This is a genomic window from Rhodococcus sp. 06-470-2 (assembly GCF_002258235.1).
Lineage (GTDB): Bacteria > Actinomycetota > Actinomycetes > Mycobacteriales > Mycobacteriaceae > Rhodococcoides.
Genome location: NZ_NOYB01000010.1, coordinates 115,344 through 173,014, shown reverse-complemented (window position 1 = coordinate 173,014; position 57,671 = coordinate 115,344). Strand labels below are relative to the sequence as shown.

Sequence of the window (57,671 nt, the reverse complement as noted above, 5' to 3'; positions counted from 1 at the left end):
CGTTGCACCTGACGATCGCGCACTTCACCGAGAATGCTTGCATACCAAGACAGTTCGGCTTCGAGCTGGGCGGCGGGCTCGTCCTCGAACAGGCTACCGAACACACGAAGGGTACTGCGGTATCGCCGAATCGCCACCCGCGTGGAATGAATCGGATCCAGCCCTCGACGCAGATACACATCGCCCGCGACGATCGCCTGCGCCTGCGCGTCGAGATAGTCCGCCAACAGCACCACCCCGGGTTCGGCGGGTACCTGACGCACCACCGACAGCGCCCGATCCAGCTTCGACGGATGCGCCGACGGCCGGGCACCGGCAGCCCGCAGCACCTTGCCCGCCTTCTTCAGAAACGACTCCGACCCTGCGGGTCCGAGTTCCACCTCGACCTCCCGCCACCGCGGACCGGTCGCGCCGCCGATCAGGACGACGGAGACCTCGTCGTCGGCCACTTCCGCGACCACAGCCCCGTCGGCGTCGGACACGGTGTGAATCGTGCGATGCGTCGTCAGAGTCGCGACCGCAGACAACTCCGCGCCCATCACCGCACCGCGCAGCACGTCGTTCAGCTCGTCCGGCACCGCACCGTGCGCTCCGTTGCCGAGAGGGAGCCGAATCTCGGTCCGCGCCTTCTCCGCCGGGACCTTCGCATGCCAGCCGTTGTCGGAATCACCGGTACGACGCCGAACCGTGATTCCGCGTCGCAACAGGTCGTGGCCGGTCGTGTCGAAGTACTCACTGCTCAGGTCGGTCTCGCGCGATGCCAGCGCGCCGCCGGAGGGAACCAGTGAAGCGAGAGTGGGCAATCGGAAATCTGCGTCGACGTCGAACTTGTCTTCGCGCTCGGTCTGAATCGACTCCATACCTGTCATCCTGCCTCGAGTACCGGGGCCGATGGAGTCCGAAACTGCAGACCGGTCAGCGTCGCGGAAAGTCGAAGTCCGGCAGCGGAAAATCGAACGTCCGAGTGGACCGTGTGGTGGTCGGCGGACGCGTCGTCGTCGTGGCCCGGGTCGTCGTGGCGGGGCTCGTCGTGGTCGGACGAGTCGTGGTGGCAGGCGGGACAGCCGTCGGTACAACGGTCGACCGATCGGGGGTGAGCGTGTCGGGTGCCGTCGTCTGCTGGATGTCGGACGGGGCACTGGTCGTGGCCACGGTGCGCCGCGCTGCGGTTGTGCTCGCCGCGTCGGAAGTGGTCGGTGCTGGGGCCGAGGGCGACGGTGCCGACGGGTCGACCGGAGGCGAGGTCTGCGCCGTCGTGGTCGCGGGCGGCAACGACGACCCGGTGGGGTCGGCGGGTGATCCGTCTGCGGCAGGCACCACGGACTGCGACCGAGCGGTCGGTGAGGCGTCCTGTGAACTGTTCACCGACGGAGACGGCTCGTCGCCGCTGGTGCGTGCGGCCGCAGTGACCACCGTGCCGGCTGCACACACCGCCACGATCGCCGCGAGTGCGCCGCCGAGGTGCCGAGACTTGTTGACCCTGGTCATCCGCTTGGAGGAGGTGTCGCTGTGCCGTGGGCGCTTGGAGACCACCGGGGTGACCGCACCCACCTCCACGTCTGCGGAGTCCCGATCCACGGCAGCGAACCGATCGGTGAGCACCTCGGGCGGTGCCGGGGTGGGCCGCCGACCCACCGTCCGAGCGATCCCGGCAGCGCCGTGCGCCGCCAGCAGTTCCGGCTGCTCGGGCACGTAGACCGGCATCGACACCGCGTCGAACAGGACCTGCCGAATTATCTGCATGTTGGCACCACCACCGACAGCGACGATGGCGTCGACGTGGATGCCCTGCGCACCGACCTCGTCGAGCACGTCCACGGCCATCGAGACGGCTCGGCGCACGGCGTCGCCGATGAGCTCGTCGAGATTGCCACGCCACAGCGATGCACGTCCGCCGACGAACGGTCCGATGATCGACACGCTACGAAGCAGTGCCAGTTCGTGTTTCCCGGCGCGGACGTCGTGAACGAGCCGCCGCCGAGCCTCGACCGTCAGCGCCTCGGCCGCACCGAACGTCGCGATGAGGTGATCGCACAGCACTCGATCGCAGTCGTCACCACCGAGGGCGTCCGTACGACGCGACGCGAGGACATCACCACTGTCGACGTCCACCACGGATACCGAGGTACCGGATGCACCGACGTCGAACAGAGCGACGCAGCGCTCACCGGCGAGCACCCGCGTCTGACGCAGCGCACCCAACTGGGCACCGAGTTCGGAGACGAGCACAACGCCATCGGAGAAGTCCTGGTCGTAGGCCGTCTTGGGGTCGCTTTCGCGCAGTGCGAGCACCGGATGGAAATCCGCGGACGCATACTCGCTCGCCAGATTGTGAACCGACGTGATGACGGCATCCCACGGATCGGGAGCGAGGCCGTTGGGTGCCGGCCGGGATGCGACGGGCTCGTGTACTTCCAGGACAGCACCGGAGCGAGCGTTGTCGCTGATCACGCTGCGCAGACCACTCGACCCCAACGAAGCGCCGAGTACGGACACATCGGGAACCGCGGACACTAGAAACCTCACTCTGGTAGGCCCCAACCCACGTCGAGTTACCAGAGTACCGCTACAACCGGACATTCACCACGTTTCGCGGTGAGAAACAGACCTCGGGATCGTTTACTCGACGCTAGAGCGAACGAAGTTCAGGTAGGCCTTCGACGGTGTCGGCCCACGCTGGCCCTGATACTTCGACCCCACCGCGGCGCTGCCGTACGGATTCTCGGACGGCGAAGACAGCCGGAAGAGACACAGCTGCCCGATCTTCATGCCCGGCCACAACGTGATCGGCAGGTTTGCGACGTTGGACAACTCCAGCGTGATGTGGCCACTGAAGCCCGGATCGATGAAGCCTGCGGTCGAGTGCGTGAGCAGACCCAGCCGTCCGAGCGAACTCTTCCCCTCGAGCCGACCGGCCAAGTAGTCCGGCAGCGTCGTCAATTCCAGCGTGGAGCCGAGAACGAACTCCCCCGGATGAAGAACGAACGGCTCACCTGCGGCAGGTTCGACCAGCGTCGTCAATTCGTCCTGCTGTAGCGACGGGTCGATGTGGGTATAGCGGGTGTTGTTGAACACCCGGAAAAGCTTGTCGAGCCGTACATCGACGCTCGACGGCTGAACCATCGACGGGTCGAACGGTTCGATCGCGAGGTTTCCCAAGGTCACTTCGGCACGGATGTCACGGTCGGAGAGCAGCACCTCTGCAGGCTACTGGTCCTGGGCGGTCCCCCGCGACACACCCGAACCCCGATCACGATACGTAGCTCCACAAAGGAAAAGCCGGACAATCGAGCGGCACGACCATTCGCATTCGGGCAACTCCTATCAGGAAGAGTGAAATGACAATTCCGTTCGACGTCCCCTCGTACTGGGACGACAGATCACAATGCCTCGTTCTGGCCACCACTCCCGCCGAGAATCCGACCTTGTGGGAACAATTCCTGGACGGCGCAGAGGAAAGCTATATGCGACACGGTGTGACCACCGCACTCGAAATGTCGACCATTCGCGACGGCAGCACCACGGCACTGTTCTTCGCCGCACTCGACCGAACCGGGCAAATAGTCGGTGGAGTACGAGTGCAAGGACCGTATTCCTCGGTCGATCAATCTCACGCACTGATCGAATTCGCCGAGTACCCCGACGGGCTCCGGCGCGTGCACACCATGCTCGACGAACGCATCGGCCACGGAGTCGTCGAACTCAAATCTGCGTGGGTCGCTCAGGGCGCACCCCACGGCCGGGCCGTCACCGCGATGATCGCGGAATCACCCGCCTACAGCACGGCGCTTCTCGGCGCGCGCTACGCGTTGGCCACCGCGGCATCCCACGTGCGCGCCGCATGGCTCGACACCGGAGCGGTCATCGCCACCCAGATCGCACCGATCCCCTACCCCGACGAGCGCTATCGAACCGAGGTGTTCTGGTGGGACAGAACCACACTCGCATTCAACGCCGATCTGGCCACCTGGCGCCGGATGCGGCAGAACACCGTCACCCTGCTCGCGCACCGCCGCGCAGCCGCCGAACTCCCGGAGTCAGTCGCATCATGAACGATCGACACCTACCCGGCCACCACTGGAAGCCTGTGATATTCGACGAGACCGACGCCACACAGCGCGCCGCTCTCGACGAACTCAGACGCGATCCGACCCTTACATTTCTGGACGAGAGGAAGACGCAGAGAAAAGGCCTCCTCTCACTTCTTCCCAGCCCTGAGCAGAGCCTTCTCGACGAAAACGACAGGTGGGTCTTCTTTCCATGGCGGAAAACTGTCGTCGCGGTACTCGGACCGAACTCGTTCCGACACCTGAGGCTCGACAGAAACCGGAACAAGATAACTCTCGCGGAACAGAATTCTTTAGGAGATCTCACGATAGGAATCATCGGGCTCAGCGTCGGACACGCCATTGCCCACACCCTCGCACTCGAAGGAATCTGCGGGACGCTTCGCCTCGCCGATTTCGACGAGATCGAACTTTCCAACCTCAATAGAATTCCCGCGTCCATCCTCGATCTCGGCGTCAACAAAGCGGTCGTCGCTGCCCGACGCATTGCCGAAATCGACCCGTACCTACGCGTCGAAATCGCCGAGGACGGCATCACCGAGAACACCATCGACGAGTTCTTCGACGGACTGGACCTCCTCGTCGAGGAATGCGACTCCCTCGATGTCAAAGTCCGGGCCCGCGAGGCGGCCCGGTCGCGACGCATCCCGGTACTGATGGAGACCTCCGACCGAGGGCTTCTCGACGTCGAACGCTTCGACCTCGAGCCCGAACGCCCGGTGTTCCACGGCGTGCTCGGCGAGATCGACTCTGCGAGTCTGCGAGGGCTCGGCACGCGCGACAAGATCCCGATCGTTCTCGATCAGCTCGACGCCTCGCTGCTCTCGGCGCGCATGGCCGCTTCGATGGTGGAAGTGAGCGAAACCATCGAGACCTGGCCGCAACTGGGCGGCGACGTTCAACTCGGCGGTGCCACCATCGCCGCAGCCGTTCGACGCCTCGGCACCGGAGCGCACCTGCCGTCCGGACGAATCCGCATCGACCTCGACACCCATCTCGATGCGCTCGTGCCCCCGAACCCGACGCGTCGGGTGCAGGAGCCCTCGGTCGATACCGCCGTCGACGCCCGACGGGCCTGCGTCGATCCCGACGCGCTCGTTCTCGAGGCTGCCCGTCGAGCGCCGTCCGGTGGAAACAGTCAGCCGTGGACCTTCACCCGCGACGGACGCACCGTGCGGATCGAGGTCGATCGTTCACGAACCTCGACGCTCGACATCGCCTTCCGCGGCAGTTGCGTCGCCGTCGGTGCTGCCGCTTTCAACGCCCGAGTGGTGGCCACCGCGCAGGGCAGGCTCGACCGCACCGACGTCGGCGAGAACGGAGTCGAGATCACGCTGGGCGCGGGCGACCCACAACCCATCATCGATCGACGCCTGCTCGACGGCGTTCTCGAGCGGTGCACCAACCGCGAGTTGGGCACCGGCGCGCCGTTGGACGCGGACATCGCCGCCGACATCGCCGCTGCAGCGGCCGCAGAAGGTGGACGGGCAGTGCTGCTGACGACACCCGAATCCATTGCCGCGGCCGCGGATGTCCTCGCCGCCGCGGATCGCATTCGGTACCTCACACCGCACCTGCATCGAGACATGTTCTCCGAGTTGCGTTGGCCGGGAGATCTCGATCCCGATCGGGGCATCGAGGTATCGACTCTGGGGATCGACGACGCAGACCTGTCCAAGCTGGAGATCGTCAAGCGGCCGGACGTCATGGAGCTCGTCCAAGTCTGGGACGCCGGCGCGGCACTGGGGACCGATATGCGGGATCGAGTGCTGTCGAGTTCGGCACTTGCCGTGGTCGTCGTACCCGGATCGACCGCGGAACATTACATCAGAGGAGGATGTGCAACAGAGAACGTATGGGTAACTGCGCATTTGCGTGGATTGGCGGTGCAACCGGTTTCCCCTGCGTTCCTCTACGCCCGAAGCGCGGAGGAGTATCGGCAACTGTCGACGCACCACGCAGAAGCACTGCAGCAGTTGAGTTTACGGTTCCGCGCACTGCTTGAAATGGAAAGCACCGAATCCGTTGCACTGGTGTTGCGGCTCAGTTGCGCCCCGAAAACAGCCATACATAGTCGCAGACTTCCTGTTTCAGCGTCTGTATCGGGGTAGAGTTCCGGCGAAGACCAGGGGGAACAGTCCTGCACTGAGTCTACGAGAGGCGGGAGTAGGGCCCTGGAGCACAAACGGACGCTCGAGGTCCTCGTCACCGGCGTCGCGACCGAACTCATGGGAGTCGATGCGGCGACGGTGCGCGAGGCCTACGAATCCGTGCTGCGGCAACTCGTGGACTACCTCGGCATCGACTTCAGCTTCCTCCGACACAACGACTTCGAGGCCAGGGCCACCAGACTCACCGCGGAATGGCCACCGCGACTGAGCGTGCCCGATCCGGATCCACTGGCTGTGGTCTACTTCGACGAAGCAGACTCGGTATTCCGTCTGGCCGAGACACTGACCGAACCGGCAGTGTTTCGGCCGGATCCGGAACAGGAGGACTACCGTCGACGCGTCGAGCAGGGGTCGGGATTCTCCGCGACCTCGATGGCCGTCGTGCCACTGCTGCACTCCGAACGCACCACCGGCATCCTCGGCTTCATCAAGATCGGTGACCGAAGCTGGTCCGAGGCAGAACTCAACGCGCTCAAAGCAATTGCGGCACTGCTCTCTCAACTGCAGGCACGGGTGATCGCCGAGGAGCAACTCCGATTCTCGGCACAGCACGACCCCCTGACCAAACTGCCGAACCGCACGGCTCTCGCACAACACCTCCGCGAACGACTCGACCCGTCCATGCCCGGCCCCGTCGCCGTGATGCACATCGATCTCGATCGACTCAAAGCACTGAACGACTTTCTGGGCCACCTGGCCGGAGACCACTACCTCGAGACCATCGCCGATCGACTGCAGAGCTTCGTCGGCAGGTCGGCCGGTCTCGTCGCACGCCTGGGCGGCGACGAGTTCCTGGTGGTACTGGCCGGGCCGTGCTCGGCCCGCGTCGCAACACACCACGCCGAGATGATCGCCGAAGCCGTGAACGCCCCCGTCACCCTCGGAGTCGAACGCATCAGCAGAAGCGCGAGCATCGGAATCGCCTTCGGCCAGCCCGGCAAGCACACCGCCGAGTCGCTTCTGCGGCAGGCAGATCAGGCCGCCCTGGTGGCCAAACGCGCAGGCGGCCACGACATCGCCCTGTTCACCGAAGAGATGCACGCCGACGCCGAACTCCGCAACGACGTCGAGATCCACCTGCGCGAAGCCATCGCGGGCGACTCGCTCACCCTGCACTTCCAACCCGAGGTGGACCTGGTGACCGGACGCATCACCGCGGTCGAAGCCTTGGTCCGATGGCAACACCCCACCCGCGGACTGCTCCCCCCGTCCGCATTCATTCCGGTCGCCGAGGAGACCAACCTCGCCGGTGAACTCGGTCGCTGGGTCCTCGACCACGCCTGCCGCACCCTCGCCGACTGGCAACGCGAGATCCCCCACCTCGACATCGCGATGCGCGTCAACATCTCCCCCGTCCAACTCGTCACCAACGGATTCGTCAGTGCCGTCGCCAGAGCACTCACGGAATTCTCGATAGCCGGGCCCGACCTGTGCCTCGAGATCACCGAAGTGGCAGTGGTCCAGGACCTTTCCCGCACCCGCGTGACACTGAGCGAACTCCACGAACTCGGCGTGCAAGTGGCGATAGACGACTTCGGCACCGGATACAGCTCCCTGTCACACCTCAAGGAACTCCCCGTCGACGCACTCAAGATCGACCGTGCCTTCGTCACCGACCTCGGCAACGAGAACACCGGCGACCTCGCGATCGTTCAGTCCATCATCGGACTCGCCCGCGCCTTCGGGCTGACCATCATCGCCGAAGGCGTCGAAACACAGAGCGCCAGAAGAACCCTGATCGAACTGGGATGCACCCGCGCGCAGGGATACCTGTTCTCCAAACCGGTGCCGGCCGACGACGCACTCGAACTCCTCCACGGCGTGCGCATCGACATCTGACCATCCTGATAACCTGACATCCGCACCACACGCCGGTGTAGTTCATTGGTAGAACGCGACCTTCCCAAGGTTGAGAGGCGGGTTCGATTCCCGTCACCGGCTCCACCGACCGCCCACCTCGGGCCGTCCTCCTGCAGGCTCCACTCCTGCCCATCCCGGTCGTTCCTGCAGGCTCCACTCCTGCCCATCCGATTTGCTCCCGTCTCGTCCGTATCGCTGAACTCACAGACGCTGCACAGTCACTGCGGTCACTCCTGAAACAAACCGACCACCGCACAATTTCGGTCGATACCCTTGCTACCGACCGGTAGCATGTGCGAATTCATTCATTGTATTCGCAAGAATTCCTGCATTTCCGAAGAAACTTCTTCCGCCTTCTTCGCCGTGCTAGAAATCAAATGTCGACATCTTTTCACCGACAAATGACCTGACAGGAATCCCCCTCATGCGATCACTTTCGACAATTGTCGCGGTCACCCTGACGACGATGGCCGTGGCCGTCTCGTCGGCGACCGCTGCCCCGTCACTGGCCACACCTCCGAGAACCCAAGGCGGAGCCGGAACCCTTCTGTGGGAGGATCAATTCAACGGATACGGTGGACCCGACCCCGCCAAATGGGGATTTCAGACCGGCCGTTGGGGCGCGAGTTCCGGTGAGCAGCAGTACTATACAGATTCCTGGAACAACGCCAACCAGTTCAACGGCTCACTGAACATCACCGCGCGTCGGGAGAACGCACCCGACCGCAAGCGGGCACCGTACAACTTCACCAGCGCCCGCGTGGTCAGCATGGGCAAGCAATCGGTGACGCCGCCGGTGCGCATCGAAGCATCGATCAAAATGCCGAGCGCCCAAGGTCTGCTGCCCGCATTCTGGACCCTCGGTCTCCAACCCGGTGGCGAATATTCATGGCCCAGCCAAGGGGAAGTGGACATCGTCGAAATTCCCGGGCTGTACGGGCCGTCATTCAATTTACACGGCCCCTCCAAGTGGAACTCCAATCAAGATACGAAGACCGGCGGAAGTATGAATCCGGTCAACAACGGATTCCACACATACCGAATCGACTGGTTGCCCAACAGCATCACCTGGTTCGTCGACGGAGTCGCTCGGTTCTCCCTCACTCAGGCCCAGTACGAGGCGAAGGGCGGCAACTGGAAAGCGTTCTCGGGCTCGTGGCCGCACTACATCCTCTTCAACGTCGCCGTCGGCAACAACTGGGTCGGCAAGACACCGAACAGCACGCCGTACCCGCAGACGATGAGCGTCGACTGGCTACGCGTGAGTCGCCTCTGACCTGCAGAGCAGCACTTCCTGTCCGCACGGGGCCCAGCCACCACGGCTGGGCCCCGTGCGGTGTGCGCGATCGGCACGGTTTCGACGGCAGAACAATTCTTGTGACTTTTCTCAGCGACGCCGTCTCGTCATAGGGACATTCCACAGTCAGGGGAATATCGTCTGTTCATGCGCGGGCCACGGCGGAGTCTGATCACCCTCGTCATCGCCGCTGCCACCGCACTCCTTGCGCCTTCCGCCCACGCCGGGCCCGTGTTGCCCATCGCCGCCGCCCCCGAGCAACCCGACCACGCCGATGCCATCCGCTACTCGGCATCGAACCGCGACGCCGCCCCGCCCGGAGCCAACGACATGAGCTGCACACCCACCGCAGCCCACCCGAATCCTGTCGTCCTCGTGCACGGCACCGATGCCACCGCGTACGCCGACTGGGCAGGCTTCGCGCCGATCCTGAAAGCAGCAGGCTTCTGTGTCTTCGCCATCAACTACGGCACGTCGCCGGACGGCAGATCCAACGGGTACGGCGTCATCGAAGACAGTGCAGCGCAACTGAAGGCGATGACGTCGTCGATTCTCCAGGCAACCGGTGCCGCCGCAGTCGACGTGGTCGGCTACTCCCAGGGTGCCGCGGTGGCTCGATACTTCGTCAACAGACTGGGCGGCGCCGACGTCGTCGATCGATGGGTGGGAATCGCATCACCGACGTACGGCGGCACCATGTACGGAGTAGCGCCCGTCGTGCAGGCGGTGCCGGGTGCAACCGGTGTCCTGGCAAGCGAATTCGGTCCCGGTCTCGCCCAACTGATGGCCGGATCCGACTTTCTCGACCGACTCAACGCCGGCGGCGACACCGTGCCCGGGGTGGAGTACACCTCCATCGCAACACGGGTCGACGAGGTGATTCAGCCGTACACCAATGCGCTGCTTCGAGATCCGGGAGCGCACAACATCGTGGTGCAGGACGTGTGCCCCGATACCGAGGTAGCGCACTTCACGTTCACCTACGATCCCACCGCGCTGCGGCTGGCGCTCAACGCCCTCGACCCGGCGAACGCGCGTCCCCCGACCTGCGTACCGGTGCCGCTGGGAGCCGGAATCCTCGACGTCGTCCTCGCCAGCCACTGATCCTCAGGTCAGGAGCTGATACGCCCTGAGCCCGACGTACAGTTCGGCGGCCTGGATCGGATCACGGAAGTCGCGACCGGTGAGCTCGGCGATTCGACGTAGCCGATACAACACCGTGTTCCGGTGGTAGTGCAGCGATTCGGCGGCATCGCGGGTGGAACCGCCGCAGGAGAACCAGGCGTCGAGAGTATCGAGCAGGCTCTGCCGTTCGGCTCGCGGCAACGCCAGCAGATCGCCGAGTATCTGACGGGAGGCGATCCGGCCCGATTTCGGATCGCGGACCAGCAGCAGCGGCACCGGCACCGAGTCGTAGCGCACCGGTGCGGGCGGTGATGCCTCGCCCGAGGTGCACGACCGCGCCAGCCGGGCCTGGCCGACGGCGTCACCGATACCCGACGGCGACCGGAACACCGAGCTCACCCCGACCCGCCCCGGACACAGCTCGCTCAGCGTGACCACAGCGGAGTCGATCTCCGATTCCGTTGCGGCACAGATGAGCCCGACGGTACCGTCCACCTCGGCGTCCCACACCGATTCGGCACCCGCGGTACGAAGGCGGGCGATCAATCCGTCGATCCCCATCGCTGCGGTCAACGGCTCCTGCGAAACCACCGCGAAGTAGCCGTGGTCGGGAATGCGGAACGTTCGCAACGCGTCCGCCGCCGCAGTCGGATTCGCGCCGTGATCGGCGAAGAGCACACGGATGAGACGTCCACGAGCTTCGGCGCTTTCGCGCGCACGCATGTCGGCGCTCTCTCGATAGGCTTCCGCTGCCTCGTCGGAGTACACGTCGACCAACGCCCAGACCTGAGCGGCCATGTCCAGCAGCGCATGACTCGCGCGGCCGTCCGAGCGTTCCATCAACTCGTCCCAGACCAACCTGCCGCCCAGCCGAAAGGCGTGCAGCAGGGCAGCCAGCGGTACCCCCTGCTCGGCCTTGAGCCGGCCCGCGTCCCGCGCCGACTCGAGCCGCATGGGAGCACGACCGGACAGCTTGCCCAACATCGAGGCCAGATTGCTCCGCGACGCCTCGTAGAGCTGCTCGGTGGTGAGCAGCGTCGATTCGAGGTAGGCGTGCTCGGCCCCCAGGATGCGTCGCACCAGCTCGGTCGCGAGATCGTCGACGCCGTCGAGCATCGTCGCGGCCAGATCGGTCGGTGACGGATGCACATCGAACTCGGTCGCGGTCATGACCGAACTCTAGCCGTACCCGTGTAAGCCACGCCACAGCGAAATTGTGCGGTGGCACAAACTGTCGCATCCGATTGAGGCCCCCGGCCCATAGCGTCCCGCGCCCGAGTGCGACCACAATCACAGTGAAGCCGTGTACCCGAACGACGAGTGGAGCCGAGAAGTTGACCAGCGACGTCACCCCACACCTGCAATCCGTACCGACGACGGGACCCACCGAGGCAGTCGACTCCGCACTCGCCGATCTGTCCGCGGGAGAGAAGAACTGGGAACGCCTCACCCTGGCCGAACGCCGAGCGCTCCTCGAACGTGTGCATGCGCTGACCACAGCTCACGCGCAGGAGTGGGTGACGGCGGCAACGTCGATCAAGGGACTCGACGCCTCGTCCAGCCTCGTCGGAGAGGAATGGCTGTCGGGTCCGTACTCGTTCCTCAACGGACTCGGCACCGTGGCGCACACACTCGCGGCGCTCGAAGCAGGCACCAGCCCACTGGCCGGTGCGAAGTTCGGGACGGCACCCGGTGGGCGCACGACGGTGTCGGTGCTGCCCCTCAACATCTTCGAGCGACTCCTGCTCAACGGGTTCAGCGCCGAGGTGTGGCTGAAGCCCGGAATCGACCGTGCGACCGCACAGCGGACCGCGGGTCTCGCCCAGCTCGACCCCACCCGCACCGCAGGCATCGGAGTGGTTCTCGGCGCAGGCAACATCACCTCGATCGCGCCGCTGGACGCGTTGTACGAACTGATCGCGTTCAACCGGGTCGTCGCACTCAAGCTCAACCCCATCATGGATCCGCTGCTGCCCGTGTTCGAGAAGATCCTCGCCCCGCTCGTCGACATCGGCGCACTGCGTCTGCTCACCGGAGGAGCCGACGTGGGCACCTACCTGGTCCAGCACTCGTCCGTCGACCACGTCCACATGACCGGCAGCGCCATCACGCACGACGCGATCGTCTTCGGTCCCGGCCCGGACGGAGCTGCGCGCAAGGCAGCCAACGACCCGATCCTCACCAAGGAGATCTCCAGCGAACTCGGCGGAGTCTCGCCCACCATCGTTCTGCCCGGTGAGTGGAGCCGTGCCGACATCGAGTTCCAGGCCGAACACATCGCCACCCAACGCCTGCACAACAGTGGATACAACTGTGTCGCTTCGCAGGTCGTCGTACTGTCCTCGGAATGGAAGCAGCGCGACCAATTCGTCGCCGCCCTGCGCGCCGCCCTCGACCGCGCTCCGGCACGAACGCCCTACTACCCCGGCAGCGACAAGCGAGTGTCCGACGCCACCGCCACCTACCCGTCCGCCGAACGCCTCGGTGAACGCGGCGGCCGCGTGCTCATCACCGATCTGAACCCAGGCGAATACGCACCACTGCTGCAGACCGAGTACTTCGCACCGGTCATGGGGATCATCGAATTGCCTTACAGCGGAGCAGCATTCGCCGCCAAGGCGGTACAGGCCGCGAACGAGGAATTCACCGGAACACTCGGCATCAACATCATCGGCACCCCCGGCACCATCAAGGGACTCGGGGAGAAGTTCGACACCATGCTCGCCGACCTCCGGTACGGCACCATCGCCGTCAACGCCTGGACGGCCATCGGATTCCTCACCGCAGCGGCCACCTGGGGCGCATTCCCCGGCCACACCGTCGACGACGTGCAGAGCGGAATCGGCGTCGTGCACAACGCATTACTGATCGACGGGGCCGAGCGAACAGTGGTGCGCGGGCCTTTCCGGCCACTGCCGCGCTCGCTGGTCAACGGCGAACTCTCCATCTCGCCGAAGCCACCGTGGTTCGTCACCAACAAGACCGCAGCATCGACCGGCAAGCTGCTCACCGCATTCGCGGGCGCACCGTCCTGGTCCAAGCTGCCGGCAATTTTCGCCTCCGCCCTGCGCGGGTAGAACCCAGCGTCGACGACGATCGAAGGACAATCATGAGCTCTCAGCGCACGACGGCCGACTACATCGTGGTGGGCGCAGGTTCGGCAGGCGCGGTGGTGGCCAATCGCCTCAGCGCAGACCCACGCAACGAGGTGATCCTGCTCGAGGCCGGCCCCGAGGACAAGAACAAGTTCGCCCACATTCCCGCTGCATTCTCCAAACTCTTTCGCAGCGAGGTCGATTGGGACTACCTCACCGAACCGCAACCGGAACTGCGTGATCGCAGCATCTACTGGCCGCGCGGCAAGATGCTCGGTGGCTCGTCGTCCATGAATGCCATGATGTGGGTGCGCGGATTCGCCGCAGACTACGACGACTGGGCGGCCGTCTCCGACGACTCCTGGTCGTTCCGCAACCTCGTCGGCTACTTCCGCAAGATCGAGAACATCGAGGGCACAACCGAACTCGACTCCGGTACGGACGGCCCGCTCGTCGTTTCGCACCAGCGCAGTCCCCGTGCCCTGACGTCGTCCTTCCTCGACGCCGTCGAGGAGGCCGGTTATCCGGTGGAGACGGCCAACCTGCCCGAACCCAGGGGCTTCAGCCGCACGATGGTCAACCAGAAGCGCGGCGCACGGTGGAGCACCGCCGATGCGTACCTACGACCGGCGAAGAAGCGCAAGAACCTCACCATCCTCACCGATGCGCAGGCCACTCGCGTCCTCTTCGAGGGCAGTGCCGCGGTGGGCGTCGAATACACCTCGGGCGGCGCAGTACACACCGTTCGTGCACGCAGAGAAGTCGTACTGTCCGGCGGAGCGATCAACACCCCGCAACTGCTGATGCTCTCGGGCATCGGCGACCAGGAACAGCTGAAGTCGCACGGCATCGCCGTCCGGCATCACTCACCCGGAGTCGGACAGAACCTGATCGACCATCTGGCCGCACTCATCGGCTGGAAGACCGAAACCGACTCGCTCTTCCACGCCGAGAAGATCCCGGAGCTGGTCAACTACCTCGCACGCCGACGCGGCATGCTGACCTCCAACGTCGCCGAGGCCTACGGTTTCGTCAAGAGCCGCGAGGACCTCGCCCTGCCCGATCTCGAAGTCATCTTCGGCCCGGCACCCTTCTTCGACGAGGGACTCATCGCGCAGGACTCCCATGCCGCCGTCATCGGAACGGTGCTCCTCAAACCGGAGAGCCGCGGCGAGATCACCCTCCGGTCGTCCGACCCGACGGCCAAGCCCATCGTCGAACCGCACTACCTGGGCGATCCGGAGGGCCTCGACCGCCGGGCGATGATCGAAGGCCTTCGGGCATGCATCGCGATCTCCGAAACACCCGCTCTGAAGGGACTGCTCGGCGACGTCGTACGCCCCAGGGTGGCGTCGAACATCTCCCCGGCGGACCTGCTCACCGAGGCTCTCGAGCAGAATGCGCACACGCTGTATCACCCCGTGGGCACTGCCCGTATGGGCAACGACGCCGACAGTGTCGTCGATGCCGAGTTGCGGGTACGGGGCGTCGACCGCCTTCGCGTCGCCGACGCGTCGATCATGCCGAGCATCATCCGCGGACACACGCACGCACCGTCGGTGGTGATCGGCGAACGAGCAGCGGACTTGATCCTTCGTTGATCCGCGAGTGAACCTTCGGAAAATTTCCGGTTTGGCAGTCCGGTTTGTCGGGTAACAGGTGGACACGCTCCCTTGCAGGGGATCGAGATGGAACCCATCCGCTCGGCAAGCAGCGCCGAATGACCCACAACGCTCGAGAGACGAGCACGGAAGGTTGACCGACATGTTCACTGTTCGTAAAGCTTTGGCCGCCACCGCAATCGGTGCACTCACCATCGTCCCGCTTGCCGCATGCTCCAGCGAGGAAGCGTCCGACACCGTCGACGCAGCCACCTCTTCGGCAGCAGAAGCAGTGGAGAGCACCCCCGAGCCCGCAGCCGAGGTCGACAACCTCACCGGTGTCGACACCGCAGTTGCGCTCGATCCCGGCTTCACCGGTGCACTGACCACCCTGGGCCTCACGCCCGGTGTCGTCGGAACCGCCACTCTCGCAGACGGATCCATCCGCTTCCCGATCACCGGCGGAGACGTCAAGTACTGGGAGCCCGGCACCGTCGATCCCTACGTCCAGGGCGAGATCAACCACGACGGCAGCGGCCTTTCGCTGACCGCAGGCGAGACCGTCGTCGAGCTCACCAACTTCGACATCGACCCGGGCACGTCGCTCCTCACCGGTGACGTCTTGGTCAACGGCGAAGAAGCAGCCGCAGACGCAGTGCTGTTCGATCTCGACGGCCGCACCCTGCAGCCGCTCGCTACCGGACCCGACAACACTGCAATCCTGCAGGGCACCCAGGTGAAGATCTCGGAGACCGCTGCCGGACTGCTCAACAGCACCTTCAACACCGATGCTGTGACCCCGGGACTGCTCGTGGGCGTTGCGACCATCACCATCAACACCGCTGCATAACAGTTTCCTGACCCCGTGCGCGAGGCGTCACCGTCGACGACGGTGGCTCTCGCGCACGGGTGTTTGCATCGCAGGACCAGGAGCCGACCGATGAGAGCGTTCACGAAGATCTACGGCGGGCACCCGCTGCATGCGGTCGGTCTGCTGCTCTCGTTCGCCCTCGTCGGCTACGTCGTCACACTCGCAGGGCCGCAGACTCTGTGGAACAGCGACGTGTGGTGGAAATCCGTTCTCGTGTGGTTCTTCGGATCGGTACTGCTGCACGACGCAGTACTGTTCCCGCTCTACTCGCTGGCCGATCGGCTCCTCACCAGCATTCCGAGCCGCCACCTGGCCGTGTCACCGGTGAACTACGTTCGCGTTCCCGCTCTCGGGACAGCACTGACGTTTCTGATGTTCTTCCCCGGGATACTCTCCCAGGGTGCGGAATCCTATCGGGCCGCAACCGGTTTGACCCAGGAACCCTTTCTCGGACGTTGGCTCGCGCTGACCGCGGTGTTGTTCACCGTGAGCGCCGCCGCCTACTTCATCCGATGGACTCTCGTACGGAGCCGAGCATGAGCGTCACCGCCGATACACTCTTCAACCGCGCAGCAGCCGGACTACCCTGCTGGATAGGCGATTCCGACGGCAGCAGGGAGCAACTTCCCACCGCGCGGTGGATGGGCGGCAGCGCCTCGTCAGCCGAGGATCGCCGCGCGGATCACGCCATGCTCAGCCGATGTACCGGCCCCACCATCGATCTCGGCTGCGGGCCGGGTCGACTCACCGAAGCACTTGCGCGACGTGGCGTCTCGGCACTCGGTGTCGACACATCCCGAACAGCAGTCGATCTGACCATCGGGCGTGGCGGCAACGCCGTTCTCCGCGACCTGTTCGAGCCACTGCCCGACACCGGCAACTGGTCGTGTGTCCTCCTCGCGGACGGCAACATCGGCATCGGGGGCGACCCGGTGCGTCTGCTCCGCCGGGCGGCCGACCTGCTCGCACCCCACGGAGCCGTCATCGCGGAAGTGGATGCGCCCAGCGACACAGGAATTCGTCACCGCACCGTTCGGTGGGAAACCGACACCATGGTCGGCGATTGGTTCGCCTGGTCGAGCGTCAGCGCCGACGCCACAGCGGATCTCGCCAATGCCGCCGGCCTTCGAGTGGTCGACGTGGCACCGATCGACGGGCGCTGGTTCGCTCAGATGACGCTGGCTCCGCTCACCAGTTCGTGAACAGCAGATGATTGATCGCCAATGCACCGATCACCTGCAGCGCCAACCAGAAGCGATGCGTCCTGATCGGCAACACAGCGGGCGCGATCAGCATCCACATCGCGAAGGGCAACCAGATTCTCTCGGTCTCGGCCTTGCTCAACTGACTCAGATCCGCCATCACCACCGCAGCGACACCGCCGATCACCAACAGATTGATCGGTTCGAGCCGGGTGAGAATCCGTGGGAACGCCGCGGGCACAGCAACACCCAGCGCACAGAACAACGCCGCGAAATTCGCCCAACCCCAGTACTCGAACGGACGGTCCTTCGCGATGCCCTGGTAGTAGCGCTCCTGCACCAGCAAGTAGCCGTCGTACCACCAGAATCCGTACGCCGTGAAGATCCCCGCGACGATCAGTGCACCGATCAGCGCGCCCACCAACGGCAGAATCCTCCGCCCGGCAATCAACACCGCGACCGCAGGCAAGCCCATCAGCACCAGCCCGTAGTTGAGGTAGATACCGAAACCGAGCAGCACTCCAGCACCGATCGACGCCGGCCACAGGTACCGCTTCGTGGAGATCGCCAGCAACGCAACGCCCCACGCGGCAACACCGGCATAGAACGCATCCGCCGAGACGGCGATCCAGATCGCCGCCGGGGCGATCGCCACGAACGGTGCTGCACGCCGCGCGATGTTCTCGTCACCGAGCACCTTCAGTGTCAGCACCAGCGCGACGGCGGCACTCGTACCGACCAGCACGCACAGCGTCGCCGCCCAGGCTCCACCGCCGAGGCCGAGGCGATCGAGCCACACGAAGGTGAGCAATGCGCCCGGTGGATGACCCGACACATGCGTCGTCCACGAATCGGCCTGGTAGTCCAGGATCCGCTCGGAGAACCCGTGGAGCGTGGCCGGAATGTCGGTGACACCGGGCACCTCGTGCAGGTACTCGTCCGTCGACGCCAGCCGGTCGACGAAGCCGCGCTTCCAACCGTCCACCATCGCCAGCGACATCGTCCAGGCCGCCGACGCACCCCACACGAGGAACAGCAGTCGCGTCCACGACAGTCGACGTGCCACCGTCGGCCCCCACAACACGGTGGCCACGGCGATGAGAACGGCGACGGGAGTACCCCATCCCACGTGAATCTCGCGGAAGCCGAACAGCGGTGCCGCATCGGCGAAATCACGCACCTGCTGCGGAGTTCTGTTGATGATGGGAGTGACGAGTTCGTTGCCCAGGTACGGAACGATGAACGCGACCACGACGAGCACGACGGCCAACGTGCCGGCGACGGCTTCTCTCCAGTAACGGATAGTCTTTTCTCCCTGCGGACTCGAGGCGACCACGACTTCGGACCAGCATATCGACCGACGGTGATGGAGGATGAGCAGATGAACAACGACGCGAAGGGACGGGCCGAGATCGCCGTCATCGGCGGCAGCGGCTTCTATTCGTTCTTCGCCGACGATGCCGAGGAGGTCGTGCTCGACACCCCCTACGGCGCCCCGAGCGCCCCGATCACGTTGGGTGAGATCGAAGGTCGGCGAGTCGCGTTTCTGCCCAGACACGGCCGAAATCACGAGTACTCACCGCACACGTTGCCGTATCGCGCCAACATGTGGGCGCTGCGGATGCTCGGGGTGAGCCGAGTGTTCGCCCCCTGCGCGGTCGGATCCCTGGTGTCCGAATACGGTCCGGGGACAGTCGTGATCCCCGATCAACTCGTCGACCGAACCTCCGGGCGTGCGCAGACCTACTTCGACGAAGGCGGAATACACGTCGAATTCGCAGACCCCTACTGCCCCACGTTGAGGAAGTCCGCTGTCCAGGACTCGGCGATCGACGGCGGCGTCATGGTCGTCGTCGAAGGTCCTCGGTTCTCCACGCGCGCCGAGAGCCAATGGTTCGCCCGCCAGGGTTGGACGCTGGTGAACATGACCGGCCACCCCGAGGCGGTCCTGGCTCGCGAACTCGAACTCTGCTACGCGCCGATCGCATTGGTGACCGACCTCGACGCAGGCATCGAGTCCGGCCAGGGCGTCAAGGCAGTGGACGTGTTCGCCGAATTCCAGAAGAACATCGAGCCGCTCAAAGCACTGGTGCGCTCGTCCGTCCGCGACGCTCCCACCGGTGACTGCCCCACGTGTCGAGTGCACACCGGCCTCACGCTGCCGATCGAACTGCCATGACTCGGGTACTGCTCACCGGCGCAGCCGGATTCATCGGTGGCCACATTCTCGATGCCGCCCGCGATTCCGATCTCGAGATCGTCGCCGTCGACGCCATGCTGGAGTCGGCTCACGGCCCAGGAGCGCGAGCCGACGGGATCATCGATCTCGATGTGCGCGACAAGGACTCGCTCGTCGACGTATTGCGCGGGGTGGACGTCGTGTGTCACCAGGCCGCAGTCGTCGGAGCGGGCGTCGATGCCGCAGATGCCCCGGCCTACGCCAGTCACAACGACTACGGGACGGCGGTTCTGCTCGCTGCGATGTACGAGGCGGGGTGTTCGCGCCTGGTTCTCGCGTCGTCGATGGTCGTCTACGGCGAAGGGCGGTATCTCAACTCGTCCGGTGAGACGGTGATTCCTCGGCCCCGCACCCGAGCCGACCTCGACGCGGGACTGTTCGACAATCGCGACCCGATATCGGGCGAGCCTCTCGATTGGCTTCTGGTCGAGGAGGATTCGACGCTCGAGCCCAGAAGTACCTACGCCGCGAGCAAGCTGGCACAGGAGAACTACGCCTCCGCATGGGCGGTCGCCACGGGCGGCTCGGTGATCGCACTGCGGTACCACAACGTGTACGGACCGCACATGCCGCGAAACACCCCGTACTCCGGCGTGGCGGCGATGTTTCGGTCTTCGCTCGAGCTCGGTCGGGCCCCGACGGTCTACGAGGACGGCAAGCAGGCCCGCGATTTCGTGCACGTGCACGACGTGGCGGCCGCGAACATCGCATCGATCGAGGCGGAGCTGGACGGCTTCACCGCCCTCAATGTCTGCTCGGGACAACCGATCACCATCGGTGAGGTCGCCACCATCCTCGCCGACGCACGTGGCGGGCCGACGCCCGAGATCACCGGACGCTACCGCGCGGGCGACGTACGGCACATCGTCGCCAGTTCCGCGCTGGCCGAACAGACCCTGGGATTCCGCGCGACGATCATGCCGAGGGACGGTCTCACCGCCTTCGCCGACGCACCGCTGCGCGACGCCGAAGGCACGGGACCGCCCCGTGTCTGAACCGAAGTCCGTCACAGTCGTCATCCCCTGCATGAACGAGGCCGAATCGCTTCCGGCAGTGCTCGATTCGGTCCCGGCGGGCTACCTGACGATCGTGGTGGACAACAACTCGACCGACGCCACCGCCGCCGTCGCCGCTGCCCACGGAGCAACGGTGGTCTCCGAATCGGTGCCCGGTTACGGTGCAGCAGTTCATGCAGGCGTCGTCGCGGCCGACACCGACATCGTCTGCGTCCTCGACGGTGACGGTTCGATGGATCCACTCGACCTGCCGACCCTCGTGGCGGCCCTGGATCACGCGGACCTCGCCGTCGGTCGGCGCCGACCGGACAGGGGAAGCTCGCCTCTGCACGCCAGGATCGGCAATGCCGTTCTGGCACTTCGACTTCGCACCAAGTACAAGCTGCCGGTGCACGACCTGGGAGCGATCCGCGCAGTACGTCGTCAGGCACTGCTCGACCTCGACGTCACCGACCGACGCTCGGGCTACCCGCTGCAGTTGCTCGTACTGGCGGCCGAAGCCGGCTGGACCGTCGTCGAACACGACGTGGTCTACCGGCCACGGACAGCAGGAACGTCCAAGGTCTCCGGCTCGGTGAAGGGGACGGTCGTCGCCGTGCGAGATTTCTGGAAGGTGCTCTCGTGACCGTCACCGCTCTCGTCGTCGCCAAAGCCCCCGTTCCCGGGCTGGCCAAGACACGCCTCGCCGCCACGATCGGCGACGAAGCTGCCGCCGAGCTGGCCGCAGCCTCGCTGCTGGACACCCTCGACGCCGTCGCGGCCGCCGACGTCGACCGCCGTGTCGTGGCCCTCACCGGCTCCCTCGCCGACGCGGCCCGCGCGAACGAACTCACCCGTGCTCTGGCGTCGTTCACGGTGATTGCGCAGCGCGGCGAAGGGTTGGGCGAACGACTGGCGAATGCACACGCCGACGCAGCCACCTCCGGTGCCGTACTGCAGATCGGTATGGACACCCCCCAGGTCACGGCGCGACTGCTCTCCGACGCGGCGGCGCGACTGGGCAGCAGTGACGTCCTGGGCTCGGCCGAGGACGGTGGCTGGTGGGCGCTGGGCCTGCGTGACCCCGACCTGGCACGGTCCCTGCTCGACGTGCCCATGTCTGCGCCCTCGACGGGCACCGACACTCTCGATGCTCTGACCGCCGCAGGAGCGTCGATCACGATGCTCCCCGAATTGCGCGATGTCGACTTCGAGTCCGATCTCGACCCGGTGGCACAATTGTGCGCACCGAACAGCAGATTCCGTATTGCTGTCATGGCAATGGGTAATTGATCGGGTCTCGATCCGTTCCGAGAGGTCTGTTTCCACCCGAACTCGGCCGGTTTCACGAAATCTCCACATCCGTTGTGGAACAGCGCGTTCGATCTGCCCGAATTGCCGGACCGTAAACAACCAATATCGAATCGCAACAAATCCGAACCACCGTTTCACGGCGATTTCACAGACACAGGTGCTAGAAAGTGTGACATGACCGGGTTGTTGATAGGCGTAGCCGTATGGATGGTGATCGCGACAGTCGTCGCGACCGTCCTCGGCCGCGTCGCGCGCCGGGGTGACTCCGAAGAATTGGGGTCCACCATCGAATGGGACGTCGACGCTCTCGATCACGAAGTTCACCACGAGAACTGACGGTCAGTCGACCCGTTCGACGATCTCCGTCAGAATACGGGCCGCCGCGGCCAGTGTCTCCCGCTGCTGCGGCGTCAACTCGTCCAGTTGCTCTGCGAGCGCGATCTCCCGAGCTGCGACCTCCTGACGGGCAGTCGCAGTCCCGGCATCGGTCAGCCGCAGAACCACCTGCCTGCCGTCCGTCGGATGGGGCTCCCGGCAGATCAGCCCCGACTCGACCAAGGCGTGCGAGGACCTGGACACCGACGGTGGCTTGATCCGCTCCCTCGCCGCCAACTCGCCCGTCGTCATCGGTCCCTCACGGAGCAACGTCGTCAGAATCGACAGGTGAGCGACGGGCAATCTGTCGCTGGAATGGCGCAGCCGGAGTCTCCGATTCAGCCGCATCGCGCTGACGGACAAGTCCCTCGCCAGCCGGGAATCGGGCAGATCACTCACGTTGTCCAGATTACGACACCGAGGTGCAATCGCCCGATTTCCCGAAACAGCGGATACCTCGTCTTATTACCTCTCGAACAAACCGCTGATATGGTTCTTCCCGGTTGTCGGGGAGAGAATCGAAATGGGGAGAACGTCGTGAGTCGCGTGGGTTCGAGAATGTTGACCATTGCCGTCATTTCCGTGGCCACATCGCTGCTGGTCACCGGCCCCAACGCACTTGCCAATCCCAACGCGGTCAATCCCATCGCCGGCCTCAACGGCACGTTCGGGCTGCCGCAACTGAACGGCCGCGCACAAGCCGTCGCTCAGGTGACCGGGATGTCGAGCCCCAACAACACCCAGAACGTCAACATGATCGGCACCGACCTCGGCATCATGTGGGACAACGGCCGCGGCGAGGTACTGACGGCTTTCGGCGATACCGCCGGACTCGGCGTACCCAACCTGCTGCAGGGCAGCCTGTGGTCGTGGCGCAGCAACGCCATCGTGCGGAGCAACGACCGAAACCTCGCCGACGGCATGAACTTCGACAGCGTCGTACTCGACCCGATCGGCCAGACCAAAGAGGTCGTCCCCAGCCCCAAGATTCCGTTCGTCGAGATCAGCCGAATCCCCACGGCAGGCGTGGCCGTCGGCGACAGCCAGTACCTGAACCTGATGTCGGTGAAGAACTGGGGACCCGCAGGAACCTGGGAAACCAACTTCTCCGGCCTGGCAGTGTCGAACGACAACGGGGAGAACTGGGCAGCACTACCCGAGACCCAGCGGCCGAGCGTCGGCGGCGATCGCAACTTCCAGCAGAGCGCGTACCTGAAGGACGGCGGCTACGTCTACCAGTACGGCACCCCGCCAGGCCGCTTCAATCTCGGTCACGTGGCTCGCGTCAAGGAGCAGGACATCGCCAGGCTCGGCGAGTACGAGTACTGGACCGGCCAGGACTGGAAGAAGGGCGACCCGGCGGCAGCCGCACCCATCGTCGGGGGCGTCGGTGAACTCTCCGTCGCGTACAACGCGACCCTCGGTCAGTACCTGATGCTGACCACCGACAACGCCAACTCGATCGTGCTGCGACGCTCGCCGTCGCCCGTCGGGCCGTGGAGCGCACCGGAGGTTCTGGTCGACACCCGCGAGGTCAGCTCCATCTACGCGCCGTACATCCACCCCTACTCGACCGGCCGCGACCTGTACTTCCTGGCGACGGTCTACCAGAACTACAACGTGCTGCTGCTGCGCGCGACGCTGTAGAAACCCCCACTAGGCTTCCCCGGGTGGACGCCGCAGACTGGGATCGCAAGTACGAAGGCCGAGAACTCGTGTACGGCGAGGCACCGAACGCAACGCTGGTGGAAGTCGCGACGACGCTGAAGCGTGGTCGGGCACTCGATCTCGCGTCCGGTCAGGGCCGAAACGCCATCTGGTTGGCCACCCGCGGCTGGACCGTCGACGCCGTCGACTTCTCCTCGACGGCACTGGACAGGGCCAGCCGTGTCGCCGCCTCGGCACCTCGGTCGGTGCGCGAGCGCCTGACCTGGGTGCACGCCGATGTGACGCAATTGTCAACCGAACCGAACTATGACCTGGTTCTCATGTTGTACCTCCACTTGCCCCCGGAGGCACGTCGCATGGTCGTGTCCGCCGCAATTTCGGCGCTGAAACCTGACGGAATCCTCATGATTCTCGGGCACCACACCGACAACATCGAGACCGGCACCGGTGGACCACAGGAATCCGAAATCCTCTATACACCTGAGGATTTGACGGCGGATATCGACTCGCGATTGACCATCGTCACTGCCGAGAACCGCTACCGCGACGTGAGCGAGGGCACAGCCGTGGACGCACTGCTACTGGCGAGTAGGTCTCCCCTTGGCAGCACAGCGGATCGGGGGTAACATCCCCTATGTTACCGACGAGTAGCTAACTTGGGCGGTACTTACGAGACCGCACCACCGACTGGAGAGCGAACGAGCAATGGGCCATTACAAGAGCAACCTTCGGGACCTCGAGTTCAACCTCTTCGAGCTCTTCGGACTCGACGAGACCCTCGAAGGCGACAACTTCGGCGACATGGACGGCGAAGTTGCCCGCGACATGCTGCGCGAGGTCGTTCGCCTGGCCGAGGGACCGCTGGCCGAGTCCTTCGCGGACGCCGACCGCAACCCGCCCGTGTTCGACCCCGAAACCCACAGCCTGAAGCTGCCCGACTCCTTCAAGAAGTCGTTCAAGGCGCTCTACGACGGTGAGTGGTGGCGTGTCGGCCTCGACGAAGAAGTCGGCGGCATGGCAGCCCCTCGCAACCTCCTGTGGGGCATCAACGAGATGCTCCTCGGCTCGCAGCCCGCAGCATTCATGTACTCCGCAGGCCCCGGCTTCGCGAACATCCTGTTCCACAACGGAACCGATGAGCAGAAGGAATGGGCCAAGGTCATCGTCGAGCGCGGCTGGGGTGCCACCATGGTGCTCACCGAGCCCGACGCCGGATCCGACGTCGGCGCAGGCCGCACCAAGGCCATCAAGCAGGACGACGGCTCGTGGCACATCGAAGGCGTCAAGCGCTTCATCACCTCGGCTGTCTCCGACGACCTGTTCGAGAACATCTTCCACCTCGTGCTCGCACGTCCCGAGGGTGCCGGACCGGGCACCAAGGGCCTGAGCCTGTTCTTCGTACCGTCCATCCTCTTCGACTTCGAGAAGGGCGAACTGGGCGAGCGCAACGGCGCATTCGTCACCGGCGTCGAGCACAAGATGGGCCTCAAGGCCTCCGCCACCTGCGAGCTCACCTTCGGTGGCCATGGCGTCCCCGCCAAGGGCTGGCTCGTCGGCGAGGTCCACAAAGGCATCGCGCAGATGTTCGACGTCATCGAGCACGCTCGAATGATGGTCGGCACCAAGGCAATCGGCACTCTCTCCACCGGCTACCTCAACGCACTCGAGTACGCCAAGGAGCGCGTCCAGGGCGCTGACCTGACGCAGATGACCGACAAGACCGCCCCTCGCGTCACCATCACCCACCACCCCGACGTGCGTCGCAGCCTCATGATGCAGAAGGCGTACTCGGAGGGCCTGCGCGCGGTGTACCTCTACACCGCCGCACACCAGGATCCGATCACCGCCAAGCAGGTCTCGGACGCAGACACCGACATCGCTTACCGCGTCAACGACCTCCTGCTGCCCATCGTCAAGGGCGTCGGCTCCGAAATCGCCTACCAGGTACTCGCGGAGTCCCTGCAGACCCTGGGCGGCTCCGGCTTCCTCCAGGACTACCCACTCGAGCAGTACATCCGTGACGCCAAGATCGACTCGCTGTACGAGGGAACCACCGCCATCCAGGCGCAGGACTTCTTCTTCCGCAAGATCGCCCGCGACCGCGGCGTGGCGCTGGCTCACGTTGCCGGACAGATCAAGTCGTTCATCGACAGCGAAGCAGGCAACGGCCGACTCAAGGCCGAGCGCGCACTGCTCGCCACCGCACTCGAAGACGTGCAGGCCATCGTCACCTCGATGACCCAGCACCTCATGGGCGCACAGGACCAGCCCACCGAGCTGTACAAGGTCGGCCTGGCATCGGTGCGCTTCCTCATGGGCTTCGGTGACCTGCTCATCGGCTGGCTGCTGCTGCGTCAGTCCGAAATCGCCATCGCCGCACTCGACAACGGTGCAGAGGGCAAGGACAAGGCGTTCTACGAAGGCAAGGTCGCCGTGGCCTCGTTCTTCGCCAAGAACATCCTCCCGCAGCTCACCTCCACCCGAGCAATCCTCACCAACATCGACAACGACAACGACATCATGGAACTCGACGAAGCAGCATTCTGATTCCCTGACATCGTCAACGGCCGCACCTGTTCTCGGGTGCGGCCGTTGCCATGAGGTGGGGATGGTGGGGTGGGGCCCGGTTGCCGAAAACGCGTGCGCGTTCGTCCGGCTTGCGGAGTTACGGGTCCCGGCTGACGCAAACGCGCGCGCATTCGTCAGATGCACGCGAATTCTGCAGGATCCTCAGGCAATTTCGCGCGCGTTCAGCAAAAGCGCGCGCGTTCGTCCGGGCTGCGGAGTTACGGGTCCCGGTTGCCGCAAACGCGCGCGCATTTGTCAGGGTTGCGCAGTTGCGGGTCCCAGCTGCCGCAAACGCGCGCGCATTCGTCAGATGCACGCGAATTCTGCAGGATCCTCAGGCAATTTCGCGCGCGTTCAGCAAAAGCGCGCGCGTTTGCCGGCCAGACGGCGTACTCCGCACGCTCCCTCGCGGTGGCGGCAGGGCAGCAGCCCGCTCCACGGCTCGAGCAACGCGTGCCACCACCTCCGCCGGATTCGCCAGGTCTGCCCAGGTCCAGCGCACCACGGGATAGCCGAGATCGCGCACGGCGTCCTCCCGCACCTTCTCCCTGAACACCACGTCGCCGGGGTTCTCATCCTCCCGTAGGTACTTGGTGTACTTGGCTTTACCATCGAATTCACACACGACGACGCCATTGACCAGCCAGTCGATTCGCGCCAGCGTTCGCCCATCCGGATCCAGGATCTCCACCTGCGACTCAACAGAGAATCCGTTCTCGCGCAGAATGATTCGACTCTGAGATTCGCCAGGGTTTTCGCTTCGCCCGTCCATGAGAGAGACGGCTCGCCGCGCCTGCGCCACACCTTTCCAGCCCCGAGCACGCTGCAACTCCGCGTCGAGCTCCTGTGGATCGCAGCGCTTCAGAGCCGCGTCACCGGCAATCACCGCCGACACAAGGGGCTCGGTACGAGCAAGGTCGACGACCGTCCGCGCCAGCGAGGTCACGGAAATGCCGTCGACGGTCGCGTACGGCACCCACGGCGCACAGTGCACGATCACCGCTGCGTTCGCGCGACCTCCGCCGCGGCGATGTCGAGTGACGTGCACCTTGTCGAATCCCCCTGCGGGTAAGGGTAATTCATGCAGCAGTGCTGCAGATCGATGACTGACGGCGCTGTCCTCGGCAATTGTCGGAAGTACGGCGTCGATCAACAGCCGATGACGTCCCTGCTCCGAAAGGCCGGCAAGCCTGGACGACGGAACGTAGACGCCGTTCACCAGACGCTCCCAGCCCCCGCGTTCGTACAGCGCCCGCAACTCGTGATCGGCGTGGCCATCGGCTAGCGCCTCCGAGCGTCGCACCATTCGGTCATCCTTCATTCTGCGAGTTTCGACTACGCGCGCGACGTCTCGAGAAGAAAAGTAGCCACCTGTGCACAAGTACGGACCTGTGGATGAATACAGGTACGGGGGTACCAGTTCGCCCCACCGTTCGTCTCGTAAACGCGCGCGCGTTTGCGAAACTCCAAGGCGAACAGGTACGCAACCCGGGGCCAGCAAGACCGAACCCTCGGGGCCCGACCACGAACAAACGCGCACGCATTCGTCAGACGCGCGCACAATAGCCCCCGATCAGGCCACCAATTCGCGCGCGTTCGGCAAATGCGCACGCGTTTGCGAAATCCCAAGGCGAACAGGTACGCAACCCGGGGCCAGCAAGGCCGAATCCCCGGGGCCGACCACGAACAAACGCGCGCGCAGTCGTCAGATGCGCGCACAATAGCCCCCGATCAGGCCACCAATTCGCGCGCGTTCGGCAAATGCGCGCGCGTTTGCGAATTGCAGAGGCGAGAACAGCGAGGCCGAACCCCCGGGGCCGAGCGAAACGAAGGACTATTGCTGCAGTTTGCGAAACTTGCTGCCGTGGAACACGATTGGGTTCACTTCGCTTTGCACGTCCAGGGAATGTATGCGCAGCAACACTATTGCGTGGTCGCCCGCGGGGATCTGCTGTTCGATGGTGGTGTCCAGCCAGGCGGTGGCACCGACGATGAAGGCTGCGCCCCCGTCGGTGACGGTGAGATCGAGGCCGGCGAAACGGTCACCGGTCTTGGCGGCCAGGGTACGGACGGCGTCGTTGTGTGCCTCGCCGAGAACGCTGACACCTATGTTGGGTGCCAATTCGAGTTTCGGCCAGGTCGTCGATGTGTTCTGGATACACACCGCGACGAGCGGCGGGTCGATGGACACCGAGACGAAGCTGCTGGCCGCCAAACCCACCATGACACCGTCGATCTTCGCGGCGATTGCGACGACGCCGCTCGGGAACTGCGCGTACGCCTCGCGAAGCGTCTGCTGATCGAGGACGGTACGTGTGAGCGACATTGGACGAAGCTCCCCTTCCGATCTAGTGGTGCACCCCCGCGTGGGCGCAATTCTGACGAGCGAACACCTAGTGCAAGCAAACACCCGATCGGGCGGCGACGCCACAGTCCGAATCGCCATGATTCGAACCGTCGGCGCGCGGTTGCGGCATCACTCGTCTTCGTCCGGTTCCGGAGCTGGGTCCGCTGCGGGTGCCGGAGCGGGGTCCGGGCGATCAGGCTGAACGCACCGCACGATGGGGATCGGGTCGTACTTCACCGTTCTGGTGTTCCGTGAAATTTCCCTTCCCGACGCTGCATCGCTGATCACCCTGGTATCGCTGGCGGTGAATCCCTGGCCCCCGCCAGACGCGACGCAGCCTGCGCCTGCAGGCAATGTCACCGTATTCGGTGAGGTGAAATTGGTTCGCGAACCGGTGATCGATTCGACGTCGACCGTTTTCGTTCCCCACAGTCGGACGGTGACGCTGGACGAGTCGGCGAACGATTCGATGACCACGCCGGTGTCGTTCGGGTTGGTGAACTTCAGGTCGATGGCACCTTCGAAGACCGTCGCTTCGCGCGCCTCGGGGTATCGGCTGATGTAGTAGCTGTGTTCGGTGTGATCGGTGTCTTCCATACCGGCGAAGTACGACGCGTTGTAGAGCGTCGTCGCGAATTGGCTGATGCCGCCGCCGATTGCGCGATCGGGTCGACCGTTGTCGATGATCCCCGACTCCACGAAACCCTGCGCGCTTCCTCGCGGACCGGTGTACCCGTTGAGCGAGAACGTCTCTTTCGGCTTCACGAGCGCACCGTTCACGATCTGCGCCGTCAGCCCGATATTGACGCCCGACGCGTACTCGAACCCGCCGGTGGTGTACTCGGCGATCACTTCTCGCACCCCGAGGTTCTGAGCGGCCTCGGTGGTGAGAGCGGGCGGGGCCGGTTCGTAGATCGCCTCGGTGGTGCGCGGTCCGTCGGCGGACAGCAACGCGGGCAATTGTTCGAGAGTCTTGCGCCACTCGACCAGCTCGCCCATCTCTCCGGGAACGACGGTCGGGGCACCACCGGAGAAAGTGAACGACGCGTCCTTCGGCGGCGTCTCGGTGCGCACGAGTTGCGGCGCGAGAATGCCTGTGGCGACGTCGGTGTCGTAGATCGGAGTCAGTCCGCCCTGGCCGTCCGGGTCGAAACGCAGAACCTCGGCCACACGATCCGTCGGAAGGATCGCGTCGACGTTCTGCCGGCCCGCTACGGTCACCGGTGCCTCGACCGCAGGAACGGCGATGTCGGCGAAGGCGCGATCCACGGCGTCCTGAGTCACCGTGACGGGTGTTGTTTCGTAGGCCGCTTCCGTTGCGCCCGAGGCCCATTCGGCCTGCAGGTTTCGACGCGTGCCGTCGGCGTCGAGCACCCGGCCGGACAGCGGCGCGACGGCAATCGGTGTGCTGCCGTCGAACACCACGTCGCCCTCGACAGGATCTCGGTCGGTCTCGACGCGCAGTCCGTCGACGGCAGCGGTGAGCGCTTGCTCGTCCGTGGTCGACACGACGCCGATCTCGCGGCTACCGAACAACGACGTCAGCCGAGTGATCGGATTGATCGGCTGCGATCCGGCTCGGTCGAGCGTCGCGTTCCAGTCCACACCGAGGCCGGCGGCGGCCGGGAGTATCTCGACCTGTCGATCGCCGACGTCGACCGACACAGGCTGCTCGGCGCGCGCACCCAGCTCCGAGCGCAACAGGGCTTCGGCGTCGGAGTGACTCTTGCCGCCGACCTCGATCCCGGCGACTGTGACGCCGCGGGGCACTCGGTCGCTGGAGGTGATCCAATCCGCCGCGTACAGCAGCGTGAGAACGGCGACCACCGCGCCGGTCCCGATCGCGATCTTCCGCCACGGCGGCACGAATCCGGACCCGTCGGCGGCCTGCGGCGAGCCGTCCTCCGGCGGAATCACAGGTGGTCCGGCCGGCGACTCCGATTCGGGAGAAACAACGGTCTCGGGAGGAGCACCAGCTTCTGCAGCAGTAAGAGGCTCCGCAGGAACGATTGACTGCGCGACGGTCGGCGATTCGTCGGCTGCGGGCGGCGGTTGCGGGGCCGGGGTCTGGTCGGGCGCGGCGTCCCCGGGAACGACGTCATCGGCGTCGGTGGACTCGGCCTCGTCGACGACCGGATCTGCGGCCACTGTGTCTGCATCGACCGAACCTGGATGGACCGACTCAGCATCGACGGACTCGGCGTCAACCGACTCGGCATCGTCCGACCCCGGATCGACGACATCGGATGTCGCGTCGGAAGGCTGCTCCGCCTCGGAGGAATGCTTCGGACCGTCGGTCTCGTCGCGGATCGCACCGAAGACCTCGGTGGGAGCGTCGTACGGCGGTACGTCGGGTTTCGGTTCGGCACCGTTGGGCGCGTCACCCGACCTACTGTTGCCCTCGCTCACGTTCGACCCTTCCAGGACCACCGTTGGTTGTGTTCCGCCCTTCTGCCCGGCGTACCCCTCGCACGAGCTTACGCAAACCGAACGGTGCCGCTCACTTCGGAGACCATCGGCACAGAGACGAGTAAAGGCCCCGTGCTGCTGCCGGGTCGGGGGTCAGGCAGCAGCACGGGGCCACTGGGAATATAGGCCGACTGCGGCACGCCGTTACAACGACCGCGAAATTGTCTCGTCATTTCATTCGGTTGAATGATCCAGGGGTCGTCGAGCTGTCCCCTTGCCCGACGGCCCGGGCCCAATGTCCGGTTCTGACCAGCGCGAGAGTGAGGAGAAGCCGATCTCGCGGATCGGTCAGATCCTGCCCGGTCAACTCCTCGATTCGGTGGACCCGGTAGATCACGGTGTTGCGGTGGCAGTAGAGCGCCTTGGCGGCGTTGGTGGGCGAGCCGTCCGACGCGAGCATGTGCGCCAGGGTGTCGAGCAGCGTTCCTCGATGCGGCTCCGGGTGCGTCCACAGCTTTCCCAGAGCATGGCGGACCAGCAATTCCGACGATCGATCATCGGCCGCCATGATCACGCGGGGCAGTCGGTCCGTCGCCAACGCCACGCCACTGTCTTCGGTGATGGTCTCGGCCGTCAATGCCGCGAGGCGATACGCCGCAGCGAACGACGACAGGCCCTCCGGCGAATGCGCGACCCCCACGGGCCCGACGGCCCGAGCAGCGAGTGCGTCGACGACGGAGTGCCACGATCCCGTTCCGAGTGCGACGAGCGCGAACTGGTGGCCGTCCCTGGTGTTCCAATGCGAGACCGCACCGATCTGATCCATCGCGTCTTCCGGTGCCGGGAGCGGCGGCGACCCTTGATCGTCGAGCGGACCGACGACACACGCAATTTGCTGTGATGCCGAAAGGCCAAGGGTGGCACGCGCTTCCATGACGAACGCTGGATCACCGCCCCGCCCCGATCGAAGGCCGTCGAGTATCACCAGCACGTTGGCGAGATCGCGCTGCTGCATCCGGGCGCTTTCCTGCCGGTATGCCTCGACGAGTGTTTCGTACTGGCTGTCGAGCGCGCGCCACAGCTGTTGCCCGGCCACGAGCAGCAGATGCTCGTCGATGCTGGTGCGGCACTGCTCGCGCTCGAGCATCAGCTCCTCCCACAGCGTCCGACTCCCCAGCGTGTACGCCTTGAGCACCAACTCCATCGGAATCCCCTGGCGCGCACGCTCTCTGCCGGTACGGCGCCATACCTCTCGCGCGTTGTCACCCGCGGCGGTCAGCCCCGACAGGGTGCGGAGCCCCTGGTTGATGTGCTCGCGCGTGCTGCGACGAATCTCGCCCGCGATGTCCGGAGTGGAACTGGCCAGGTAGCCGGGTTCCTGCTCGATCAATGCGAGCGTGATGGAGTCCGCGATCGAATCCGCCCGTGACGTCAGGGCTGCCCATGCACGGCGAATCTGCTCCTGGTCGGCGTCCGTCACCGCTCCCCGGGCAGCCGAGCGCGCGGATCCGCGTCGACCATCGGGAGCTCCCACCTGCACAGTTTTGCGCACTGAGCCCACATAGCAGGTCGATTTGACCGTTACTGGTGCCCAGGGACCCAAACATTCTGTGCGCAGCGCCCATATCGCCCGTTGTGCGAAACGCACCATAGTGAACGCAACAGATTGTGAGGTGGATCACTTGAACTCTCTCGACACGTTGGACCCGGTCCTCACCATGACGGACATCGAAGTGTCGTTCGGCGGAATCGTCGCGCTGTCCGGAGTCAGTCTCGAGGTGCGACCCGGCGAAGTCCTCGGCGTCATCGGACCCAACGGCGCAGGCAAGACGACGCTGTTCAACGTTGCGTGCGGACTCGTCCGACCGCAATCGGGAACACTCGGACGACACGGCGACACGCTGACTCGACTACGACCGCACGACCTCCCCCGACTCGGTATGAGCCGAACACTGCAGGGACTCGGACTGTTCGATCGGATGACGGTTCTCGACAACGTCATGGTCGGTGCAGATCGAACAGCGCACACCGGAATCCTCGTGGGCCTGCTCGGCCTGCCGTCGAGTGCATCCGACGATGCCGCGGTCCGCTCGACCGCAATGGCCACCCTCGAACGCCTGCGAATCGACGACTACGCGCACCGATTGCCACCGAGCCTGCCGTACGCGGTGCGTAAACGCGTCGCACTGGCACGCGCCCTGGTGAGCGAACCGACACTGCTCCTGCTCGACGAACCCGCCTCGGGACTGTCCAGTGACGAGATGAGCGAACTCGGCGACGAGATCCGTGCGCTCGCAACGTCGACGGGTCGTTCCGCAGGCCCCACCCCTGCGGCATCCACCGGCTCCGAACCGGAAAGACCCGCAACATCGGTCATGCTCGTCGAGCATCACATGGATCTGGTCATGAGTGTGTGCGACCGGATCTACGTGCTCGATTTCGGCAAGGTGATCGCTCAGGGAACGCCCGACGAGATTCGCGAGGATCCGGCCGTGCTCGCTGCTTATCTCGGAAACGAAGTGGCACATGAAGACTGACGCGGCGCACCTGACGATCACCGATCTGACCGTTCGATACGGACCGGTCACCGCCCTCGACTCGGTGTCGATGACCGTCACGGCGGGAGCTGTCACCGCCGTCCTCGGCGCGAACGGAGCCGGGAAGACGACCCTGCTGCGCACCATCTCGGGGTTGCTGAAACCGGTATCGGGGAGGATCGAACTCGCCGGGGTCGACATCGTCGGCGTTGCACCGGATCGGATGTCCCGCAAAGGTCTTGCGCACGTTCCCGAGGGTCGGGGCGTGATCGCCGAGTTGACCGTCGACGAGAATCTTCGACTCGGCGCGATGGGACGCAACCGAAGTCACGACGCCGTCACCCTCGACCGCATCTACGACATGTTTCCGCCCCTGACCGGTCGTCGAACATCCTCGGCGCACACCCTGTCCGGCGGCGAGCGGCAGATGCTCGTGATCGGCCGGGCGCTGATGGCGACACCGTCGGTACTTCTGCTCGACGAGCCGTCACTCGGACTCGCGCCGAAGGTCGCTGCGCAGATATTCGAGACGTTGCGCGGACTCGTCGACTCCGAGTCGATGACCGTCGTACTCGTCGAACAGAACGCCCGCAGCGCTCTGTCGATCGCCGAACATGCCGTCGTACTCGATCTGGGCAAGGTCGCGGTGGAAGGCCCCGCCGACACCTTGGCCGGGGACGACGCCCTCCGACACGCCTACCTCGGGTTCTAGAGCAAGCCGAAAGGACGCCAGCCACAGTGCAACAACTGCTCACCATCCTCATCAACGGCGTGACCACAGGCATGATCTACGCCGCGTTCGCGCTCGCCCTCGTACTCATCTGGCGATCGACCCGCATCGTCAACTTCGCACAGGCCCCGATGGCCATGATCACCACGTACGTGGCACTGGTCGTCATCGACGCCGGCTACTCGTACTGGATCGGATTCGGGGTCGCGCTCCTGTGCGGCCTGCTCCTGGGAGCCTTGACGGAGCGACTCGTCATCCGATTCGTCGACAGCTCGTCGCACATCAACCCGGTCATTCTCACGCTCGGGTTGTTCATCATCATCCACGCGGTGGCCGCCATCGTCTTCGGCAACCAATTCCGTTCGTTCCCTGCGCCGTTCGGCCTCACCGGCCAGCGGATCGGCGACGTGAACGTGGCGTTGACCGGGTACGACATCTTCAAGATCCTCGCCGTCCTCGTGGTCCTGGGATTGCTGATCCTGCTCTTCCGGTTCACCGATCTGGGACTGAAGATGCGTGCGAGCGCCTTCGAGCAGGAGGTCGCCAAACTCCTCGGCGTGCGCGTGAGTCGGATGCTCACTCTCGGTTGGGCGCTGGCCGCAGTGGTCGGTTCGCTGGCCGGACTGCTCATCGCAGGCGGCTCGCTGGTGCACCCGGGCTACATGGACTCGATCGTCGTATTCGGTTTCGTCGCAGCGGTTCTCGGCGGACTGGACAGCCCGGCGGGCGCAGTCGTCGGTGGCCTGCTGATGGGCGTAGGGCTGAGTTTCGTCAGTGGCTATCTCGGTCAGGATCTGGTCTCCAGCGCAGCATTGGTGATCCTGATCGTCGTTCTTCTGTTGCGACCGAGCGGGTTGTTCGCCAGCTCCGCGGCCAGGAGGGTGTGACATGAACGCGACTCTCACTCGCCTCACCGCAACACCGGTTCGACGCCACGTGCTCGGTGCCGTCATCGGGCTGGTCGTCATCGTCCTCGCGCTCGAATCACTGAGCACCTTCCGTCAGAGCCAACTCACCTCGGTGGCCTACCTCGCCATCGCGGCCGGCGGCCTGACGGTGCTGACCGGGCTGAGCGGCCAGCTGTCACTCGGGCACGGCGCATTCATGGCTGTCGGTGCGTACACCGCGGCATTGATGTTGCGGGCCAACGATTCGGGATGGTCGGTCCCCCTCGTCCTGCTCGCCGCCACCGTGATCTCGGCGGTGGTGGGTGTCGTGGTCGGTGTGGCGGCCGCCCGACTGCACGGGCCGTACCTGGCCGGCGCGACTCTGGCGCTCGCCGTCGCGGTACCGGGCCTCGCCCTGTACTTCTCGGACTACCTCGGCGGCGAACAAGGACTCGTCGTACCGGCACCGAAGGCGCCCGAGCTGATCGACGACATGATGTTCTTCGTCACCGGAAACGAGCTCAGCGGAACCAAATTCGTCGCCTATGTCAGCTGGATACTGCTGGTGCTCGTGTTCTTCCTGTTGGCGAACGTCTCGTCGAGCCGAATCGGCCGTCGCTGGCGGGCCGTCCGGGACGACGAAGTGGCCGCCGAGTTGTCCGGAATCGATCTCGGCCGCGCACGCATTCTCGCGTTCGTGGTCAGTGCGGCCTGTGCGGGAGCGGGCGGTGCAGTCCTGGCGATGTCGGCACGAATCGCCGCACCGAGCGGATTCACGCTGACTCTCTCGCTGACCTTGCTCTCCGCCGTCGTCATCGGCGGGCTCGGCACCCTTTCCGGCGCGTTGATCGGGGCGGTTCTGCTGACCTACATCCCGCCGGTGGTCACCAACTTCGGGCTCGATCTGGGTCTGAGCAGTCTGCAATCGGCAGAACTCGCACCACTGGTGACCGGAATCTTCACCGTCCTCGTCATCCTGTTCGCCCCACTGGGTTTGGTGGGCACGTATCGCAAGTTACGGACAACCAGAAAAGGAATGAAATGAAAAAGTTCGGATCGGTGGCTTTCAGAACGACCGCGCTCGTCGCCGTCGTGTCGTTGGCCGCGGCGTGCGGTGCAGGTGGCCGAGAAGAGACGACGGAATCCTCGGAAGGGTCGACGGTCGGCATCACCGACACCTCGGTGAAGATCGGTGCCCACTTTCCGTTGACCGGGGTCGCAGCGCCCGGATACAGCGAAATCCCCACGGGCGCACAGGCCTACTTCGACTACGTCAATGCCGCAGGTGGCATCAACGGCCGACAGATCGAGTACGTGGTTCGGGACGACTCCTACGATCCGACGACCACCACCCAGGTCGTCAACGAACTGGTTCTCCAGGACGAGGTGTTCGCCGTCGTCGGCGGACTCGGCACCGCGACCCACAGCGCCGTCATCGACTTCCTCAACGAGGAAGGTGTGCCCGACCTGTTCGTCTCCTCCGGTGCGATCATGTGGGGCAACGATCCGGAGAAGTACCCGAACACCTTCGGGTGGCAGCCCGACTACCAGGTCGAGGGCAAGATCATCGGCGACTGGGTGACCAAGAACCGGCCCGACGCCAAGGTCGGACTCTTCCTCCAGGACGACGACCTCGGCCGGGACAGCGAGGCCGCAGTGCGCCAGTATCTCGACGATCAGATCGTCGAGGTCGTGCGCTACACCTCGGGCAACACCGACGTCGCACCACAGATCGCTGCTCTGCAGGGTGCCGGAGCGGATCTGGTCCTCGGCTTCAACGTCCCCTCCTACACCGCACTGAGCCAGCTGACAGCCATGCGACTCAACTACGACCCCGAGTGGTTCTACAGCTCCATCGGATCCGACGTCGACCTCGTCGGCTCCCTGCTCGGACGGTTCTCTCAGGGCGCGGTCACCGACGGCGCGCAATCGCTCGAAGGGATGATCTCGCTGGAATACATCCCGGGCGTCGACTCTCCGGAGAATCCGTGGACCCAACTGTGGCAGAAGGTCTGGGCCGAGAACGGAACCGGTGACCCGTTGACCAATTACCGCATCTACGGACTGAGCCAGGCATACGCCTTCGTACAAGCCCTCCAGGCGGCAGGCGAGAATCCCACCCGTGAGGGCATCGTCGCAGCCATCCAGGAAGGCGGAATGGACTTCGAGGGACCGCAGTTGGCCCCGTTCCGATACTCCGATTCGAGCCACCTCGGAATCTCCGGTGCCAGTGTCTTCCAGATCCAGGGAGGCGTGCCCGAGTACCTGACTCCGGTGCTGCAGACCGACATCGGGGATTCGGCGGTGGAGGAATACACCGGCGAGGAGTCCACACCACCGGAAAGCGGCATACCGGGCTGATCACACGTGAAAGGGCACGCAGAGCGAACTCTGCGTGCCCTTTCCCACGTTGTGGTCGGCAGATCCGAAAACCCCTCGATTACCGGATCCACCGACCCTATGACCCCCGGTCGGAGAGCAGCCGAAGCTGCAGTGATCAGCGCTCGATGATGGCGGTGACGCCCTGGCCACCGGCCGCGCAGATCGAGATCAGGCCACGGCCCGAGCCCTTCTCGGCCAACATCTTCGCCAGCGAAGCCACGATGCGTCCACCGGTCGCGGCGAACGGATGGCCCGCCGCGAGCGAGGATCCGTTGACGTTGAGCTTGCTGCGGTCGATGGAACCGAGAGCACCGTCGAGGCCGAGACGCTCCTTGCAGTACGCGTCGCTCTCGAAAGCCTGCAGAGTTGCGAGCACCACCGACGCGAATGCCTCGTGGATCTCGTAGTAGTCGAAATCCTGCAACGTCAGGCCGTTGCGTGCGAGCAGACGCGGAATCGCGTAGGTCGGCGCCATCAGCAGACCGTCCTTGAACGACCCGTTGCCGTGGACGTAATCGACGGCGGCGGTCTCGGAATCGACCAGGTGCGCCAGCACCGGCAGGTTGCGCTCGGCAGCCCACTCGTCGCTCGACAGCAGCGCAGCCGACGCACCGTCGGTCAGCGGCGTCGAGTTGCCTGCCGTCATGGTGGCGTCGCCCAGCTTGGTTCCGAAGACCGGCTTGAGCGTCGCGAGCTTCTCCACGGTCGATCCCGGACGCAGGTTGTCGTCGCGAGTGAGGCCGAGGAACGGCGTCACCAGATCGTCGAAGAAGCCGCGATCGTAGGCCGCTGCCATGTTGTGGTGGCTCGCTGCGGCCAGTTCGTCCTGGTCCTCGCGGCGGATGCCGAACTCCTTGGCCGTGATGGCGGCGTGGTCACCCATCGACAGGCCGGTACGCGGCTCACCGTTGCGCGGGATCTCGATGCCGAGCATGCCGGGACGAACGTTGCCGAGCAGCTTGATGCGGTCGGTGGTGCTCTTGGCTCGGTTCAGGGAGAGCAGGAACTCGCGCAGTTCGTCGTTGACGCCGATCGGAGCATCGGACGTGGTGTCGACACCACCACCGATACCGGCATCGATACGGCCCGACGCGATGGCGTCGCCGACGGCGATGATCGACTGGAGGCCGGTGCCGCAGGCCTGCTGGATGTCGAAGGCCGGGGTGTACGGGCTCAGTGCACTACCGAGTACGACCTCACGAGTGAGGTTGAAGTCGCGGGAGTGCTTGAGCACGGCACCGGCGGCGACGAGGCCCAGGCGCTCGCCCTGCAATCCGAATCGCGAGACCAGCCCGTCGATGGTCGCGGTGAGCATGTCCTGGTTGGACGCCAGCGCGTACTTCTTGTCCGAGCGCGCGAACGGAATGCGGTTGCCACCGACGATTGCGACCGGTCGTAGCTGCTTGCTTGTCACTGACGTCTCCAAACATCGTCGAATAAGGCCCTGGTGGAGTTTCATCTTACTGGCGAGTAAGTTGGTTGTCGACACCCGGTCGTGCGCCTCGCTCCTCGAGCGAGCAGCGCTGAATGAAAGGTACGACAGTGGCAGCCTCCAAGGGAGCCCCAGATCTCTACTCAACGTTCCTCGCGTCCGCGCCGGGAGCCTTCATCGCCAAGCAGGCCGGCTTGCCGCAGCCCGAGAAGCTGCGCCGCTACAAGGCGGGCGAGCCGCCGCTGGCCGGACCGGTCCTGATCGGCGGTAGCGGTCGCCTCGTCGAGCCCCTGCGTGAGCTGCTCTCGGACTACCCGCAGTCGCAGCCGCACGACGACAAGCACGGCGGACTAGTGTTCGACGCCACCGGCATCGGCAACGTCGCCGAACTGGAGCAGCTGTTCCAGTTCTTCCAGCCGGTCATCCGCAACCTGGCACCGTCGGCGCGCGTCGTCGTCATCGGTACGACGCCGGAGGAGACCTCGAGCGTCGACGAGCACGTCGCTCAGCGCGCTCTCGAAGGCTTCACCCGCAGCGTCGGCAAAGAGGTCAAGCGCGGAGCCACGGCGCAGCTCGTCTACATCTCCCCCAAGGCGTCGACCGGCTTGTCCGGACTCGAATCCACCCTCCGCTTCCTGCTCTCGGCCAAGTCCGCGTTCGTCGACGGCCAGGTCATCACCGTGGGCGACGCGGACTCGCAGGCCCCGGCTTCGTGGGACAAGCCGCTCGCAGGCAAGGTAGCGGTCGTCACCGGAGCCGCACGCGGTATCGGTGCCACCATCGCCGAGGTCCTCGCCCGCGACGGAGCCACCGTCATCGCAGCCGACATTCCCGCTGCCGGAGAAGCACTCTCGCAGACGGCCAACAAGGTGGGCGGCACCTCGCTCGCGCTCGACGTCACCTCGCCCGACGCCGGAGATGTCCTCTCGAAGCACCTCCTCGAACGTCACGGCGGCGCAGACATCATCGTGCACAACGCAGGCATCACCCGCGACAAGACACTCGCCAACATGGACGAGAGCCGCTGGAACTCCGTCATCGGCGTCAATCTCGCTGCGCCGCAGCGCATCACGGATGAGCTCGTCAAGTCGGGTGCACTGAAGGAAGGCGGCCGCGTCGTCGACGTCTCCTCCATCGCCGGCATCGCGGGCAACCGCGGCCAGACCAACTACGGCACGTCCAAGGCAGGCGTCATCGGCCTGGTGCACGCGTCCGCACCGGTGCTGGCGAAGAAGAACATCACCATCAACGCCGTCGCTCCCGGGTTCATCGAGACCGCGATGACGGCTGCGATTCCGTTCGCCACCCGCGAGGCCGGACGACGCATGAGCTCGCTGCTGCAGGGCGGCGAGACCGTCGACGTCGCAGAGTTGGTCTCGTACTTCGCTTCTCCCGCATCCAACGCCGTCACCGGCCAGGTCGTGCGCGTGTGCGGCCAGAGCCTTCTCGGCGCATGAGCACCGTCACGCTCACCGCGCAGCCGAAGACCTCCGACATCTACACCTCGGCAGCGCTGGGCGCACTGCCGTTCTTCGGATCCAGGTCGTCCTCGGTTCCCAGCACGGTGTACGAGCTCAAGGGTCTGCGAGTGGACCCCGACAACCTCGCCGGGTACTGCCGGGCGACGGGGCTGCGATTCGGCGACCAGCTCCCGGTGACCTACCCCTTCACCCTCGTCTTCCCGACGGTGATGAAACTGATGGTGTCCAAGGGCTTTCCGTTCGCCGCCATCGGATCGGTACACGCCGAGAACGTCATCGAGCAGTACCGTGGCATCTCCGCGTCCGAGCCGCTGGACGTGCGAGTGCACGCGGAGAATCTGCGCGAGCACCGCAAGGGGTTGCTCGTCGACCTGATCAGTGAGGTCAAGGTAGGACGCGAACTGGTCTGGAAGCAGACCTCGAGCTTCCTGAGCCTGCAGAAGACGTCACTGTCCGGTGGCCCCCGCGAGGCACCGCCGGCCGACGAGGTTCCGCCGCCCCCGACCCGCACACTGCGCGTCGACCAGCGGATCATCAGCCGGTACGCGGCAATCTCCGGAGACCGCAACCCGATTCACGTATCCTCGCTGGGCGCAAAGGCATTCGGGTTCCCGAAGACCATCGCGCACGGAATGTGGAGCGCGGCAGCCGTGCTGCAGACCGTCGAGGGCCGAATTCCGGAGGCTGTGAACTACAGCATCCGCTTCGGCAAGCCGATCATCCTGCCCGCGACGGTGAACGCCTACGCCGAAGCCGTCGGCACCGGCTGGGACCTGTCGCTGAAGAACCCGAAGAAGGGCTACCCGCATCTGACGGGAACCCTGCGGTAACCGCCTCACCCTCGAACTCGAAGTTGTGGACGGATTTCTCCGGATTTCCGTCCACAACTTCGAGTTGGGCGCGGAGCTCAGGTGGTGGCGGTCTTCTTTCCGGCCAAGCCGCGCCAGGCCAGATTCTCCAGGAGGTCCGCGGCCGCGTCGACCTCGATTTCGCCGCCTGCCACTCTGTCGGCCACAGCCTCGCCCGCCCCGACCAACGCGACGGCCATCAGCCCGAAATTCTGGGACTGCTCCGGATCTCTCGTACTCATCGCGAGCAAGCCGGCCGTCAACTCGATCAACCGATCTCGGCTGCTCTGCACCTGTGAGGCGAACGCCTGCTGACCGATGGCCTGACGGTAGAGCACCATCCACGACTTGCGGTTCTCGCCGACGAATCCGAGGAAACCGATCAGGGCCTTGCGCAACTGCTCGCGCGGCGTCAGCGTCGGATCTGCGGCTGGAGTCAGGGCCTCGACGAACTTGACGCCCTCGCGGTGGATACAGGCTGCGAACAACTCGTCCTTGGACCCGTAGTACAGATAGAGCATCGGTTTGGAGATGGCCGCCTTCTTGGCGATCGAATCCATCGATGTCTCGTGAAAACCGTTGTCGGAGAACACATCCACCGCCGCGTCGAGCATCTGCTGCTCACGGACGGCGCGGGGCAATCTCTTCGTGCCACCAGCCATGGATCCTCCAATACGTACGAACTACTAGACCTTACTCCACAGTAAGGTCCAGTACCGCACAATCAGGACCCGCACGCCCCCTTGAACCGAGCAACCGTAGCAGCGGCCTCGTCCACCTGAGCCGCCGGCAGACGTCCCGTCGCCACCGCGTCCTCGAGATTGTCCAACACCGCGGGCACCTGATCGGTGGTGAGCCACAGCGCCACATCGGCTCCCGCGACCAACGCCGCCTCGACCGCGTCGACGATCCCGAGCCTGGCCGTGATCGCCGCCATGCCGCTGAGGTCGTCGGTGAAGATGGGGCCGTCGAACGGCGCGGCACCGTATCCGACGCCATCGCGCAACAATGCCATCGCCGCCGGGCTGATACTCGCCGGCACCCCCGGCTCGGTCAGTCCGGGCACATCCAGATGCCCGACCATGACACCGACGCCGGTGTTGTTCAGGGCCGCGAACGGTAGCAGATCCTTGGTTTTCAACTCGTCGAGCGACGGGGTCGTCACCGCGCCGGTGTGCGAGTCGCCCGAACCCGAACCGTGCCCGGGAAAATGCTTGATGACGGGCTTCACACCCGCGTCCTCCAGACCCCGCGCGTACGCCCCCGCGTAGTCGATGACGACCTGCGGATCGTCGGAGAACGACCGATCGCCGATGACGGAATCGTCGGGCTGACCGCTCACGTCGACCACCGGAGCGAAGTCGACGGTGACACCGAGATCCTTCAACCCCTGGCCGCGCATCAACGCCATCGAATACGCCTCGTCCACCGACACCGTCTGTGCCAGTTCCCGCGCCGACGGTGCGGCACCCAGCAGATCCGCGACCCGCGAGACCCGTCCACCTTCCTCGTCGATCGTGACCATCGGAGCCACCGCGGAGGCGGCCAGCACCTGCGGTACTTCTCGATTGCCGAGCATCGACTCGTCGGTCCAACTGCCGACGAAGATGCCGCCGACCTGCTCGGTGGACATGATCTGCACCGCGTCCGCAGTTCCGGTGACCCCGACGGTGAGCAACTGAGCCAGCCGCTGCCGCTCCGACAATCCGTCGACGAACGCAACGCAGCCGTCGACGGGCGGTACCGGTTGCGGCACCGTCGTGTCGACTGCAGTCGTCGTCGGAGCAGCCGATGCAGTCTGCGTCGACGCGACCGGCGCAGACTCGGTGGAGCACGAGACCAACAAGCCGACACCGACGGTCATCACCGCAGCGGACCGAACCGAAAACCGAAGTCGCATGGAATACGACGGTAGCCCAGATCGTCGGTGTCGCTGCCGACCCGGGGTCCGGATCGATGCGCCTTCGTTGCACTCCGACCGACCGAAACCCACATCGATCCGCCGAGGGGTGAGGGTAATCTGGACGAACGCGACATGAGGAGGAGATCGACCGTGACCGCAGACCTCATACTCATTGCCTACGACGGATCCGACAACGCCAAACGCGCCATCGACTATGCCGGACGGTTTCTCACCACCTCACGCGCGATCGTCGTCACCGCATGGGAGCCGATGGTGCGTCAGGCCGCGCGCATGTCCGGCCTCTCCGGTGTGATGCAGCCCGAATGGGTGCCCGACGACGAGGCCGAGGACGTGGCGCTCACCGACGCGAAAGTGACCAACAGCGAAGGCGTCGCGCTGGCCGAGGCCGCAGGCCTGAAAGTGGAGGGTCAGTGCACCGAATGCACCACCGCCATCTGGGCCGCGATCGTGGAGAAAGCCGACGAGATGAACGTCGACATCATCGTCACCGGTACGCGAGGCACCACCGGTCTACGTGCGCTGCTCCAGAGTTCGGTGGCCGAGCACGTTCTTCGACACAGCCATCGACCCGTCCTGATCGTTCCGCCCGGCAAGTAGAGCGTCCGACGGCTGTTTTCCGTGACGCAGGTGATACCGTGATGCCCGCGTGGGGGTCCACCTCGCCCGCTACCGTTCTGAGCCGACTGACTGGAGAACCGAGATGAAGTTTGCTGTCCCGGGTGTCATTGCCGCCGTCGTCGGAGCCGTACTGGGTGCGGGCGTCGTCTTCGGAGTCACCGCAGCTGCAGCCGACAACTCTCGTCCGGATATCGATCGCTCCGGAAACGCCGACTCGTCCTTGCTGAACCAGGTTGAGTACGGCAGCCGCTGACGCTGGTCGCTCTCGTGAATCGGTGATCTCGGCCGAGCCGCTCGGCCGCAAGTGGCTTCTCGGCGTCTCGATCCTGGCGTTCCTCCTCACCTTTCTGCAGGTCCCCGGCTTCACCGTTGCCGACACCAAGTACGACCTGGCACAGAACCCTCTCGGATTTCTCGAACGCGCCTCCCATCAATGGAACAGCGCAGCCCCGCTCGGCCAGGTGCAGAACCAGGCCTACGGCTACTTCTTCCCCCACGGTGCGTTCTTCGCCGGCGGCGATCTGCTGTCGATCCCGCCGTGGATCACTCAACGCATCTGGTGGGCGCTGCTGCTCATCGCCGGGTTCTGGGGAATCGTGCGGCTCGCCGAAGCTCTCGGTGTCGGCAGCCGTAGTTCCCGTCTGATCGCAGCGACGGCCTTCGTTCTGTCTCCGCGAGTGATCACCACCCTCGCGTCGATCTCCTCCGAGACGATGCCGATGATGCTGGCACCGTGGGTGCTGGTCCCGATGGTGCGGTATCTCGCCGGCGACGATGCGAAACAGACGGTTCGGCGCTCGGCCGCGCAGTCTGCACTGGCGGTGGCCCTGATGGGCGCGGTCAACGCCGTCGCCACCGCCGCCGCCGTTCTGGTCGCCGTGATCTGGATGCTCACGCATCGGCCGAACAAGCGGTGGTTCGTCTTCGGTGCCTGGTGGTCGGGCTTTCTGGTGCTTGCGACGCTGTGGTGGATCGTTCCACTGCTGTTGCTGGGCAAGGTCTCTCCGCCGTTTCTCGACTACATCGAATCCTCCGGCACCACCACGCAGTGGACGTCACTGACGGAAGTGCTGCGCGGTACCGGCAGCTGGACGCCGTTCGTCTCTCCCGAGCGAGTGGCCGGTGCCGTTCTGGTGACGCAGCCGGCGGCCGTCATCGCAACGGGCTTGATCGCGGCCGCTGGAATCGCGGGCCTGGCCATGCGGTCCATGCCCGCCCGCGGCCGGTTGACGATCATGCTGTTCGTCGGTCTGGTCGGCCTCGGTGCCGGGTTCGTCGGTGATCTGGACGGCCCGTTCGCTGCCGCCGTTCGAGTGTTCCTCGATTCTGCAGGCGCACCGCTACGCAACATCCACAAACTAGAGCCGGTCATTCGAATTCCGTTGGTGCTCGGGCTGGCTCATCTGTTGGCCCGGGTACCGCTGCCGGGTTCCGCACCGCGATCGCAGTGGAAAACGGCCGTCGCGCATCCCGAGAAGCACCCGATGATGGCGGTGACCGCGTTGGTGCTCGTCGCCTTGACGCTGTCCACCTCGCTGGCGTGGACGGGCAAGCTCGCGCCCCGCGGTGCGTACGAGGCCGTTCCGCAGTACTGGCACGACGCGGCGGACTGGCTCACCGAGAATGCGTCGGGATCGAGTCCGGACGGTTCCGACGCGCAGCGGGCCCTGATCGTGCCGGGCGCACCGTTCGCTCTTCAGACCTGGGGATTGACCCGAGACGAACCGCTGCAGGCTCTGGCCACCACCCCCTGGGCCGTCCGCGACGCCGTACCCCTCACCCCGCCGGGTGCCATCCGGGCACTGGACTCCGTGCAACGACTCTTCGCCGACGGTCGGCCGTCGGCCGGATTGGCCGATACCCTTCTGGGCCAGGGCATCAGCTACGTAGTCGTGCGCAACGACCTCGATCCCGAGAACTCCCGGTCCACGCGTCCGGCATCGGTGCACCAGGTGCTCGACGGTTCCGCGGGACTCGAGAAGGTGGCCGAATTCGGTGAGGACGTGGCCCCCGGTCAGGTCGACGGCGTTGTGCTCGACGGCGATCTTCGACCGCCGTATCCGGCTGTGGAGATCTATTCGGTGCGTGATTCGGCGGGCATTCCCGCGTCCGGCCCCTACACCGTCGATCTCGATCGTGTCCCGGTGGTTCAGGGTGGACCGGAGTCCATTCTGCGCTCGAACGAGTTGCGGAACAACGGGATTCGCAATCCGGTGCCGTCAGGCCCCACTCTGCTGGCTTCGGATGCGGCCGCGGCCGGCATTGCCGTGAACTCTGTGACGGTGACCGACACCCCGATGAACCGTGAGACCGACTTCGGCCAGGTCGACAATCACAGTTCTGCCCTGCGGGCCGCCGACGAGCCACGGCGTTCGCTCAACGAGGTTCCCGACTACCCGGTGTACGGGGCGAAGACCGTCGACGCCGAATGGGAGGGCGCGACCCTGACGGCGTCGAGCTCGGCGTCGGACGCCACCCAGATCGGCGGCAGCGCCCCCGGCAGCGGTGTCGCCGCCGCGGTGGACGGCGACCTGGCCACCAGCTGGATCAGCAACGGCATCGAACGTGCTGTGGGGCAATGGCTTCAACTCGACTTCGATACTCCCGTGCGCGGCGGGCTCTTGCACATGCGCACCAGCCCCGGGACGATAGGCGACCCGGTGAAATGGGTGGAGATCACCACCCCGAACGGCTCGACGGCGGCGCGCGTCGACGAGCCGGGTGAGCCGATGACGGTGTCACTGCCGGGCGGTGAGACGCCGTGGCTGCGCATCACCGCGAAGTCGACGGTCGACGGAACCCGAGGCAGCCAGTTCGGCATCAGCGAGGTGTCGGTGGACGACTACTCCGACCGGGACAATCCGAAGCAGGTACCGATCGTGCACCGCGCGGTGCTGCCCGAGACTCCCGCCGGGGCGAGCGTCGACGCCTGGGAACTGGGCCAGGAATTCCCAGGCCGCTCCGGGTGCCTCGACACCGAGGATCGAATCCGTTGCAGCAGTGGACTGTCCAAGTCACCCGAGGAACTCGGGCGCTTCTCACGCACGATCGACGTGCCGATGGGCACCGCGGTGATCCCCGATCTGACGGTCCGTACGCGGCAGTCCCCCGAACTCGAAGCGCTGCTCGCGCAACCGGGGCGGCCGTTGGCCGGCGGGGCGTCGGACGTCGCGGACCTGCATGGCTCGGCGTTCGCGGCGACCGACGGCGATCCGCGCACGTCCTGGACAGCGCCGGAGAAGTCGATCACCGACCGAGCGGGGACCAACCCGACCCTGACCATCGAATTGCCTGCTCCCACACTGGTGGACGGGCTAGAGCTCAGCCCGAGCCTGGGTGCACTCCCGGCCCATCCCACTCGGGTCGCGGTCAACCTCGGCAACGGGCCGATGGTGCGCGACGTCGACACCGACGGCTCGACGACCCTCGAGCTGGCACCGCAGGTGACGGACAGGATCGTCCTGTCGATCGTGGACTGGGACGGGGTGTTGGACCGAAACTCTCTGGGCTTCATCCAGTCTCAGCCGCCCGGCTTCGCAGAAGTGACACCACTGTCCGGTGGTGAACCGATCGGCGCACCGTACGACGGCGATCGCGAGATCACCGTCGACTGCTTCGACGGCCCCATCGTCTCCATCGCCGGGCAGACGGTGCGCACGTCGGTGACGGCCACCGCGGACCAGTTCCGATCCGGTGAACCACTGAAGGCCTCGGTGTGCGACGCCGACACTCCGGTGAACGAGAACTTCGTCAACCCGGTCTCGCTGCCCGAGGGACACCAGGACGTGGTGGTGGAGCCGGGAGCATCGTTCTTCGTCGACGGCATTCGGTTGCGCACCATGCCCATTCCGGCCGACTGGCCGACGGAATCGGCCCCGCAGTCCGCCAGGACCACCGCCTGGAGCCCCGATCACCGCGAGGTGACGCTGACGTCCACGACTGAGGACCGCTTGCTGGTCATCCCGGAGAGCAACAACAGTGGTTGGCGCGCAACCACTCCCGGTGGCGTCGAACTGTCCCCGGTGGTGGTCGACGGGTGGCAGCAGGCCTGGATCGTTCCGGCCGGGGCGTCGGGCACGATTTCGCTGGATTTCGCCACCGACCGCTGGTATCGCCTCGGCATCTTCGGTGGGCTGCTCCTGCTGATCCCGCTGCTGTTCGCAGCGCTGGGTCGGCCGCGCAGTATGCCCGATCTCGGGCCCTCGCCGCGGCCGTGGCGGAGCGTTTCGGCTGCCCTGGTGGCACTGCTCGGGGCGACGATCGTGTTGGCCGGAATTGCCGGTGCGATCACGGTGGCCGTGATCGGTTTCGGCGCGGTGTTCCTGGACCGCCGTTACGGTCGCGCGCTCTCCTCACGCGTGTTGGTCGGCGCGGCAGGCGGATTCGCGTTGCTGGGCGCGGCGCTGCTCTCGCTCGGGCCTTGGCGATCGACCGACGGGTACGTGGGCGAATCGTACGGAGTGCAGCTGGCCGCGCTGATCGGCATCGTCGCGTTGGCGATCAGTGCGATGCGGAAACCGTGATCGGCTTCTTCGGTGCGAAGCGTCGTCGGGCAGGTTCTTCGACCAGCGCGTAGCTGGCCGCGGCCACCGGAATCGACAGCGCGAGAGTCACCGTCAGTACGAACCACATCCCACCCGAGAACGGGATGATGCCGAACACCGGGAACACCACGGCCAGGACGGCCAGGTGCCAGATGAAGATTCCGTACGACCACCGCCCGAGCGTGAGCATCACCGGATGCTCGAACACTCGGTGCCGACGACCGGTGTCGGCCAACACCAGTGGCGAGAGCATCGCGAACGCGAGCACGGCGCCGAACACGATCTTCAGCTCGAACTGCCACGGCTCGGGACGTACCAGTCCCTGTGGGCCCGCCAGCGGAGTCGCCGACAGCACGAAAGCCGCGACCGCGATCGACGGCATCACCCATCTGCGCCGAGCCCACCGATGCACCCATGTCTGTGGGCCCACGGACACCTCGGCCAACACCATTCCGGCGGCGAACCACGGAAAGTACCCGGGCAGCCAGTTGTCGTGATGGATGGCGTCCGCGGTCGTGATCGGGACGAAGGCCCAGGACAGCGTCACCGCAGATGCACCGAGCAGCACCGAGATCCGGTGCTTGGCCGAGGCCCCACGCAGTCGAACCATCAGCCAGGCGAACACCGGTAGCAGCAGGTAGAAGGCCACCTCCACCGACAGCGACCACATCTGCGTCATGCCCTCGGTCAACGTCAGGGGCACGAACACCTGCGTCAGAGACAGATTGGCCAACCACACCCGGTAGTCGCCACCCGCATTCGGCAGAAACAGCAGCACCAGCACGACGACGACCCAGTAGGCGGGCAGGATGCGCACTGCCCGCGACCAGAAGTAGCGACGAGCCGGCTGAGCAGGCGCGAGTCCGCGGGCCTGCGCGGCATGGGGGCGCCACAGCAGAAACCCCGACAGCGCGAAGAAGATGGCAACGGTCAGATCGAACCTGCCCCAGATACGCCCCATGAGCGGGGAATTCGCGGCACCGGTCTGGAATGCGACGTGGGTGACGACGATGCCGATCGCGGCCAGCGCGCGCATTCCCTCGAGCGCAGGGACGAACGCGCGCAGCGGAACGACGGAGGGCGAGTGGACTCGAGTGCTCATGGTGGTCTCAAGTGTGCCGTGTCGAACCGGCGCAGACGAGACCGGTGCCACTGTCTGCTGTTACTGTCACCTGCGACGTGTCGTATCAAATCGGGCATCGGGTCGGGGCTGACGTCTTTCCCGACCGCGGTGTCTTCCATGAAGCGGTCAACTAAGGAGATTCAGCATGGCGGAGCGCTCAGGGCCGAGCCGGATACTTGCCCTCGTACTCATCGGCTTGGGCGCGTTTCTGGTGGTCGCCGCCATCCTCATTCCCACGTACACCATCTCGGCGCTCGAGAAGACGCCGTTGGACCTCGAAGTCACCACCGTCTCCACCGGTGAGGGCAGCGTCCTGAATGCGAGCTCGCTCGCGGCCGGTCGCGCAGTCGTCGACCAGAACGTTCCTCTCGTCTCGCAGCGATTCGTCACCGTCGAGGATCCCTCCGACGCCGACATCATGACGCTGCAGGCAGGCCAGACCCTGCGACGCAGCGACAAGCAGGCCGATACCGGGCTGCTGACGGCGAGCGTCGATCGCGTCACCATCGACCGCAAGACGTCGATGCCCGTCGAGAACCCGATCGGCACCATCCAGGTGGCAGGCAACGCGCCGGCCGACGAGGTGGCCCACACCGGACTGCAGTACAAGTTCCCGTTCAACGCGGAGCAGAAGAGCTACCCGTACTTCGACGTCAACGCCCGCGCATCGAAGGACATCGACTTCGTCGAGGCAACCGAGATCAACGGAACGCCGGTGTACCAGTACCAGCAGACCGTCGGCCCGGTCGACCTGTCGACCGTGGTCAACCTGCCGACCAACAAGGTGACCCTGCCCGCCGACACCTGGGGTGTCGAGGGTGGAGCCGCTCCGGTGACGATGACTCGCTGGTACGAGAACACCCGCACCCTGTGGGTCGAACCCGAGACCGGCGTCGTTGTCAAGGGCGAAGAGCAGATTCACCAGTACTACGCACGTGAAGCAGGCCGGCCCGAGGTCGACGTCCTCAACGCTCCGATCACGTTCGACGAGAACACGGTCGAATACCAGATCCAGCAGGCAAAGGACGGCCAGGACCGGATCTCGCTCTTCGGCCGCACCGTCCCGATCATCGCCGGAATTCTCGGTGTCATCTCGCTGATCGCCGGAGTGTTCTTGCTCCTGCGTGGCGGCGCAAACGGCGGACATCGTCAGCCGGCCCGAGCGGACAACACTCCGCGACCGACCCCCGGCGGCGGAACCGCGACGAACCGCGACTGGACGACCGACCGCACCGAGGAAATCCCGAGGACGAACCTGTCCAAGGAGTAAGTGCCCGGAGCAACCGAAACAACCCGATGGCGTGGTCATGTGAGAACACATGACCACGCCATCGGTGTTTTCTCACGCGGTCGACAGAATCCCGTAGTGGTGGGGTTGACGCATCAGGACGAGGTCTTTGCGTCGCACGACATTGGTCGGATAGGGCCCGCCGAGATTGGTGGTGTCGACGACACTCGTCGCGTGGCCGGGTTCGGGCCCGTCGACGATGGCCTCGGTTCGGGGGAAGGCAAACGTATCCGGTCCGAACACGCCGCTGTGTCCGACGATTCCGCGACCCGGGTCCACTGCGTTGGCGAACGCGAAGTAGACGTTGTTCTCGCCGGCACGCACGCGCATGTGGTGCCAGTGGGTCGCATCGGGCCCGGTGAGAACCTCGGCGGCAAGAGGAATCTCGGTTCCCGGGTGTGATCCCACGAACGTTCCTGCCAGTGCGGACGGGCAGGCGATCAGATCGCAACCACGCAATGCGAGTACTCGCCCCGATTCCGGCAGCAGCGCATCGTTGCCGATGAGAAGCCCGACTCGTCCCAGAGGAAGATCGACCACCGTCCAGGTGTCGCCGGCGTCGAAAAGCGGAGTGTGCTCCGTGGACAGGTGTATCTGTCGGTAGGAAGTGCGGACCCCGTCGGTTCCGAGCAGGACGGCGGCGTTGTACACCCGATCGTCGTCGGTGTCACGCTCTGCGATACCGACGACGATGGACAGGCCGTGCCGGACCGCGAGGTCGGCGATCCGAGTGAGCGAGGGTCCGTCGAGGGCTTCGGCGACGTCGCTGGGTGGTCGATCCGCGGAGACGGGACCGGTGATCGACAGCTCAGGGAATACGACGAGATCGGTTGCACCGGCTACTTGTCGGACCCTGGCCTCGATCTCGGCAAGGTTGCTCTCGATCGAGGCACTCGGCGTGCACTGCACCACGCTCACAGCAGACGTGCCACCCGCGGGCAGCGGCGAGTGGCCGTACAGGGTGAAGAAGTCGAGAGGGTTCCAGCTGTACGTGTTCGTCTGCAGCTCGCGGTACAGGTCCGGTCGACGCGTCGGACCCAACTCGCGGGTGCGTCGAACGTCGATCTCGCCTGCGACGATGCCGTTGCCGACGTCGATTCGACCGGTGACTGTGCCGTCGGGCTCGATGATGCATGTGCCGCCACTGAATTGGACCGTCCGTTCGAGTCCCCATCGATTGCTCTCGATGACGTAGCAGTTGTTCTCGAAGGCTCGGCTGATCCAATACGGTGCCGGAGTTCGTTCTGCGAGCCAGTTGCTGATGTGGCAGATCACGTCTGCCCCTTGCAGGGCGACCACCCGAGCAGTCTCGACGAAGTGCAGATCCATGCAGATCAGCATCGCGATTCGGCCGAGACGGGTCTCGAACACCTGATGGCCCAGGTTTCCCGGTGCCGCCCATTTGGGTTCGGCGATGTACGGGTGGGTCTTGCGATGGGTTCCGACGATTCCCTCCGGTCCGACGAGAACTGCACTGTTGTAGAACAATCCACTCGTCGGATCGACCTCGGGCATGCCCAGCACGATGTAGCAGTCACGCCTGGCGGCAATCTCGACGAACGTATCGGTGGTGGGCCCCGGAATCTGCTCGACGACGGTCGCTGCTTCCTCGGGATCGTGGAAACAGTAACCGGTGGTGGCCATTTCGGGTGTGGTGATCAGCTCGGCCCCGTCGGCGGCGGCCTTGTCGACCAGGTCCGCCAGGGCAGCGATGTTCGCGTCCTTGGCGAACAACGTGGGCTCGAACTGGACGGCCGCTGCGGTGAATGTCATGACGCTACAGTCCTTTCGGTTGCCGGAGCTTCGGCTGAGACCGGCGGTTCGTAGTACTTCCCTCGCGTTGCCACGGTGAGCGGGATGTAGATGATCGGTCCGAGGATCATCGCGATGAACGAGGCGTAGTAGGACGGGTAGAGACCGAACACACCGATGCCGCCCACGGCCACGCCTGCTGCCATGGCGAAGATTCCGCAGGGGTTCCAATTACGGACTCGTCCTTCGCGAAACTCGATGTCGTTTCGCGGAGCGAGGCCGAGCATCCGCCTGCAGACGAAGTAATCGGCGAGCAGAATGAAGATCCAGGTGTTGGTCATGATCCCGGTGACGGCCAGGAACTTGTCGGTGTACTGCAGGATGTTGACCGGGTAGCAGAGCACGCCGACGACGAGCAGCGCCACCATCCACCATTGGCGTCCGACCTTGCGAGGCGAGAGCACGTCCCAGGCATTGGACAGGGCGAGGGAGCCGGAGTACAGGTTCATCACGTTGATGCGAACCTGGGTCACGACGGCGAAGATCACTCCGAGCAGTCCCATCACGACAGCGAAGTAGAGTCCCGGATCGGTGGCCGAAAGTTCGGGTGTCGCAGTACTTCCGGTGAAGTGACGCAACATGGTGAAGCCGAGGAAGACGCCGAGAATCATCACGACGACGATCATCAGCAGCTCGGCGAGCATCAGTCCTGCGGTGCCGACGTAGCTGACGCTCTTCTTGACGAACCGTCCGTAATCGGTGGCGATGAGCGCCTGGAACACGACCTGCCCGTTGGCGAGACTGAATGCCTGCCACATCGCGGTGGCGGTGAGCCCGCCGGTGGCCTCCCACTGACCGGGACCCACCAGAACGTATCCGCTGGCGAGCATGTACATACCGATGGCGAACAGAATGAGGAAGATCGGCATACCGAATCGCTGCAGAATGTTCATCGAGTGCATCCCGCGCCAGGAGAAGAGCAGCGCAACCAGGGCTACCAGTGCGAATACGACTGTGGCCCAGGCAGAGTTGATGTCGATTCCGGCCAGTTCACTGAGGCCGTGCGAGACGATGCTGCCCTCGAAGATGAAGTAGAAGACGTAGTTCACGGCGTAGACGAGCGATGCCACGGCCGAGCCTTTGGTGCCGAACCCGAGCCCGCGAGTGAGCAGAGGGAGCGACAGGCCCTCCTGGCTGGCGATCCGCATGATCAGGCTGCCGACGAGCGTCGCGCCGATCACCATGTAGGCGACGGGGATCAAGAACATCGGCCACCCCACCAGGAAGCCGATCTGGCCACCGAGGGCGAACCAGAACATCGCGGTGACGTTGCCGGTGAGGACCAGCAGGATCGCCGGCCGTCGCCAGCGTTGGTCGTCGGGCACACGAGAGGTTGCATAGCTTTCGATCTGGTCGTCGAGGCTGGTTGCAGGCCCCTCGAAGTACTTCTTCATGTTCATGAACGTGTGTCCACTTCGGTTCGCGGCAAGAGCGCTGATTGCGCTGCATCGGAACAATACTTTCCGTGGACACTATTGCAACGTGAAACATGTTAATTGGAGATCACGAAAGTTCACGACCACGCACAGGGGCAGCACACAGAGGGGCGACAGCCGGAACAGTAAGCCGCTCAGTGAGCGAGCGAGGACGCCTTCGCAGTGGCCTCGAGCGAGCGCAGCAAGGATTGCAATTGCTCACGGTCCGACTCGGACGCGAACACGGCCGCTGCAACGGCTTCCATGACCGGGGCAGCCTCGTCGTACTTGGCCCGCCCGCGCGCGGTCAGTCGTATGAGCACCTGACGACGATCGACCGTGCCGGTGCGACGGTGCACGAGATTGTTGGAGACCAGCCGATTGACGGCTTTGGTCAGAGTCGGGGGCGCGAGCAAGGCGAACTCTGCGGTTTCGGCCATCGTGTGGCCCTCGCCGTCGGACAGCAACGACAGCACTCGCCACTCTTCGAGATCGAGTTCCCACGGTACGAGCGCACCGCGCAGCCGATCCGAGACGGCACGCTCGACCACCGTGAGCAAACGAGCCGCCGAACCAGCCTCGTCGTGATTCACGCGATCATGCCCCTCTGCTCTTACCTTGCCACGGCGCTACAGTCTCCCTCAGCGATTCTAGAGCGAATCGACACGGATCGGACGGACAGCACGATGAACAGCGATCGGGTCGGCACGTTTCGCGTCGGTTTGATCTTTCCGATGTCCGGGCCGTTCGGCCTGGTCGGGCCGTCGAGTGAACTGTCGGCGCAGTTGGCCAGGGACGAACTCAACGCCGCGGACGGCGTACTCGGTCTGCGCGTCGAGCTGATCTCGATCGACGGTGGTCGCGACCCCGCTGCCGTGGCCCGTCAGGTGGCGACTCTTCTGGACGCAGGTGCTCTCGATGCGGTTGCGGGGATGCACACCTCGGCGGTGCGACGAGCCGTGATTCCGGTGACGGTGAATCGAATTCCCTACGTCTACACGTCCCTGTACGAGGGCGGCGATCGCTATCCGGGCCTGTTCATCACCGGTGAGACTCCCACCAACCAACTCGTCCCTGCCCTCGACTTCCTGGTCCGCGAATTCGGACGCAGGCGCTGGGCGATCGTCGGAAACGACTATGTCTGGCCACGCAAGAGCGCAGCCATCGCTGCCTCCCGCCTCCGGGAGCTCGGGGCGAGCGTGGTGCATGCCGAATTCCGGCCGGTGGGCAGCACCGACTTCGCCACCTCCGTTGCCGCGTTGGAACGGTCCGGAGCCGACGGTGCCGTCGTTCTCCTCCTTGGCGACGACGCCGTGTACTTCCATCAGCAGTTCGCTGCGGCAGGGCTCGACGCGCGATGTGTTCGGCTCAGTCCGTTGATGGACGAGAACATGTTGATCGCGGCCGGCGGCGACAGTACACACGGGCTCTACGTGGCGTCGGGATACTTCGAAACACTGGCCACCGAGGACAGTTTGGGGTTCTCCGCTCGTTTCGCCCGGGCGTTCGGGGTCGATGCGCCGATCGTCGGTGCTCTGGGTCAATCCTGCTACGAAGGCATCAAACTGCTGGGAGCACTGGTGAACAGGGCAGGCACCGTCGATGTCGGCGTCATCGAATCGATCTCCGATTCGGTGTCGTTCACCGGGGCCCGCGGGCGGCTCTCGCTGTCCAACGGCCATGTGGCGCAACCGATCTACCTGGCGCTGGCCGGCGAGGTCGACTTCGAGATCCTCAGCGAGATCAGGCCCGTCGCCGACTGATGTCCTTTCCCCACAGGGCGAGTCCGCACACCACCACCATCGTCACCGCGGCAGTGGCTGCAGCGACGGTGACGAATTGCGCGAGAGTCGACGCCACGAACAGCAACAGCAACACCTCTGCGGCCAGGGCGATCCAGGCAACGACGGCGAGGTGGGTGCGCTCACCTGCGATGGCCCACAACAACGCGCTCTGCAGCACGGCCAGACACGCACCCTGCAGCACGAACAGCCAGACGTAGTTCTGCACACCGGAATACGTATCGCCCACCACCAACGGCAACAGTGGAGACGCCAGTGCACCGCCGATCACCAGAACCGTACCGAGCCCTGCGACGACGGCCAGCGCCGACCGCACCGCGGCAGCAGAATGCAGAGGGTTCGCCATCCGTGGGTACAGCACCACCCCGACGGCCTGCGGCAACCAGAACGCCGCTTTGGACGCAACGGCCCCGACGGCGTACAGCCCGGCCTCGTTGGAGCTGAGCAGCGTGCGTGCCAGCACCAGATCCAACGCGGACATCGCGATCAACACCAACTGCACCTGCGACGCCTGCAGTACGGCCAGCACGGTGACCTTGGTTTCCGACACCGAGTTCACCGGCACCCCGGCCGTCCATCGCGCACCGAGGGCCACAACGCCGATGCCCGCGGCCGTGGCGAGAAGAACCGAACCAGGACCACCGCCGAGCACCAACACCAGCACGGCCGGAGCCACCTTGCCGAACCCGGCGGCGGCCAACACGATGCTCAGGGCTCCGAAACGCCCCCGTCCCTGCAGCAAACCCTGTTCGGCGGCCAACAGCACCAGCACCGGCGCAGCGATGACCGCCGACACGGTCGCCGCCATCGAGACGTCCAGGGCCGCGGACAGTGCGGGTGACAGTGCCAGAGCGAGCACCCCCACCACCGCCGCGCACCGATACCCCACCGTGCGTAGTTCACGAGAACTGCGCCCGCGCACCACCTCACGCGCGACGACGGATTGCAACGCCAACGCCGGAACCGCGAGAACCAATTGCGCAGCAAGCAGACTCGCGAATTCACCGTAGCCCTCGACGCCGAGCATCCGGCTCGCCAGAACCTGCAGCAGGTACGCCGCAACGTTCGCGAACATCGAACCGGCCGTCACCATCCCCATCCCGGCGACCGACGCACCCGCGGTGTGCACTGCCTCGGACGAGGCACGGAAAGACATGAGCCCACGGTATAGGGTGCCGATCATGGCGTGGTCGAGGTCGAGGTGGACACCGCCGCTGTACAGTCTGCTGCTCGCGGTCGTGATTGTCGGCCCGCTGCTCGGCCCCGGCCATCTCCTGCTGCGCGACGCCGTCAGCACTCCCCGTTCCTACTTCACCGACTCCGCCTGGGGAATCGCCGACGCGGCCGCGAGGGCAGTACCGCAGGACGCCGTTATCGCCACGCTGTCGACGGCGTTCGACGGCGGCCTGGTCGTCAAGACCATTCTGCTGCTGGCCCTGTGGCTGACCGGGTGGGGTGCCGCGGTCATGGCCCGAACAGTTCTGCCGACAGCCCCGCTACCCGCACTGCTCGTGGCATCGACGGTGGCCGTGTGGAATCCGTACGTCGCCGAGCGGCTGCTGCAGGGACACTGGAGCCTGCTCGTCGGATACGCCGCCCTTCCGTGGACCGTGGTCGCTGCGCTCGCGGTCAGAGAGGGCCGTT

The 57,671-nt window shown here is 65.1% G+C and carries 49 protein-coding genes and 1 tRNA gene (2 of these 50 cut by a window edge); 32 read left to right on the top strand and 18 right to left on the bottom strand.

Going from position 1 to position 57,671, the window contains the following annotated elements; translation table 11 throughout:
* The 3 genes from CH276_RS04120 to dcd form a co-directional block, all read right to left on the bottom strand.
* Positions 1 to 860, bottom strand: the 5' portion of a protein-coding gene (locus CH276_RS04120) for a CYTH and CHAD domain-containing protein (protein WP_094630523.1). The gene continues 583 nt to the left of window position 1, outside the view; 860 of the gene's 1,443 nt are visible here — the first part of the coding sequence; the start codon lies at positions 858 to 860; its stop codon lies beyond the left edge, outside the window.
* A gap of 55 nt (positions 861 to 915) precedes the next feature.
* Entirely contained in the window at positions 916 to 2,514 is a 1,599-nt protein-coding gene (locus CH276_RS04115) for an Hsp70 family protein (protein ID WP_176459096.1), read from the bottom strand.
* A 105-nt stretch (positions 2,515 to 2,619) separates the two neighbouring features.
* Positions 2,620 to 3,198: a dCTP deaminase gene (dcd, locus tag CH276_RS04110; protein ID WP_032396620.1), complete on the bottom strand. Its 579-nt coding sequence runs from the start codon at positions 3,196 to 3,198 to the stop codon at positions 2,620 to 2,622.
* Between the two features lie 140 nt (positions 3,199 to 3,338).
* Between dcd and CH276_RS04105 the strand changes: the two genes are divergently transcribed.
* From CH276_RS04105 to CH276_RS04080, 6 genes are all read left to right on the top strand, one after another.
* A complete protein-coding gene (locus tag CH276_RS04105) occupies positions 3,339 to 4,052 on the top strand; it encodes a hypothetical protein (RefSeq protein ID WP_094630525.1) in 714 nt (237 codons plus the stop codon).
* Positions 4,049 to 6,178 carry an Rv1355c family protein gene (locus tag CH276_RS04100; protein WP_094630526.1) on the top strand — a complete coding sequence of 710 codons (2,130 nt, stop codon included), beginning with the start codon at positions 4,049 to 4,051 and terminating at the stop codon, positions 6,176 to 6,178. The genes CH276_RS04105 and CH276_RS04100 overlap by 4 nt, the downstream gene beginning before the upstream one ends.
* A 117-nt stretch (positions 6,179 to 6,295) precedes the next feature.
* A complete protein-coding gene (locus CH276_RS04095; protein ID WP_094630527.1) occupies positions 6,296 to 8,077 on the top strand; it encodes a putative bifunctional diguanylate cyclase/phosphodiesterase in 1,782 nt (593 codons plus the stop codon).
* 31 nt (positions 8,078 to 8,108) lie between these two features.
* Positions 8,109 to 8,182 (top strand) — tRNA-Gly (locus CH276_RS04090).
* A 340-nt stretch (positions 8,183 to 8,522) separates the two neighbouring features.
* Complete coding sequence (locus CH276_RS04085; protein ID WP_032396624.1) at positions 8,523 to 9,374, top strand: glycoside hydrolase family 16 protein; 852 nt, start codon at positions 8,523 to 8,525, stop codon at positions 9,372 to 9,374.
* A gap of 168 nt (positions 9,375 to 9,542) precedes the next feature.
* Positions 9,543 to 10,499 carry an esterase/lipase family protein gene (locus tag CH276_RS04080; RefSeq protein ID WP_094630528.1) on the top strand — a complete coding sequence of 319 codons (957 nt, stop codon included), beginning with the start codon at positions 9,543 to 9,545 and terminating at the stop codon, positions 10,497 to 10,499.
* 3 nt (positions 10,500 to 10,502) lie between these two features.
* On the opposite strand, the gene CH276_RS04075 is transcribed toward CH276_RS04080, so the two are convergent.
* Positions 10,503 to 11,690 carry a PucR family transcriptional regulator gene (locus CH276_RS04075; RefSeq protein ID WP_032396626.1) on the bottom strand — a complete coding sequence of 396 codons (1,188 nt, stop codon included), beginning with the start codon at positions 11,688 to 11,690 and terminating at the stop codon, positions 10,503 to 10,505.
* A 188-nt stretch (positions 11,691 to 11,878) separates the two neighbouring features.
* Between CH276_RS04075 and CH276_RS04070 the strand changes: the two genes are divergently transcribed.
* From CH276_RS04070 to CH276_RS04050, 5 genes are all read left to right on the top strand, one after another.
* Positions 11,879 to 13,597, top strand: coding sequence for an aldehyde dehydrogenase family protein (locus tag CH276_RS04070; RefSeq protein WP_045200508.1), 1,719 nt, complete (start codon positions 11,879 to 11,881; stop codon positions 13,595 to 13,597).
* Positions 13,598 to 13,629: 32 nt separating this feature from the next.
* A complete protein-coding gene (locus tag CH276_RS04065; protein WP_032396627.1) occupies positions 13,630 to 15,216 on the top strand; it encodes a GMC family oxidoreductase in 1,587 nt (528 codons plus the stop codon).
* 163 nt (positions 15,217 to 15,379) lie between these two features.
* Positions 15,380 to 16,066 (top strand): hypothetical protein, encoded by a 687-nt coding sequence (locus tag CH276_RS04060; protein WP_045197236.1) that lies wholly within the window; start codon positions 15,380 to 15,382, stop codon positions 16,064 to 16,066.
* A 90-nt stretch (positions 16,067 to 16,156) separates the two neighbouring features.
* Positions 16,157 to 16,627, top strand: a complete 471-nt coding sequence (locus CH276_RS04055) for a hypothetical protein (protein ID WP_032396629.1) — start codon at positions 16,157 to 16,159, stop codon at positions 16,625 to 16,627.
* Positions 16,624 to 17,289 (top strand): methyltransferase domain-containing protein, encoded by a 666-nt coding sequence (locus CH276_RS04050; protein ID WP_094630529.1) that lies wholly within the window; start codon positions 16,624 to 16,626, stop codon positions 17,287 to 17,289. The genes CH276_RS04055 and CH276_RS04050 overlap by 4 nt, the downstream gene beginning before the upstream one ends.
* Here the strand turns inward: CH276_RS04050 and CH276_RS04045 are convergent.
* Positions 17,276 to 18,625, bottom strand: a complete 1,350-nt coding sequence (locus CH276_RS04045; protein ID WP_094630530.1) for a hypothetical protein — start codon at positions 18,623 to 18,625, stop codon at positions 17,276 to 17,278. The genes CH276_RS04050 and CH276_RS04045 overlap by 14 nt on opposite strands.
* 45 nt (positions 18,626 to 18,670) lie before the next feature.
* On the opposite strand from CH276_RS04045, the gene CH276_RS04040 reads away from it, so the two are divergent.
* The 5 genes from CH276_RS04040 (at position 18,671) to CH276_RS28365 (ending at position 22,173) form a co-directional block, all read left to right on the top strand.
* Complete coding sequence (locus CH276_RS04040; protein ID WP_094630669.1) at positions 18,671 to 19,468, top strand: S-methyl-5'-thioadenosine phosphorylase; 798 nt, start codon at positions 18,671 to 18,673, stop codon at positions 19,466 to 19,468.
* The gene (locus CH276_RS04035; protein ID WP_045197241.1) at positions 19,465 to 20,523 is read left to right on the top strand and encodes an NAD-dependent epimerase/dehydratase family protein; all 1,059 of its coding nucleotides are present in this window, start codon (positions 19,465 to 19,467) and stop codon (positions 20,521 to 20,523) included. Before CH276_RS04040 ends, CH276_RS04035 begins: the two co-directional genes overlap by 4 nt.
* A complete protein-coding gene (locus tag CH276_RS04030) occupies positions 20,516 to 21,169 on the top strand; it encodes a glycosyltransferase (RefSeq protein ID WP_094630531.1) in 654 nt (217 codons plus the stop codon). Before CH276_RS04035 ends, CH276_RS04030 begins: the two co-directional genes overlap by 8 nt.
* Complete coding sequence (locus CH276_RS04025; protein ID WP_094630532.1) at positions 21,166 to 21,816, top strand: TIGR04282 family arsenosugar biosynthesis glycosyltransferase; 651 nt, start codon at positions 21,166 to 21,168, stop codon at positions 21,814 to 21,816. Before CH276_RS04030 ends, CH276_RS04025 begins: the two co-directional genes overlap by 4 nt.
* A 195-nt stretch (positions 21,817 to 22,011) precedes the next feature.
* Positions 22,012 to 22,173, top strand: a complete 162-nt coding sequence (locus tag CH276_RS28365) for a hypothetical protein (protein WP_176459095.1) — start codon at positions 22,012 to 22,014, stop codon at positions 22,171 to 22,173.
* A 3-nt stretch (positions 22,174 to 22,176) separates the two neighbouring features.
* Here the strand turns inward: CH276_RS28365 and CH276_RS04020 are convergent, their stop codons facing one another.
* Positions 22,177 to 22,611: a MarR family winged helix-turn-helix transcriptional regulator gene (locus tag CH276_RS04020; protein WP_094646043.1), complete on the bottom strand. Its 435-nt coding sequence runs from the start codon at positions 22,609 to 22,611 to the stop codon at positions 22,177 to 22,179.
* 159 nt (positions 22,612 to 22,770) lie between these two features.
* Here CH276_RS04020 and CH276_RS04015 point away from each other — a divergent pair, with 159 nt between their 5' ends.
* The 3 genes from CH276_RS04015 (at position 22,771) to CH276_RS04005 (ending at position 26,427) form a co-directional block, all read left to right on the top strand.
* A complete protein-coding gene (locus CH276_RS04015) occupies positions 22,771 to 23,859 on the top strand; it encodes a DUF4185 domain-containing protein (RefSeq protein WP_094630670.1) in 1,089 nt (362 codons plus the stop codon).
* Positions 23,860 to 23,882: 23 nt separating this feature from the next.
* Positions 23,883 to 24,506 (top strand): class I SAM-dependent methyltransferase, encoded by a 624-nt coding sequence (locus tag CH276_RS04010; RefSeq protein WP_094630535.1) that lies wholly within the window; start codon positions 23,883 to 23,885, stop codon positions 24,504 to 24,506.
* Between the two features lie 79 nt (positions 24,507 to 24,585).
* Entirely contained in the window at positions 24,586 to 26,427 is a 1,842-nt protein-coding gene (locus tag CH276_RS04005; RefSeq protein ID WP_094630536.1) for an acyl-CoA dehydrogenase, read from the top strand.
* 355 nt (positions 26,428 to 26,782) lie between these two features.
* Here CH276_RS04005 and CH276_RS04000 read toward each other — a convergent pair whose 3' ends face one another.
* The 4 genes from CH276_RS04000 to CH276_RS03985 form a co-directional block, all read right to left on the bottom strand.
* Positions 26,783 to 27,769, bottom strand: coding sequence for a hypothetical protein (locus CH276_RS04000; protein ID WP_094630537.1), 987 nt, complete (start codon positions 27,767 to 27,769; stop codon positions 26,783 to 26,785).
* Between the two features lie 513 nt (positions 27,770 to 28,282).
* Positions 28,283 to 28,774, bottom strand: coding sequence for a flavin reductase family protein (locus CH276_RS03995; RefSeq protein WP_045197252.1), 492 nt, complete (start codon positions 28,772 to 28,774; stop codon positions 28,283 to 28,285).
* A gap of 150 nt (positions 28,775 to 28,924) precedes the next feature.
* Positions 28,925 to 31,204, bottom strand: coding sequence for a VanW family protein (locus tag CH276_RS03990; RefSeq protein ID WP_094630538.1), 2,280 nt, complete (start codon positions 31,202 to 31,204; stop codon positions 28,925 to 28,927).
* A gap of 229 nt (positions 31,205 to 31,433) precedes the next feature.
* Positions 31,434 to 32,738 carry a PucR family transcriptional regulator gene (locus CH276_RS03985; protein WP_303396049.1) on the bottom strand — a complete coding sequence of 435 codons (1,305 nt, stop codon included), beginning with the start codon at positions 32,736 to 32,738 and terminating at the stop codon, positions 31,434 to 31,436.
* A gap of 148 nt (positions 32,739 to 32,886) precedes the next feature.
* Here CH276_RS03985 and CH276_RS03980 point away from each other — a divergent pair, with 148 nt between their 5' ends.
* From CH276_RS03980 to CH276_RS03960, 5 genes are read left to right on the top strand one after another with little or no spacing between them, the layout of a single operon-like run.
* Positions 32,887 to 33,741 (top strand): ABC transporter ATP-binding protein, encoded by an 855-nt coding sequence (locus CH276_RS03980; RefSeq protein WP_254924203.1) that lies wholly within the window; start codon positions 32,887 to 32,889, stop codon positions 33,739 to 33,741.
* Complete coding sequence (locus CH276_RS03975) at positions 33,731 to 34,453, top strand: ABC transporter ATP-binding protein (protein ID WP_032396639.1); 723 nt, start codon at positions 33,731 to 33,733, stop codon at positions 34,451 to 34,453. The genes CH276_RS03980 and CH276_RS03975 overlap by 11 nt, the downstream gene beginning before the upstream one ends.
* Before the next feature lie 26 nt (positions 34,454 to 34,479).
* A complete protein-coding gene (locus CH276_RS03970) occupies positions 34,480 to 35,358 on the top strand; it encodes a branched-chain amino acid ABC transporter permease (protein WP_032396640.1) in 879 nt (292 codons plus the stop codon).
* A 1-nt stretch (position 35,359) separates the two neighbouring features.
* Positions 35,360 to 36,403 carry a branched-chain amino acid ABC transporter permease gene (locus CH276_RS03965; RefSeq protein ID WP_094630539.1) on the top strand — a complete coding sequence of 348 codons (1,044 nt, stop codon included), beginning with the start codon at positions 35,360 to 35,362 and terminating at the stop codon, positions 36,401 to 36,403.
* Positions 36,404 to 36,417: 14 nt separating this feature from the next.
* Positions 36,418 to 37,719 (top strand): ABC transporter substrate-binding protein, encoded by a 1,302-nt coding sequence (locus CH276_RS03960; RefSeq protein WP_235386923.1) that lies wholly within the window; start codon positions 36,418 to 36,420, stop codon positions 37,717 to 37,719.
* 136 nt (positions 37,720 to 37,855) lie between these two features.
* On the opposite strand, the gene CH276_RS03955 is transcribed toward CH276_RS03960, so the two are convergent.
* Positions 37,856 to 39,199, bottom strand: a complete 1,344-nt coding sequence (locus CH276_RS03955; RefSeq protein ID WP_045197258.1) for an acetyl-CoA C-acetyltransferase — start codon at positions 39,197 to 39,199, stop codon at positions 37,856 to 37,858.
* Between the two features lie 83 nt (positions 39,200 to 39,282).
* Between CH276_RS03955 and CH276_RS03950 the strand changes: the two genes are divergently transcribed.
* Complete coding sequence (locus CH276_RS03950) at positions 39,283 to 40,629, top strand: 3-oxoacyl-ACP reductase (protein WP_032396644.1); 1,347 nt, start codon at positions 39,283 to 39,285, stop codon at positions 40,627 to 40,629.
* A complete protein-coding gene (locus CH276_RS03945; RefSeq protein ID WP_032396645.1) occupies positions 40,626 to 41,483 on the top strand; it encodes a MaoC/PaaZ C-terminal domain-containing protein in 858 nt (285 codons plus the stop codon). Before CH276_RS03950 ends, CH276_RS03945 begins: the two co-directional genes overlap by 4 nt.
* A 77-nt stretch (positions 41,484 to 41,560) precedes the next feature.
* On the opposite strand, the gene CH276_RS03940 is transcribed toward CH276_RS03945, so the two are convergent.
* Both CH276_RS03940 and CH276_RS03935 read right to left on the bottom strand, forming a co-directional pair.
* On the bottom strand, positions 41,561 to 42,163 hold the full coding sequence (locus CH276_RS03940) for a TetR/AcrR family transcriptional regulator (protein WP_032396646.1): 603 nt from the start codon (positions 42,161 to 42,163) through the stop codon (positions 41,561 to 41,563).
* A 62-nt stretch (positions 42,164 to 42,225) separates the two neighbouring features.
* A complete protein-coding gene (locus CH276_RS03935; RefSeq protein ID WP_094630540.1) occupies positions 42,226 to 43,401 on the bottom strand; it encodes a glycoside hydrolase family 3 N-terminal domain-containing protein in 1,176 nt (391 codons plus the stop codon).
* Positions 43,402 to 43,536: 135 nt separating this feature from the next.
* Here CH276_RS03935 and CH276_RS03930 point away from each other — a divergent pair, with 135 nt between their 5' ends.
* The 3 genes from CH276_RS03930 (at position 43,537) to CH276_RS03920 (ending at position 48,566) form a co-directional block, all read left to right on the top strand.
* A complete protein-coding gene (locus CH276_RS03930) occupies positions 43,537 to 44,022 on the top strand; it encodes a universal stress protein (protein WP_373453549.1) in 486 nt (161 codons plus the stop codon).
* A 103-nt stretch (positions 44,023 to 44,125) separates the two neighbouring features.
* A complete protein-coding gene (locus CH276_RS03925; RefSeq protein ID WP_082073827.1) occupies positions 44,126 to 44,296 on the top strand; it encodes a DUF2613 domain-containing protein in 171 nt (56 codons plus the stop codon).
* Between the two features lie 22 nt (positions 44,297 to 44,318).
* A complete protein-coding gene (locus CH276_RS03920; protein WP_094630541.1) occupies positions 44,319 to 48,566 on the top strand; it encodes an alpha-(1->3)-arabinofuranosyltransferase in 4,248 nt (1,415 codons plus the stop codon).
* Here the strand turns inward: CH276_RS03920 and CH276_RS03915 are convergent.
* Positions 48,544 to 49,689, bottom strand: coding sequence for an acyltransferase family protein (locus tag CH276_RS03915; protein WP_176459094.1), 1,146 nt, complete (start codon positions 49,687 to 49,689; stop codon positions 48,544 to 48,546). The genes CH276_RS03920 and CH276_RS03915 overlap by 23 nt on opposite strands.
* A gap of 166 nt (positions 49,690 to 49,855) precedes the next feature.
* Between CH276_RS03915 and CH276_RS03910 the strand changes: the two genes are divergently transcribed.
* Positions 49,856 to 50,980, top strand: coding sequence for a DUF3068 domain-containing protein (locus CH276_RS03910; RefSeq protein ID WP_094630542.1), 1,125 nt, complete (start codon positions 49,856 to 49,858; stop codon positions 50,978 to 50,980).
* Positions 50,981 to 51,052: 72 nt separating this feature from the next.
* Here CH276_RS03910 and CH276_RS03905 read toward each other — a convergent pair whose 3' ends face one another.
* The 3 genes from CH276_RS03905 to CH276_RS03895 all read right to left on the bottom strand — a co-directional run bounded on the left by CH276_RS03905 (position 51,053) and on the right by CH276_RS03895 (position 54,818).
* The gene (locus CH276_RS03905; RefSeq protein ID WP_094630543.1) at positions 51,053 to 52,771 is read right to left on the bottom strand and encodes a nitrilase-related carbon-nitrogen hydrolase; all 1,719 of its coding nucleotides are present in this window, start codon (positions 52,769 to 52,771) and stop codon (positions 51,053 to 51,055) included.
* Positions 52,768 to 54,210, bottom strand: coding sequence for a purine-cytosine permease family protein (locus CH276_RS03900; protein WP_094630544.1), 1,443 nt, complete (start codon positions 54,208 to 54,210; stop codon positions 52,768 to 52,770). The genes CH276_RS03905 and CH276_RS03900 overlap by 4 nt, the downstream gene beginning before the upstream one ends.
* A 170-nt stretch (positions 54,211 to 54,380) precedes the next feature.
* Positions 54,381 to 54,818 carry a MarR family winged helix-turn-helix transcriptional regulator gene (locus tag CH276_RS03895; protein WP_094630545.1) on the bottom strand — a complete coding sequence of 146 codons (438 nt, stop codon included), beginning with the start codon at positions 54,816 to 54,818 and terminating at the stop codon, positions 54,381 to 54,383.
* Between the two features lie 93 nt (positions 54,819 to 54,911).
* On the opposite strand from CH276_RS03895, the gene CH276_RS03890 reads away from it, so the two are divergent.
* The gene (locus CH276_RS03890; protein ID WP_094630546.1) at positions 54,912 to 55,988 is read left to right on the top strand and encodes a substrate-binding domain-containing protein; all 1,077 of its coding nucleotides are present in this window, start codon (positions 54,912 to 54,914) and stop codon (positions 55,986 to 55,988) included.
* Here the strand turns inward: CH276_RS03890 and CH276_RS03885 are convergent.
* A complete protein-coding gene (locus CH276_RS03885) occupies positions 55,969 to 57,183 on the bottom strand; it encodes a polysaccharide biosynthesis protein (protein WP_176459093.1) in 1,215 nt (404 codons plus the stop codon). The two genes, CH276_RS03890 and CH276_RS03885, sit on opposite strands and share 20 nt — an antisense overlap.
* 25 nt (positions 57,184 to 57,208) lie before the next feature.
* Between CH276_RS03885 and CH276_RS03880 the strand changes: the two genes are divergently transcribed.
* Positions 57,209 to 57,671, top strand: partial view of a hypothetical protein gene (locus CH276_RS03880; RefSeq protein ID WP_441344221.1) — the beginning only. It continues 1,274 nt past the right edge of the window; only the first 463 of its 1,737 coding nucleotides appear in the window; its start codon is at positions 57,209 to 57,211; its stop codon lies beyond the right edge, outside the window.

Excerpts from the sequence above, each read along its gene's own strand:
- CH276_RS04100 (WP_094630526.1), top strand. The coding sequence starts at position 4,049 with ATGAACGATCGACACCTACCCGGCCACCACTGGAAGCCTGTGATATTC.
- CH276_RS03955 (WP_045197258.1), bottom strand. The coding sequence starts at position 39,199 with ATGAAACTCCACCAGGGCCTTATTCGACGATGTTTGGAGACGTCAGTG.
- CH276_RS03995 (WP_045197252.1), bottom strand. The coding sequence starts at position 28,774 with ATGTCGCTCACACGTACCGTCCTCGATCAGCAGACGCTTCGCGAGGCG.
- CH276_RS03915 (WP_176459094.1), bottom strand. The coding sequence starts at position 49,689 with ATGAGCACTCGAGTCCACTCGCCCTCCGTCGTTCCGCTGCGCGCGTTC.
- CH276_RS04055 (WP_032396629.1), top strand. The coding sequence starts at position 16,157 with ATGAGAGCGTTCACGAAGATCTACGGCGGGCACCCGCTGCATGCGGTC.
- CH276_RS03910 (WP_094630542.1), top strand. The coding sequence starts at position 49,856 with ATGGCGGAGCGCTCAGGGCCGAGCCGGATACTTGCCCTCGTACTCATC.
- CH276_RS04065 (WP_032396627.1), top strand. The coding sequence starts at position 13,630 with ATGAGCTCTCAGCGCACGACGGCCGACTACATCGTGGTGGGCGCAGGT.
- CH276_RS04060 (WP_045197236.1), top strand. The coding sequence starts at position 15,380 with ATGTTCACTGTTCGTAAAGCTTTGGCCGCCACCGCAATCGGTGCACTC.
- CH276_RS04050 (WP_094630529.1), top strand. The coding sequence starts at position 16,624 with ATGAGCGTCACCGCCGATACACTCTTCAACCGCGCAGCAGCCGGACTA.
- CH276_RS04080 (WP_094630528.1), top strand. The coding sequence starts at position 9,543 with ATGCGCGGGCCACGGCGGAGTCTGATCACCCTCGTCATCGCCGCTGCC.
- CH276_RS03940 (WP_032396646.1), bottom strand. The coding sequence starts at position 42,163 with ATGGCTGGTGGCACGAAGAGATTGCCCCGCGCCGTCCGTGAGCAGCAG.
- CH276_RS04085 (WP_032396624.1), top strand. The coding sequence starts at position 8,523 with ATGCGATCACTTTCGACAATTGTCGCGGTCACCCTGACGACGATGGCC.
- CH276_RS03890 (WP_094630546.1), top strand. The coding sequence starts at position 54,912 with ATGAACAGCGATCGGGTCGGCACGTTTCGCGTCGGTTTGATCTTTCCG.
- CH276_RS04095 (WP_094630527.1), top strand. The coding sequence starts at position 6,296 with ATGGGAGTCGATGCGGCGACGGTGCGCGAGGCCTACGAATCCGTGCTG.
- CH276_RS04015 (WP_094630670.1), top strand. The coding sequence starts at position 22,771 with ATGTTGACCATTGCCGTCATTTCCGTGGCCACATCGCTGCTGGTCACC.
- CH276_RS04040 (WP_094630669.1), top strand. The coding sequence starts at position 18,671 with ATGAACAACGACGCGAAGGGACGGGCCGAGATCGCCGTCATCGGCGGC.
- CH276_RS03975 (WP_032396639.1), top strand. The coding sequence starts at position 33,731 with ATGAAGACTGACGCGGCGCACCTGACGATCACCGATCTGACCGTTCGA.
- CH276_RS03930 (WP_373453549.1), top strand. The coding sequence starts at position 43,537 with ATGAGGAGGAGATCGACCGTGACCGCAGACCTCATACTCATTGCCTAC.
- CH276_RS04035 (WP_045197241.1), top strand. The coding sequence starts at position 19,465 with ATGACTCGGGTACTGCTCACCGGCGCAGCCGGATTCATCGGTGGCCAC.
- CH276_RS03905 (WP_094630543.1), bottom strand. The coding sequence starts at position 52,771 with ATGACATTCACCGCAGCGGCCGTCCAGTTCGAGCCCACGTTGTTCGCC.
- CH276_RS04005 (WP_094630536.1), top strand. The coding sequence starts at position 24,586 with ATGGGCCATTACAAGAGCAACCTTCGGGACCTCGAGTTCAACCTCTTC.
- CH276_RS03900 (WP_094630544.1), bottom strand. The coding sequence starts at position 54,210 with ATGAACATGAAGAAGTACTTCGAGGGGCCTGCAACCAGCCTCGACGAC.
- CH276_RS03935 (WP_094630540.1), bottom strand. The coding sequence starts at position 43,401 with ATGCGACTTCGGTTTTCGGTTCGGTCCGCTGCGGTGATGACCGTCGGT.
- CH276_RS03965 (WP_094630539.1), top strand. The coding sequence starts at position 35,360 with ATGAACGCGACTCTCACTCGCCTCACCGCAACACCGGTTCGACGCCAC.
- CH276_RS04075 (WP_032396626.1), bottom strand. The coding sequence starts at position 11,690 with ATGACCGCGACCGAGTTCGATGTGCATCCGTCACCGACCGATCTGGCC.
- CH276_RS03885 (WP_176459093.1), bottom strand. The coding sequence starts at position 57,183 with ATGTCTTTCCGTGCCTCGTCCGAGGCAGTGCACACCGCGGGTGCGTCG.
- CH276_RS03925 (WP_082073827.1), top strand. The coding sequence starts at position 44,126 with ATGAAGTTTGCTGTCCCGGGTGTCATTGCCGCCGTCGTCGGAGCCGTA.
- CH276_RS03945 (WP_032396645.1), top strand. The coding sequence starts at position 40,626 with ATGAGCACCGTCACGCTCACCGCGCAGCCGAAGACCTCCGACATCTAC.
- CH276_RS04000 (WP_094630537.1), bottom strand. The coding sequence starts at position 27,769 with ATGAAGGATGACCGAATGGTGCGACGCTCGGAGGCGCTAGCCGATGGC.
- CH276_RS28365 (WP_176459095.1), top strand. The coding sequence starts at position 22,012 with ATGACCGGGTTGTTGATAGGCGTAGCCGTATGGATGGTGATCGCGACA.
- CH276_RS04105 (WP_094630525.1), top strand. The coding sequence starts at position 3,339 with ATGACAATTCCGTTCGACGTCCCCTCGTACTGGGACGACAGATCACAA.